This window comes from Streptomyces flavovariabilis (genome assembly GCF_000725785.1).
In the GTDB taxonomy this organism is placed as follows: Bacteria; Actinomycetota; Actinomycetes; order Streptomycetales; family Streptomycetaceae; genus Streptomyces; species Streptomyces hawaiiensis.
The window spans coordinates 56,891-114,561 of the sequence record NZ_JNXD01000012.1 but is presented as its reverse complement, the minus strand read 5'-3'; the positions used below and the strand labels follow the sequence as shown (position 1 = coordinate 114,561).

Here is a 57,671-nt window from a genome sequence, read left to right as displayed (position 1 = left end):
CAGTACGCGACGGCGGCGTCCCAGTCCTCGCCCTCGGGGGCGTGCGGGCGGCCCTTGAGGTACGCGAAGGTGGTCTCGTCCGGGGCGATCATGCCCGCGCGGGCGCCGGCTTCGATCGACATGTTGCAGATGGTCATGCGGGCTTCCATCGAGAGCTTCTCGATGGCCTCGCCGCGGTACTCCAGGACGTAGCCCTGGCCGCCGCCCGTGCCGATCTTCGCGATGATCGCCAGGATCAGGTCCTTGGCGGTGACGCCGTCGGGCAGTTCACCGTCGACCGTGATCGCCATCGTCTTCGGGCGGGACATCGGCAGCGTCTGGGTGGCCAGCACGTGCTCCACCTGGGAGGTGCCGATGCCGAACGCCAGCGCGCCGAAGGCGCCGTGCGTGGAGGTGTGGGAGTCGCCGCAGACCACGGTGGTACCGGGCTGGGTCAGGCCCAGCTGCGGGCCGACGACGTGCACGACGCCCTGCTCGACGTCGCCCAGCGGGTGCAGCCGTACGCCGAAGTCGGCGGCGTTCTTGCGCAGCGTCTCCAGCTGGATCCGGGAGACCGGGTCCGCGATCGGCTTGTCGATGTCGAGGGTCGGGGTGTTGTGGTCCTCGGTGGCGATGGTGAGGTCCAGGCGCCGCACGGTGCGGCCGCTCTTGCGGAGGCCGTCGAAGGCCTGCGGGCTGGTCACCTCGTGCAGCAGGTGCAGATCGATGAAGAGAAGGTCGGGCTCGCCCTCCGCGCGCCGGACGACATGGTCGTCCCAGACTTTCTCCGCGAGTGTCCTACCCATCGCTTTTCCCTCCGGACGGCGACGATCCGCCGACCCAACTAGAGATCTTGAGGAGGCGGTGCCCGTACCCCTGATTCCGGGCACACACCACCAGGCCCTTACGTCACGGGCCGTTGTGACTTCGTGATTCCAGGGTGGCGCGTTCCACGGAAATTTGAACTTGCGTTTCACAGAGTGAGACGCAAGTATCGTTTCATGGACAACAGTAGCGGCGTCGGCGTTCTGGACAAGGCGGCCCTCGTCCTGAGCGCTCTGGAGTCCGGTCCGGCCACCCTCGCGGGTCTGGTCGGTGCCACCGGACTGGCACGACCCACGGCCCACCGCCTGGCCGTGGCCCTGGAACACCACCGCATGGTGGCGCGCGACATGCAGGGCCGTTTCATTCTCGGCCCTCGTCTGTCAGAGCTTGCCGCGGCCGCGGGTGAGGACCGTCTCCTCGCCACCGCCGGCCCGGTGCTCACGCATCTTCGTGACATCACGGGCGAGAGCGCGCAGCTCTATCGCCGCCAGGGCGACATGCGTATCTGCGTCGCCGCGGCGGAGCGTCTGTCCGGTCTGCGGGACACCGTCCCGGTCGGTTCGACGCTCACGATGAAGGCGGGCTCCTCGGCTCAGATCCTGATGGCGTGGGAGGAGCCGGAGCGGCTGCACCGCGGTCTGCAGGGGGCGCGTTTCACGGCGACGGCCCTGTCGGGTGTGCGGCGGCGGGGCTGGGCGCAGTCGATCGGTGAGCGGGAGCCGGGTGTCGCGTCCGTGTCCGCGCCGGTGCGGGGGCCGTCGAACCGTGTGGTTGCCGCCGTGTCGGTGTCGGGCCCCATCGAGCGCCTTACTCGGCACCCCGGCCGGATGCACGCACAGGCTGTGATCGACGCCGCCGGGCGCCTCTCCGAGGCGTTGCGGCGTACCGGCTGAAGCGACCAGGTGTTTCGGGGAGGGCTCGCCTCAACGCCGCGGCAGGCTTTCCCCGGCTCAGCGCCATGACAGGGACGGTTTCGTCGTCGAGTGCGGGCCGTCAGTGGTTGTTCGCGCAGTTCCCCGCGCCCCTAAGGCATACGCAGAAGGCCCCTCACCGAAGTGAGGGGCCTTCTGCGATGTGTACCCCCGACCGGATTCGAACCGGCGCTACCGCCTTGAGAGGGCGGCGTGCTAGGCCGCTACACAACGGGGGCCTGGACACTGCGTTTCCGCAGGTCCGAGCTGGTCTACCTGGACTCGAACCAAGACTAACTGAACCAGAATCAGTCGTGCTGCCAATTACACCATAGACCAATGTGGTTTAGACCAGTCAGTACCCCCGACCGGATTCGAACCGGCGCTACCGCCTTGAGAGGGCGGCGTGCTAGGCCGCTACACAACGGGGGCCCTAGCAGTCCCGAGAAGATCGTCGATCGCTCGGAACAGTACCCCCGACCGGATTCGAACCGGCGCTACTGCCTTGAGAGGGCAGCGTGCTAGGCCGCTACACAACGGGGGCGATGCAGATGAGCTCTGCGAGCTGGCCTACCTGGACTCGAACCAAGACTAACTGAACCAGAATCAGTCGTGCTGCCAATTACACCATAGGCCACCGGAACGCAAGCCCCCGAGGGGTTCGTGTTCTAGCTGTGCGCCTGGGGTTCCGGCCTTCCGGCCCGCTCCCTGCGGCGCAGGAAGAACATTACCTGAAGGTGGACGGGGCTCCAAAACGAGTATCCGAGCCGAGCAGGGACGGCAGTTCGGCGAGGGAGGCGATGCGGTGCGGCCCGACCGGCGGGTCGATCGTGGCGTACAGGCCACCGCGGTCGATCCACACCGACAGCAGTCCGGCGTCGGCGGCACCCCGTCCGTCGATCTCCGGATGGTCGCCCACGTAGGCGACCTGGTGCGGCGGCAGCCCGAGGAATTCGCAGGCCGCGAGGAACGCCCCGGCCTCGGGCTTGGAGATGCCGAGCTCGGCCGCGCACAGGATGGTCTCGAAGCGGTCGTGGACGCCGAGGGCGCGCAACTTGCGGTCCTGGACGTGCAGGCTGGAGTTGGAGAGCACGGCGTGCCGGTGGCTGGCGGAGAGAGCGTCGAGGACGGGCAGTACGTCCGGGAAGAGGGCCCAGACCTCCTCGTAGTGGGTGACATACCGCTGGAACCACGCGTCGGCCTCGGCGTCGGTGAGGTCCCGGCCCAGGAACACCCGTACGCGGTCGCGCCGCTGGTCCTCGAAGGTGGCCTCGCCCGCCGAGAAGCGGGCCCACTGCAGGTGGGTGATCTCCCGCCAGTGGTCGATGGCCTGCTCGACGCCGTCGTAGCGGCCGAGCAGGCCCTCGGCCGTGAGGTGGGCGCGCATGCCGAGGCGGTCGGCGGTGGAGTAGTCGAAGAGGGTGTCGTCGACGTCCCAGACCACGGCTTGGATGCTCATGCTCCGACCGTACCCACCGCGCCCCGCTCTCAGCCCGGGTTCGGGCTGCCGGAGAGCGTCAGGCCGGGCCCCTGGCCGTCGCGGGGGCGGGCGGTGGGCTTCCCGATCACGGTCGGCGAGGAGACGCGGGCCTCCGTCTGCGCGAGGGCGGCGCCCGAACCGGACGCCGCCCTCGCGTGTGTGGTGCTGCGCGTTACGCGGCCAGCTTCGCCAGTGCCGCGTCGATGCGGGCCAGGGTGGTCTCCTTGCCCAGGATCTCCAGGGACTCGAAGAGCGGCAGGCCGACCGTGCGGCCGGTGACGGCGACACGGACAGGGGCCTGGGCCTTGCCGAGCTTGAGGCCGTGGGCCTCGCCGGCGGCCAGGACGGCCTCCTTCAACGACTCGGCGGAGGTCCAGTCGGCCGCCTCCAGCTGCTCGCGGGCCGTGCGCAGCAGGGCGTCCGAGCCCTCCTTCATGGCCTTCGTCCAGCTGGCCTCGTCCGCCACCGGCTCCGGCAGGAACAGGAAGTCGACGTTGTCGGTGATCTCGGAGAGGACCTTGAGGCGGGTCTGCGCGTGCGGCGCGACGGCCTGCCACTTCGCCTCGTCGAAGGCCTCCGGGGCCCAGGGGGCGAACGGCGCCTGGAGCCACGGGCGGCAGCGCTCGGTGAAGTCCTTCACGTCCAGCAGGCGGATGTGGTCGCCGTTGATGGACTCGCACTTCTTCAGGTCGAAGCGGGCCGGGTTGGGGTTCACGTCGGAGATCTCGAACGCCGCGACCATCTCCTCGATCGAGAAGACGTCCTGGTCGGCCGAGAGGGACCAGCCGAGCAGGGAGAGGTAGTTGAGCAGGCCCTCGGGGAGGAAGCCGCGCTCCCGGTAGAGGTTGAGGGAGGACTGCGGGTCGCGCTTGGAGAGCTTCTTGTTGCCCTCGCCCATCACGTACGGCAGGTGGCCGAAGGACGGGATCTCCTTGGCGACGCCCAGCTCGATCAGCGCCTTGTACAGGGCGATCTGGCGCGGGGTGGAGGAGAGCAGGTCCTCGCCGCGCAGGACGTGGGTGATCTCCATCAGGGCGTCGTCGACCGGGTTGACCAGCGTGTACAGCGGGGCGCCGTTGGCGCGGACGATGCCGTAGTCCGGGACGTTCTCCGGGGTGAAGGTGAGCTCGCCGCGGACCAGGTCGGTGAAGGTGATCGTCTCGTCGGGCATCCGGAAGCGGACGATCGGCTCGCGGCCCTGGGCCTGGTACTCCTCGACCTGGGCGGCGGTGAGGGCGCGGCAGTGGCCGTCGTAGCCGGAGGGCTTGCCGGCGGCGCGGGCGGCCTCGCGGCGGGTGTCCAGCTCGTCCTGGGAGCAGTAGCAGCGGTAGGCGTGGCCGGCGTCGAGCAGCTTCTGCGCGACCTCCTTGTAGAGGTCCATGCGCTGCGACTGGCGGTACGGCGCGTGCGGGCCGCCGACCTCGGGGCCCTCGTCCCAGTCGAAGCCCAGCCAGCGCATCGAGTCGAGCAGCTGGGTGTACGACTCCTCGGAGTCGCGGGCCGCGTCGGTGTCCTCGATACGGAACACCAGGGTCCCCTGGTGGTGCTTGGCGAACGCCCAGTTGAACAGGGCGGTGCGCACCAGGCCCACGTGAGGGTTGCCGGTGGGCGAGGGACAGAAACGGACGCGTACGGGAGAGCCGGGTGCGCTAGCCACGCTTGACAACCTTGTTGGTGAGAGTGCCGATGCCTTCGATGGTGACGGCGACCTCGTCGCCGACGTTCAGGGGGCCGACCCCAGCCGGGGTGCCCGTGAGGATCACGTCGCCGGGGAGCAGCGTCATGGCCTCGGAGATGTTGACGATCAGGTCCTCGATGGAGTGGATCATCTCGCTGGTCCGGCCCAGCTGGCGCTGCTGGCCGTTGACCGTGAGCTGGATGGTGAGGTCGCTCGCGTCCAGGTCCGTCTCCACCCAGGGGCCGAGCGGGCAGGAGCTGTCGAAGCCCTTGGCGCGGGCCCACTGCTTCTCACGCCTCTGCACGTCGCGGGCGGTGACGTCGTTGGCGCAGGTGTAGCCGAAGATCACGTCCTTGACGCGCTCGCGCGGGACCTCGCGGCACATCCGGCCGATGACCACGGCCAGCTCGGCCTCGTGGTGCAGCTCCTCGGAGAAGGAGGGGTACTGGATCTCGTCGCCGGGGCCGATCACCGAGGTGGACGGCTTGAAGAAGGCGAAGGGGGAGTCGGGTACCTCGTGGCCCAGCTCGCGCGCGTGCTCGCCGTAGTTGCGGCCGAAGGCCACGACCTTGTTGGGGAGTACCGGCGGCAGCAGCCTGACCTTGCCGACCGGCACCTTCGTGCCGGAGAGCTCGAAGTCCGCGAACGGGATGCCCTTGATGATGTCCAGGACGAGTTCGTCCTGCTTGTCGCCCTCGATGGCGCCGAAGGCGACGTTCCCGTCGATGGAGAACCTGGCGATGCGCACGGGATGCTGGCCCCTTGACTGAAGCGGCTGGAGTCTGACGGTCCAGGCTAACGCGGGGAGGCCACCCCGCCCCGCGCATTACGAAGGGGCGCCCCGTCGCGGGGGGCGCCCCTGGAGAATCCGTGTCCTGCCGTCCTGAGCATCCGGCGGCCGGCACGCGTACTTGCTGGTGTCACTCCGCGGTCGCGGCGGCCGCGACGGGGATCTCCATGAGGACGGTGCGCTTGGGGTTTGCGGTCTGGGCCGGCAGTTCGACGGGGTGCTCCGGCTGCTCCGGCGTCTGCAGTTCGTCGGCGTCGTCCAGGTGTGCCAGCGTCGTGCGTCGCGGGTTGGCGATCTTGTGGAACATCGTCGTCGTCTTCACTGTTTACTTGACCCTGTCCTGTGACGGGCGCCGGGTGGGGGTGTGAACCCCCGCGCGGGCGCGGGTTGTCGGTTGTGCCATCGCTGTAAAGCGTCAGGCTAAACATGCGATTCCCCGGCGCGGCCGCACAGAGACCATGATCGGCATGTGAGTTTTCTCACGAATCAGAGGGCGAATCGGTCAATCCGGACTCACGCTCCACCCCAACGAAACGGACATTGACTCACTGAAGCCATCATTCCGCTCCTGATCATGGCGACTGGGACACCCGGTACGGCTCGGCGACTCGCGGACTTACGTCCGAAATAGGCGAACTCGCTTTCTACGGCCCGTGATCCGGTACTCACGTGGTGTCACCTACATCACGGCTCGGCCTACGGGCCTTGTTGGAGATCCTGTGCTGTGCTGGAATCTCACGGACCGCCGCAGGATCGAGCCGGCGCACAGGGGGCGCACAGTCGCGCCGAGTGGCGGCGAGAAGGGGGAGCCAGCGCCGGTCACCCACGACCACCACGGGGGCGTATTTCAGGGCGTCCCCAGAACGCCGACACCGTGCCCCGCCGTTCAGGCGACGGGGTGCCTGGTCCAGAGGTTGCGACGCTAGTGCAGGGACGTTTCAAGAGGGATGGCAACGCTTCGGCGGAGCCGGAGCCGCACGGCGGGACTGGCCCCATGAATGGCGGCCCCTCGCCCCAGCACGCCCAGAACCAGGGCCCGGCCGGTGACGGCGGTGAGCGCTCCGGGCGCCCCGGCACGTCGGCCCCCTCGGGGTCCGCGGGTCCTTCCCCGGCGCTGAAGCCGCCGACGGGCCCGACCGGCCCCGGGCCGCGAATAGCCCTGCGCAACTGGCGCATCTCCACGCGACTGGTGTCGCTGCTCGCCCTCCCGGTGGTCGCGGCCACCTCGCTGGGCGCACTGCGTATCAACCAGTCCATGGACGACATCCAGCAGCTCGACAACATGAAGCTGCTGACGGACATGACCAAGCAGGCCACCGAGCTGTCGGCGGCGCTCCAGGAGGAGCGCGACCAGTCGGCCGGCCCGCTCGCGCACGGCGGCAAGGCGACCGACTTCACGGTCAAGGGGCTTCGCGAGAAGACCGACCGGGCCAGGAAGAACTTCCTCGACAGTTCCGAGGAGATCGACAGCGCCAGCAAGGACGGCAACCTCAAGGGCGTGCGCGAGTACCTCGTGCAGCTCGCCGGCGAGCTGGGCGACCTGGAGCAGATCCGCAAGGGCGCCTACGCCTCCGACGGCAACTCCACGCAGACGATCGAGGCGTACCACCGTCTGATCGAGAACCTGATCGACCTCTCCCAGGACATGGCCGAGGCGACCAGCAACCCGGACATGATCCAGCGCACGCGTGCGCTCGCGGCGTTCTCCTCCGCCAAGGAGTACTCCTCGATCCAGCGCGCGGCCCTGGCGGCCGCGCTGCCCGCGAGCAACACCACGGCCGGCAAGCTCTCGCCGAACGACCGGCTCTACGCCGAGTCGGCCCTGGAGAGCCAGAATTCCGAGATCCGCAGCTTCAAGAGCATCTACGGCGAGGACGCCGCCGCCGAGCTGCTGAAGCCGATCGAGGACGGCGGCAACTCCACGATCAAGGCGACCGACACCTACGCGGGTCGCGCCCTGGTCTCCGCGAGCGGTCTCGCCCAGCAGGACAAGCGGTCCTACCGCGACTGGCTGGACGACAGCTCCACCAAGATCCAGCAGATGAAGAACATCGAGCACACGCTGCTCGAGGAGATGGAACAGAAGGCCCGCGAGCTGCGCAGCGCCACCGAGCGCGACGCGATCATCTCCGGTGCCCTGATCCTGATCGTGCTCGGTGTGTCGCTGGTCGGCGCCTTCGTCGTGGCGCGGTCCATGATCCGCTCGCTGCGCCGCCTGGAGGACACCGCGACCAGGGTCGCCTCCGACCGTCTGCCCGAGCTGGTCAAGCAGCTGTCCGAGTCCGACCCGCAGGACGTCGACACGTCCGTGGAGTCGGTCGGTGTGCACTCCCGGGACGAGATCGGCCGGGTGGCCGCGGCCTTCGACGACGTGCACCGCGAGGCGGTCCGCCTCGCCGCCGAGCAGGCCCTGCTGCGGGGCAACGTCAACGCGATGTTCACCAACCTCTCGCGCCGCTCCCAGGGTCTGATCCAGCGCCAGCTGTCGCTGATCTCCGAACTGGAGTCCCGCGAGGCCGACCCGGACCAGCTGTCCTCGCTGTTCAAGCTCGACCATCTCGCGACCCGCATGCGCCGTAACGGCGAGAACCTCCTCGTCCTCGCGGGCGAGGAGCCCGGCCGACGCTGGACCCGGCCGGTCCCGCTGGTCGACGTGCTCCGCGCCGCCGCGTCCGAGGTGGAGCAGTACGAGCGCATCGAGCTGGCCTCGGTGCCGACCACCGAGGTCGCCGGCCGCGTGGTCAACGACCTCGTGCACCTGCTCGCCGAGCTGCTCGAGAACGCCACCTCGTTCTCCTCGCCGCAGACCAAGGTCAAGGTCACCGGTCACGCGCTGCCCGACGGCCGGGTCCTGATCGAGATCCACGACACCGGTATCGGTCTGTCGCCGGAGGACCTGGCCGCGATCAACGAGCGGCTCGCCTCTCCCCCGACGGTGGACGTCTCCGTCTCCCGCCGCATGGGTCTGTTCGTGGTCGGCCGGCTGTCCCAGCGGCACGGCATCCGCATCCAGCTGCGCCCGTCCGACTCCGGTGGCACGACCGCGCTGGTCATGCTGCCCGTCGATGTCGCCCAGGGCGGCAGGAAGCCCCAGCCCAAGCAGCCCGGCCAGCCGCCGGTCGGTGGCGGCGGTCCCGCCGCCGCGCAGGCCGCCGCGGGTGCGGCCGCGGCCCGGCGCGCCGCCGGTGCCGGCCAGGGTGGCGGTGTCCTCGGAGCCGGTGCGTCCGGCGGTGCCTTCGGTGGCGGTGCGTCCGGCGGTGGCCGGCTCGCTCCCGGTCAGAGCCCGCGGGCCGCACTGCCCGGGCGGGACGCGGACGGCGGCCGTCCGGGAGCGCCGGGCGGTGCGCGCGGACCGCAGGGTCCCGGCCCGTCGGCGTTCGAGCAGGGTGGTCCCTCGCAGGGCCGTCCGGCTCCCGCCGGTGGCGGTGCCGGGTTCGGCCAGCAGGCGCCGGGCGCCCCGCAGGGTCTGCAGGCCGCGGGCACCAACGGGCCGCAGGGCCAGGACGCCTTCGGCGGTGGCCGGAGCCGGAAGAAGCAGAGCGGCAACGGCGAGCAGGGCAAGGGCCGCAGGCCGCAGCTGCCGCCGCGCGGCGGGCCGCGGGCCGAGCTGCCCGGCGGCGACGCGCAGCCGCGCGTGCCGAGCTGGAGCGACGAGAACGCCCAGCCGCCGGTGCGTGCCTCGCTGGACGCCCCGCGCGGCCACGAGGAGCCGGACGTCTCCCGTACGTCTTCCCTGCCGCGCGCCGACGACCGTCAGGGCCCCGGCGCCACGACGGAGATGCCGGCCGTGCCGCGCGACGACGACCGGCAGGGCCTCGGCTCGCCGGCCGACTTCGGCGCCGCTCAGCACGCGGACCCGTTCGGCCCCCACGCGAACGCGCCGCAGGGCGAGAGCCAGTTCGTCCGCCCGGACGTCTTCGGCACCCCGGGCGGCCACCGCGACCCGTCGTCCACGTCGGGCCAGTACCCGGCGCCGCAGTCCTACGACAACGGCTCCACCGGCCAGTACCCGGCCCCGCGACAGGACAGCGGCTCGACCGGTCAGTACCCCGCGCCCCGCCAGGACAACGGCTCCACGGGTCAGTACCCCGCGCCCCGCCAGGACAACGGCTCCACGGGTCAGTACCCCGCGCCGCGGCAGGACAACGGCTCGACCGGCCAGTACCCGGCCTCCCGCCAGGACAACGGCTCCGGGCGGCCCACCCTGCCGGGTCCGGCCACGCCGGCCGACCCCGCGGGCACGGGCCAGTTCGAGCGGCCGCAGAACAACGGTGGCCGGGGGCCGGCCGACTTCGGCGCCCCGCGTCCGCCCGCCCCGCAGGCCCGGCCCGTCCGGCAGGAGCCCGAGGCCCTGCCGCCGGCGTCCGGTCCGGGCGACGGTCGTACTCCGCTGTACGACACGCTGGAGACCAACTGGTTCCACGGCCAGCAGGAGCAGCAGCAGAACAACGGCTCGGCTCCGGCCGCCCCTCAGCAACCGCAGGGGTCCACCGGTCCTCAGCGGTCCGCCCCCGCCGGCTGGCGCACCTCGCCGAACGACGACCTCGTCCGCCAGGCCGAGCGAGTCCGCCAGCCCGCCGCGGGCGGTGTCACCACCTCCGGCCTGCCGCGCCGGGTGCCCCGGGCGAACCTCGTCCCGGGCACGGCTCAGCAGCAAACCCACCAGAGCGGTCCTCAGGTCTCGCGTGCGCCCGATGACGTACGCGGCCGGCTGACCAATCTCCGTCGGGGAATCGCACAGGGTCGTCAGGCCGGGTCCACCCAGACCGGCAGCCACCCACGGCCCACTCACCAGCAGGAGCGTTAGTTGAGTCCGATGAGCCAGGCGGCACAGAATCTCAACTGGTTGATCACCAACTTCGTGGACAACACCCCCGGGGTGTCCCACACCGTCGTCGTGTCCGCCGACGGTCTCCTCCTGGCGCTGTCGGAGGGCTTCCCGCGTGACCGCGCGGACCAGCTCGCGGCCGTCGCCTCGGGCCTGACGTCGCTGACGGCAGGCGCCTCAAGGATCTTCGAGGGTGGTGAAGTGGCGCAGACGGTGGTGGAGATGGAGCGAGGGTTCCTCTTCCTCATGTCCGTCTCGGACGGCTCGTCACTCGCCGTACTCGCCCACCCCGAGTGCGACATCGGCCTCGTCGGCTACGAGATGGCGCTCCTGGTCGACCGCGCGGGCGCGGTTCTCACCCCCGACCTGCGAGCTGAGCTCCAAGGCAGTCTGCTCCACTGATCGGCCCCGGCACCACCCGTCTCACCACATCACCGTCCGGCTGCCACATACCCCACACAGGCCCCGTCAGACGGCTTGCTGACCGACTTGCTGTCCCGCCCGGAGGACCCATGACCCCGCCCACCGCCTCTCATGATCCGTACGCGGAGCCGTACGAGGACGAGGGCGACCAGCCGCTGGTACGGCCGTACGCCATGACCGGCGGCCGGACCCGGCCGCGCTATCAGCTGGCCATCGAGGCACTGATCAGCACGACCGCGGACCCCGCCGCGCTCATGGGGCTGCTCCCGGAGCACCAGCGGATCTGCCACCTCTGCCGTGAGGTGAAGTCGGTGGCCGAGGTCTCGGCGCTGCTCAACATGCCGCTGGGGGTGGCCCGGATCCTGGTCGCGGACCTCGCCGAGGCCGGTCTCGTCGCGATCCACCAGCCGGGCGGCGACGACGCCACCGGCACGCCGGACGTGACACTGCTCGCGAGGCCGTCATGACGTCCGCTTCGGCCGGCATCGACGACCTCACCCACACCGGGGACAAGACCACCACCACGGTGGCCATGGACTTCGGCCGTATCACTCTGGACCAGGACCTGATCCTGTACCTCTTCGGTACACCGGGCCAGGACCGCTTCTGGTTCATGTGGGACGACCTGGTGCGCGGCGCCATCGGCGCGGTGGTGCTCGTGGACACCCGGCGTCTGGCCGACTGCTTCCCGGCCGTCGACTACTTCGAGAACTCGGGTCTGCCGTTCGTCGTGGCGCTGAACGGCTTCGACGGGCAGCAGCCCTACCAGCCGGAAGAGGTGCGTGAGGCGCTGCAGATCGGCCCTGACACCCCGATCATCACGACGGACGCCCGCCACCGGGCCGACGCCAAGTCGGCGCTGATCACGCTGGTCGAGCACGCTCTGATGGCACGGCTGAGGTAGCACAATTCAGAAGCGCAATACGGCAGTTGTCGTAGATGCACCGGAGCCGACTGTGTCCTTTGACACGGTCGGCCAAGGTGTTCATAACGTTTCGGCAGAGGAATCGGGTGGTACGGCCACGCGTCGCGCACATCCGGTCTCGCTGCGCGCACAATCGCCCCGCCTTTTGGCGGGGCTCGCTCTTTATGACCGTTTTATCTGGGGCTTACATCACGTCGATTCCCCGCCCCGGACTGTTTGGAAGAGCGCAGGTCGTCGTGCTGGAATGCCTGAACTGCCCAATAGTCAATGACGTACTCGTCCATCGAGGCGTGTTGGGCTCTGAACACTGCGGCACAACGTTGGTGCCGACCGCCGAGAGGTTGTTGGTCGAGTGAGGCGAAGCAAGAACAGTCCCGAGCCGTCGGCCCGGGGCAACTTCACCCCGCCGCCGCGCACAGCGGCGCCCGCCCCCGTGCCCGGTTCGGAACCGACGGCCGCGCCCGCCGAGAGCGGCGGCCGTCTCTCCCCTCGCAACTGGCGCGTGGCGACCAGGCTCAACGCGATCCTGCTCATACCCGTGTTGGTCGGCCTCGTCATGGGCGGCTTCCAGGTGAAGAGCTCGATCGACACCTGGCAGGAGGCCGAGGACGCGGAGAACACCGCGCGTCTGGTCCGCGCCGCCCTGGCCTACGGCAACGAGCTGCTCGTCGAGCGCGACGTGACCGCCGCCCCACTCCTCCAGGGCAAGGGCGCGAAGGACCCGACGGTCGTCAAGGCCCGTGCGAACACCGACAAGGCGGCCGACGCCTTCGACGAGGCCGTCAAGAACATGCCCGACCGGCCCGGCCTGGAGCGGCGCCTGGAGCGCTTCCGTGAGGTGGAGCCGAAGCTCGCGCAGCTGCGTGCGGCCGCCTACACCAGCCAGCTCAAGGGCGTGCAGACCGAAGAGGGCTACGTCGAGACCGAGCACAGGCTGCTGGAGTTCGCCAATGAGCTCGGCCTGGGCACCGGCAACATCACCAGCTACGGCCGCACCGTCTACGCCATCTCGCTGACCAAGGGCGCCCTCTCCCTTCAGCGCTCCATCGGCATGCACATGCTGATCAAGCCCGGACCGGACGGCGGCAACCTGGCCAGCCAGCGCATCGCGCTGTCCTCGTACGCCTACCTGGAGCGCATCGCCATCCAGGAGTACGAGAGCGGCGGCACCGAAGAGGACTTCGCCAAGCTGACGGCGGCCGAGAAGCAGATCAAGGCCGATGCCGCGAAGATGGCAGCGGACGCCAAGGCCAAGGACCCGGACTACGTACCGCCGCCCGCCAACCCCACCACGATGCTGGCGCGGATCGCGGCGCTGCCGTCGACGGACCCGAGCGAGCGCGCCAACCTCGCCCAGGCGGGCATCACGGCTCAGAACTGGTGGGCCGTCACCACGCTGAAGTTCGACGCGTACAACAAGATCGAGACCGAGCTGGCCGACAAGGCCGTGAGCGAAGCGTCCGACATCGCCGACGACGCCCAGCGTGACGCCTACATCACCGGTGCCGCCGTCGTGGTCGCCCTGCTCCTCGCCTTCATCCTGGCCGGTGCGGTCGCCCGCCAGATGAGCCGCTCGATGCGCCAGCTGCGCAACGCCGCCTTCGGCATCGCCGAGCAGCGTCTGCCGATGCTGGTCGACCAGCTCTCCCGCACCGACCCCGGCCGCGTCGACACCCGCGTCCAGGCCATCCCGATCACCACCACCGACGAGATCGGCGAGGTCGCCCGCGCCTTCGACCAGGTCCACCGCGAGGCCGTCCGGCTCGCCGCCGAGCAGGCCCTGCTGCGGGGCAACATCAACGCGATCTTCACCAACCTGTCGCGCCGCAACCAGTCGCTGATCGAGGGCCAGCTGACCCTGATCACCGACCTGGAGAACAACGAGGCCGACCCGGACCAGCTGGAGAACCTCTTCAAGCTGGACCACCTGGCGACCCGTATGCGCCGCAACGGCGAGAACCTCCTGGTCCTCGCCGGCGAGGAGCCCGGCCGCCGCTGGGACCAGCCGGTCCCGCTGGTCGACGTGCTGCGCGCCGCCTCCTCCGAGGTGGAGCAGTACGAGCGCATCGAGCTCTCCGGCGTCCCGGAGGCCGAGATCCACGGCCGGGCCGTGACCGACCTCGTGCACCTGCTCGCCGAGCTCCTGGAGAACGCCACGACGTTCTCCTCCCCGCAGACCAAGGTCCGCGTCACCGCGACCCGTCTCCCCGACGGCCGCGTGATGATCGAGATCCACGACAAGGGCATCGGCCTCACCGCCGAGGACTTCGCGGACATCAACCACAAGCTGGCCAACCCTCCGACCGTGGACGCCGCGATCTCCCAGCGCATGGGCCTGTTCGTGGTCGGCCGGCTGTCCGACCGGCACGGCATCCGGGTCCAGCTGCGTCCCTCGGGCGAGCAGGCCGGCACGACCTCGCTGGTCATGCTGCCGGACGCGATCACCCACGGTGGTGGCGGCGAGCAGCACGTGGACCGCGACGAGTTCACCGTTTCGCAGATCATCCCGGAGCAGAACTTCGGCGGCGAGAGCTTCGGCCAGCCCATGCGCACGGCCGCGGAGCTGGGCTTCGACGACAGCCGCTACTCCGACGTCCCCGACGACATACGCGAACTGGACCCCGTCGGCCGCTCCCTGATGCGCGAGGAGCGCCGGGCGGCCCTGGAGGCCCAGTCGCCCGAGCTGCCCGGACAGCGCAGCCAGGAGCCCGACCGGGCGAACGGGTACCGCGACGAGTACAACGGTCAGCAGGGCTACGACACCGGGCAGGGCTACGACACCGGCCAGACCGGTTACCCGGAGCAGCAGCCGTCCTCGTACGACCATCAGGCGCCGTACGAGGAGCCGCAGCAGGCGTCGTACCAGGAGCAGCAGCAGGCGTCGTACGAGGAGCCGCAGCGGTCTGCGTACGACGAGCAGTACTACGCGCCGAACGGCGGTCTGCCGCAGAACGACACCTTCTCGCCGAACGGCGGCTACCCGGAGCCCTCCTATGCGGAGCCGGCCCAGGAGGAGTCCCCGGCGCAGGGCGCGAGCGGTCCGGGCGGTTTCGCCGCGTTCGAGCAGCGGCGCCACCAGGATGACTGGCCGCAGCAGGACGGTTACCAGAACGGCTACCCGAGCCAGTACCCTGCTCAGGCCCCGGAAACGGAATCTGCGCAGGCCGCTGACGCGAGTGAGCAGGACCGCGTAGGCTTCGACCGTCCGGGACCGGCCCCCTCCAACGGGCGCACGCTGACGGACGCCGGGCTCCCCCGCCGCGGAGCCACCGCGAGCGGTACGAACGGCGCGGGTGGCGCACGGCACGCGAGCCAGGAACCGCCGGCCTCCACCCCGGAGAGCAACGGCGACAGCAGCTGGCGCTCGGCCAACGACGAGCGGTGGCAGCAGGCCTCGCAGCTCCGGAAGCCCAAGGCGGGCGGGGTCACCTCCTCCGGCCTGCCGAGGCGGGTGCCCAAGGCCAACCTGATCGAGGGAGCCGCCGAGAGCACCCCCCAGGGAGGCCCACAGGTCTCCCGCGCCCCGGAGGACGTCCGGGGCAGGCTGAGCAACCTGCGTCGAGGCGTCCAGCGCGGGCGCAGCGCAGGCAGTGAAACGAACGGCCAGGGCTTCGGTCCTGACAGCACCTACAACCAGGAGCGTTAGTGTGAGCCCGATGAGCCAGGCGGCACAGAACCTGAACTGGTTGATCACCAACTTCGTGGACAACACCCCGGGGGTGTCCCACACGGTGGTGGTCTCCGCCGACGGACTCCTTCTGGCGATGTCCGAAGGCTTCCCCCGCGACCGCGCCGACCAGCTCGCGGCCGTCGCTTCCGGTCTGACGTCCCTGACGGCGGGCGCTTCCCGGATCTTCGAGGGAGGAGCCGTCAACCAGACCGTTGTGGAGATGGAGCGGGGATTCCTCTTCATCATGTCCGTATCCGACGGTTCGTCGCTCGCGGTTCTCGCACATCCCGAGGCGGACATCGGCCTCATCGGGTACGAGATGGCGCTGCTGGTCGACCGAGCCGGTACGGTCCTGACACCGGACCTTCGTGCAGAGCTCCAGGGGAGCCTGCTCAACTAACAGACGGACGGTGCGTTTTGGCGTCCCGTGGCCGTAAGGTTTCGGGACGCGGCTCCACAGCGATGGGTGCCAGGCACAGTCGGAGGAGGAGAAAGTGGCAACACCCCCAGGCGGTTCGTCTTCGGGCAACTGGTCGTACGGTCCTGCCCAGGGCCAGGGCGACGGTGGCCAGAACCCGAACCGTTACAACTTCCCCTCCGCACCGAGCCACCGGCAGCCGTACGCGCCGCAGGGCCCCGGCCCGTCGCCGTACGACCAGCCGCCGGCCCCGCGTATCCAGCCTGTACAGCCGCAGCGCCGCACCCCAGAGCCGGCGCCCGGCGGGGCGTCGAACAACCACAACCCGTTGGTGCGTCCGTACGCCATGACCGGCGGCCGGACCCGCCCGCGCTACCAGCTCGCCATCGAGGCGCTGGTGCACACCACTGCGCAGCCGCACCAGATGCAGGGCCAGTTGCCCGAGCATCAGCGGATCTGCAACCTCTGCCGGGAAATCAAGTCGGTCGCCGAGATCTCGGCGCTCCTCACGATCCCTCTCGGCGTGGCCAGGATCCTCGTCGCCGACTTGGCGGAGGCGGGACTGGTCGCCATCCATCAGCCCGGCGGCGACGAGAACGCCGGCGGCCACGAGGCCGTCATGACGTCCGCTTCGGCCGGCATCGACGACCTCACCCACACCGGGGACAAGACCACCACCACGGTGGCCATGGACTTCGGCCGTATCACCCTGGACCAGGACCTGATCCTGTACCTCTTCGGTACACCGGGCCAGGACCGCTTCTGGTTCATGTGGGACGACCTGGTGCGCGGCGCCATCGGCGCGATCGTGCTGGTCGACACGAGGAGGCTCGCCGACTGCTTCCCCGCCGTCGACTACTTCGAGAACTCGGGTCTGCCGTTCGTCATCGCGCTGAACGGCTTCGACGGCCAGCAGCCGTACACGCCCGACGAGGTCCGGGAAGCCCTCCAGATCGGCCCTGACACCCCGATCATCACGACCGACGCCCGCCACCGGGCCGACGCCAAGTCGGCGCTGATCACGCTGGTCGAGCACGCTCTGATGGCACGGCTGAGGTAATCACCCCGTCTGTCTTGCGGCCCTCGTTCCTCCTGCGGGAGGAGCGGGGGCCGCGGTGTTTCGTCCCGGGAGGGGGCGCGGTGAGCGCGGAGGCGACGGCATTCGGCTGGGCACGACCGTGGCGAGGACGGCGGCCGATGCTCATCGACGTCGCGGCCTGGGTGGAGACGGGATCGTTCCCGCCGGCCGAGCTCTCCATCTGAACATGAGCTCGTGCGTTCCCCCCGACGATCCCGCCTCGCTCTACTTCCCCGGCGTGCACGTCGTCGTCCGCCGGCACCGCACCACGACGGCCCCGCCCTCCCGAGGGAGAACGGGGCCGTGAGGCACGTTCAGAACTCAGCGCCAGCTGTGCGGGGCGCGGAAGCCCGGCTCGCGCTCCAGGCGGCGCCAGCCCGCCTTGATGCGGCCGCGGTGGACCGGGGTCGGGTCGGTGGGGCGGGCGGCGGCGCGGGCCAGGAGGATGGCCGTGATGGCGGCTACTTCCTCGGGCTCGGCGTGGCCCTTCTCGACGCGGATGTCAGGCGATTCCATGGGTGTCAGTCTCCATGAGGAAGATGTCCGCCGGGTTACTGCGGCGGGTTGCCGTGCTTGCGGGACGGCAGGTCCGCGTGCTTGGTCTGGAGCATGGCGAGGGACTTGATGAGCACCTCGCGGGTCTCGGCGGGGTCGATGACGTCGTCGACCAGGCCGCGCTCGGCCGCGTAGTAGGGGTGCATCAGCTCGGACTTGTACTCCTTGACCATGCGGGCCCGCATGGCCTCGGGGTCCTCGGCCTCGGCGATCTGGCGGCGGAAGATGACGTTGGCCGCGCCCTCCGCGCCCATGACGGCGATCTCGTTCGTCGGCCAGGCGTAGGTGAGGTCCGCGCCGATGGACTGGCTGTCCATGACGATGTACGCACCTCCGTAGGCCTTGCGCAGGATCAGCGAGATCCTCGGTACGGTCGCGTTGCAGTAGGCGTAGAGGAGCTTCGCGCCGTGGCGGATGATGCCACCGTGCTCCTGGTCGACGCCCGGGAGGAAGCCGGGAACGTCCAGAAGAGTGATGATCGGGATGTTGAACGCGTCGCACATCTGGACGAAGCGGGCCGCCTTCTCGGAGGCCTCGATGTCCAGAACTCCCGCCAGCGACTGGGGCTGGTTCGCCACGATGCCGACGACCTGGCCGTCCATCCGGCCCAGCGCGCAGATGATGTTGCGGGCCCAGCGCTCGTGGACCTCGAGGTAGTCGCCGTCGTCGACGATCTCCTCGATGACCTTGGCCATGTCGTACGGCCGGTTGCCGTCCGCCGGGACCAGGTCCAGGAGGACGTCCGAGCGGCGGTCGGCCGCGTCCGAGGGCTCCGTGCGGGGCGGGTTCTCCCGGTTGTTCTGCGGGAGCAGCGAGAGGAGGTAGCGGACCTCGGCGATGCAGGTCTCTTCGTCGTCGTAGGCGAAGTGACAGACACCGGACGTCTCGGCATGGACGTCCGCGCCGCCCAGGCCGTTCTGTGTGATCTCCTCGCCGGTGACCGCCTTGACGACGTCGGGGCCGGTGATGAACATCTGCGAGGTCTCGCGGACCATGAAGACGAAGTCGGTGAGGGCGGGGCTGTACGCCGCGCCGCCCGCGCACGGGCCGAGCATCACCGAGATCTGCGGGATCACGCCCGAGGCCTTGGTGTTGCGCTGGAAGATGCCGCCGTAGCCGGCGAGCGCCGAGACGCCCTCCTGGATGCGGGCGCCGGCACCGTCGTTCAGCGACACCAGCGGGGCACCGGCCGCGATGGCCATGTCCATGATCTTGTGGATCTTCGTGGCGTGGGCCTCGCCCAGCGCGCCGCCGAAGATGCGGAAGTCGTGCGCGTAGACGAAGACCGTGCGCCCCTCCACCGTGCCCCAGCCGGTGATCACACCGTCGGTGTACGGCTTCTTGGCCTCCAGGCCGAAGCCCGTGGCCCGGTGGCGGCGCAACTGCTCGACCTCCCGGAAGGACTCCGGGTCGAGGAGAAGCTCGATGCGCTCCCTCGCGGTCAGCTTGCCCTTGGCGTGCTGCGCCTCGGTCGCCTTCTCGCTCGGTCCGGCCACCGCCTGCGCACGGATCTCGTGCAGTTCGGCCACGCGTCCGCGCGCGTCGGTCGGCTCACCCGGCGCCTCATCCAAAACGGTCATGTAGTGACCTTACGAAGCCAACCCTGGAATGCGGGCCGTCGACTCCTCACAGTCTCCGGCGTGTTTTCCTGGTACCCCTGAACAGAACCATGCCGGGGTGCAGCCTTTTCGACTGCTCAGAGGCGGTGCGCCTTGTAGGGGTCCGACAAGGCTCAGGCGAGCCTCACAACACATCGGTGGGTCGCGCAAGCCGTCCCCGGGGTGATGACGAGGCGGAGCCGGGTGCCCGTCGAGTGCGCCTCGACCGTCTCGTCCGCGTGCACGACGCGGCGGACCGGGTGGCCCCAGACGATCTCCAGCGGTTCACCCGTGCGGGGCGGTTCGCTCACGCAGAGGGTAGCGGTACGGCCCCGGCGGACGATCAGCACGCTCGCGCCGCCGGAGGCGGAGAGCGGGCCCGCCGTCCCCGCATGCCAGAAGTTGACGGCCGTGCAGCCGAGGGACGGCACGCTGACCGCCTGGCGGCCGGCGTCGTTGGCGAGGACCGACAGCCAGCGGCGGTCGGAGGCGCGGCGCGCGACCGCGCGTCGGGAGGCCCCGGGCATCAGGACGTAGGCGTACGTGGCGTCTTCGGGGTCGGTACCGTGGTCGAGCCAGAGGGTCTGCCAGCGGCGGGTGCGCCGCTCCGGCGTGCTGGCGGTGTTGATGTCGGACCAGGCGCCGGTGCGGTCCTCGCGCAGCGCCTTCGGCTCGCGGCCGAGCAGGACCCAGCCGCCGTGGTCCTCCAGGTGGGCCCAGTTCGGCCCCTTGACGAAGCGTTGGGTGCCGGACGCGCCGAGGTTGCGGTTGTCGACGACCGTCTCGACCGGGACACCGTCGGCGCAGGTGATCCCGGCGCCCAGGCAGATCACCGCGTCCGCGACGCAGAACCAGGACTTGCGGGCTTCGAGGGTGGAGCCGAGGCCCTTGACGTGCTGGCCTAGAGCCGCGTACCTGCCGTCGGTGGTGCCGCCGACCCAGCGCGCGTCCGGGCGGGCAGCGCCCCACTCGCCGCCCTCGCGGTCGGCGAGCCGTTTGGTGGAGACGGTGGTGCCGGGCAGCCGGTACCAGTCGACGGTCGGCCAGAACCAGTCCGTGTACTGGTCGCTCGCGCCCGCCCACCAGCTGACCATGCCCGCCCCGGTGTGCCAGCCGCGGGGATTCTCGCCGTTGCCGCACTCGTAGTGGGCGATGCGGTCGCCGGCCATGGCGATGTTCACGGTGAAACCGGGGCCGCGGTGGACGGCACGGTCCATGGCGGCGAAGAGGTGGTGCCCGGGGGGTTCGGGCGCGGCGGGGGCGGGTGAGTCGGCGATGGCGTGCAACCGGGCCAGGTCGGCGACGCCGAACTGGGGTGCCGTCAGGATCGGGGTCACGGTGTCCCGTTCGATCCAGCCCTTGACGCGGGCGTGCCAGCGGTCGCGTTCCGCAGGGCTCGCGCCGGCCGCGAGCAGGGCGATGGCGGCGATGAGCTGGTGGCCGTGGTAGTGGTCGCTGCGCATGACCTTGCGGTCGTCGGCGGTGAGGTGGCCGCGGCTGATGGCCCGGCCGTTGACGCTGTCCATGACCAGCCCGTCGTGGATGAGCGGCGCGTAGGCCCGCTCGACGCTGTCGAGGACGATCTGCCGGTTCGGGTCGGTGACCTCCCAGTCGGATCCGGCGAGCAGGGCGAAGAGCCGGCCGAGGCCGTCGAGCATGACCTGGCCGTAGGTGCCCGAGTAGGCGACCCAGGTGTGCTGGACGAAGGAGCCGTCGGCGTAGAGGCCATCGCCGTGGGTGACGTACGGGAAGACCGGGGAGAGCGCGTCCCGGGCGAGGGCGATCTTGCCGGGGTCACGGCCGAGGACGCCGCGCAGGGCCACGGAGCGGCACAGGTCGACGCGGTTGGCGCCGGTGGAGGTGCCGCTGTAGTCGCCGAGGGCCGAGTCGGGCACGAAGTGGTCGACGGCGGCGCAGGCGGCGCTGACGCGGGCCTCCCCCAGCTCCTCGTACAGGGCGGCCGTGATGTCGGTGAGCAGGCGGGGGCTGCCGATCTGCCACTCCCACCAGTTGCCGTGGCGGGTGGTGGAGGGGTTGTAGACGGTGGCGGAGAGGTGGTCGAGGCCGCGCAGGACGCCGGCGAGGAGCCCGGGGTCCGCGGTCGAGCCGGTGCCCTGCTGGACATAGGCCCGGGTCATGGTCCACAGGCGGCCGTAGCTGAGGGTGATGCCGGCCGGTGGGTCGAAGGGATGCCCGGGCCAGAGGGAGTCCGCCGCCGGGGCCATGCTCGCGCGCAGGTCCCGGGCGAGTGTGCCGGTCTCGGCGAGCCGGGTGGCGTAGGGCTCGGCCGTCGGGTGGTAGCCCGAGCCGAGGGCGATGCCGAGCCAGCGGCGGCGCAGGGTGTCGTACCGATCACCAGAACCGCCTGGGCCGCCCGGTGCGCCCGGCGCACCGGCGCCCCGGCCCTCGGGCGCCGCGCCCCCGGTCGCCGCGAGGGCCGCGGCCGCCAGCAGCAGGGCGCGGCGGCTGGGCCGGAGCAGGGCGGCGGCCCCGGCCGTACGGCGGGGGAAGAGGCGGCGCTGGGGAGTCATGCCCATGCCCTACCACGAGGAGGCGGTCACCTGAACGGTGGATCCGGCCGGAGTGACCGGAACGGCGGAACGACCGGAGGGACCGGAACGACCGGAGCGACCGGAGCGACAGGAGCGACCGGAACGGGTGGATCCATCAGCAGTGACCGGAACGGTGGGGGACGGTCACGGCGACCGGACCGGGGACGGCCAGGGGGCCGGAACCGAGACGGTCAGGGGGACGGAACCCAGAAGGCCAGAGGGACCGGAACCCGGAAGAACCGGTGGAGGTCAGCCGAAGCGGTTCAGCAGGCGGCGGTACACGCCCGGCGCGAGGCCGCGGACTCTGCCGGGGAGGGTCAGCCAGGTGGGGACGTAAGCCTCGTCGCGGTCGCGCCGGACGGCCTCCCAGATCGTGCCGGCGACGCAGCCGGGCGAGAGGAGACCGGTGCTGGTGCCGTCGTAGGGCCTGCCGCGGCGGGTGTGGAAGGCCGTGTCGACGGCTCCGGGTACGACGAAGGTCACGCCCACGCCCGTGCCGCGCAGTTCCTGGCGCAGCGCCTCGGCGAAGGCGGCCAGACCGGCCTTGGCGGCGGAGTACACCGCCTCCTCCCGCCGGCCCACGCAGCCCGCGACCGAGCCGAGCAGCACCACCCGCCCCCGCCCGGCCGCGATCATGGAGGGCAGCACCTCGCGCACGAGGTGGAGCGTGGCGTTGAGGTCCAGGGTCAGCACCCGGTCGATGTCGGTGTGCGGCATGGCGGTGAAGGGGCCCGTCCAGCCCATGCCCGCACCCGCGACCAGGACGTCGATCCGGCCGGTGGTGTGCAGCGCGGACCGGGCCAGCAGGCGCGGGCCGTCGGGGGCCGCGAGGTCGGCGGGCAGCACGACGGCCGAGGTGCCGGACGCCGTCTGCTCCAGGCGGTGCCGGTCGCGGCCGCTGAGGAGCAGCTGCCAGCCGTCCATGGCGAACCGCCGTGCCGTGGCCGCCCCGATACCGGAGGAGGCGCCGGTGACCAGGGCCACGCGCCGGTCGAGTCGTCGCGGCGGCCCGTACTGGTTCACCCGCGCGGGGACGGGTGTCGTGGAGCGGCGCGGGGCGGGGTCCGCCGGTGGGTCGTAGGCCGAGCCGGAGCCGGTGAGTGTCACGAGTCGCTCTCCCCTGCGCTGTGCGTCCGCCGTGGTCACGTCTGTCTCCATACGGTCACTGGCAACGGAACCCCGTCTCGCCGGTCACCGCCACCGCACGGCGGGCCGCCCGGGCCCGGCGCCCCGGCACCGGCGGGCCCCGGCCCGTGCGCCGACCGCGTTCCGGGCCGCCACCCACCGCATCCGGCAGGACCACCCCTGCGGGCCGCGCGATTGCGCCGACCGGGGGTATGGAGGGTGCGGCGGACGCGGGGCGACACACCCACCGAAGATGTTGAACATTGAACGGAATAGGTTTACGGTGGGTCGCGTTGGAGTAGTTAAACGTTCAACTTCACGCACAGGAGGCACACCCCATGAGCATCTTCAGCCGCGACGACGCCCAGACCGCCACCGCCACCGGTGCCACCGTGAGCCCCGAGCTCGCCGCCCTGACCGGCGACTACACGATCGACCCCGCGCACTCGACGATCGGCTTCGTCGCCCGGCACGCCATGGTCACCAACGTCAAGGGCAGCTTCCAGGACTTCACCGGCACGCTCCAGCTCGACGGCACCGACCCGTCGCGGTCGACGGCCTCCATCGACGTCGTGATGGACAGCATCAGCACGGGCAACGCCGACCGCGACGGCCACCTCAAGAGCGCGGACTTCTTCAAGGCGGACGAGTTCCCGGCCATGACGTTCCGCTCCACCAAGGCGGAGGCGCTCGGCGGTGACGATTACCGGATCACCGGCGACCTGACGATCCTGGGCACCACCCGGCCCCTCGCCATCGACCTGGAGTTCAACGGTGCCGCGAAGGACCCGTTCGGCAACGAGCGCGTCGGGTTCGAGGGCAAGGCGGAGATCCTGCGCTCCGAGTGGGGCCTGACCTGGAACGCGGCGCTGGAGACCGGCGGCGTCCTGGTCTCCGACAAGATCAAGCTCAACTTCGACATCTCGGCCATCAGGAACGCGTGAACCCCGCGGGGCCGGCCCGGTGACGTCAGCCCGGGCCGGTCTGGCCGGTTCCCGCCCCTTGTGCGAAGACTCTCGGCGTTCTCATAATCCAGCAGCAATATTTTGACCAGTCCATGCCAGCACATGGACGTTCTTTTTGTGCTTGCTGCTGTCATGCACTCGTCAATCTGATGCTTCGGTTGCACCTCCCCAGTCAACCCCCCACGGAAGGCATCACGTTGAAGAGACTTCTCACGGCCCTCAAGAGATGCGCGGTCCTCGGCGCGGCCGCGCTCGCGATCGCCAGTCTCCAGCCCGTCTCCGCCGCGCAGGCCGCCCCGTCGCCCGTCGTCGGCGGGACCCGGGCCGCGCAGGGCGAGTTCCCGTTCATGGTCCGGCTCTCCATGGGCTGTGGCGGCGCGCTCTACACCCAGCAGATCGTGCTCACGGCCGCGCACTGCGTGGGCGCCTCCGGCAACAACACGAGCATCACCGCCACCGCGGGGGTCGTCGACCTCCAGTCCACCAGCGGCCGGGTCCAGGTCCGCTCCACCAAGGTGCTGCGCGCCCCCGGCTACAACGGCACCGGCAAGGACTGGGCGCTCATCAAGCTCGCCCAGCCCATCAACCTGCCGACCCTGAAGATCGCCACCACCGCGCAGTACAACACCGGTGACTTCACCGTGGCCGGGTGGGGCGCGAACCGTGAGGGCGGCTCCCAGCAGCGCTACCTCCTGAAGGCGACCGTGCCGTTCGTCAGCGACGCCGCGTGCAAGGCCTACGGCGGTCTGTACAGCGGCCTCGTCGCGAGCGAGGAAATCTGCGCCGGCTTCGACGCGGGCGGCGTCGACACCTGCCAGGGCGACTCCGGCGGGCCGATGTTCCGCAAGGACAGCGCGGGCGGCTGGATCCAGGTCGGCATCGTCAGCTGGGGCGAGGGCTGCGCCCGGCCCGAGGCTCCCGGCGTCTACACGGAGGTCTCCACCTTCGCCTCCGCCATCGCTTCGGCGGCGTCAACCCTCTGACCTGCGGCTTCAGGGCCCGACACCGAAGGGGTGTCGGGCCCGTCCGTGCGGCGGCCGAAAGGCCTCGCCGCCTCCCCGCCCACCCCGGCGCGGACTCCCGTCGGACTCGGACTCCCGTCGGACTCAGCGGTCCGGGTCTTGTGACTCCAGCTTCACGACCGCCGCCGCCACCTGCGCGGCCCGGCTCTCCGCCGTCCTGGCTCGGAGCACGCCGAGCATCGCCAGGTAGCGGTCCGTGCGTCCGAGTGTCTCGAAGGCGGCCGCGGCTCTGGGGCTCCGGGCCAGTGCTGCCGCCAGGCCGTCCGGGACCTCCGCCTCCTTCTGGGACGCGTACGCCGCCTCCCACCGGCCGTCCGCCCGTGCCGCCGCCACCTCCGCGAGCCCGCCGGGCCGCATCCGGCCGGCGGCGGCCAGTTCCTCGATCCGCCGGACGTTGACCATGGACCAGAGACTGCCCGGGCGCCGCGGGGTGATCCGCTGGAGGTAGTACGACTCGTCGAGTCCCTTGCGCTGCCCGGTGATCCACCCGTGGCACAGCGCCACGTCGTTGACGTCGGCGGCACTGACGGAGGGGACGCCCGAGCCCGTCTTCGCGAGCCTGACCCAGAGGCCGGGGTGCGGGGCCGGGTTGGCGGTGAGCCAGGAGTCCAGGTCGGCCGTGGTCTCGAAGAAGAGTGGGCCGGTGCCGTCGGAGGGAGTCATGGCATCACCGTAGGGAGGAAATAGGACAGTTGCCGTCCGCTATGCGAGCAGAGCGCGGGCCTGTTCGCGGGCGTGGGCGATGGCCTCCGGGAAGACGCCCAGGCCGTGGGCGACCAGGGCGCCCTCGTGCAGGAGCATCAGCGTCCGGGCCGTCGAGTCCGCCGTCCCCGGCGCGATCTCCTCGGTGAGGCGCGTGAACAGGGCGAGCATCCACTGCTTCTGCCCGGTGATGATCGGGTGGGCCGGATGGGCGGGGTCGCTGATCTCCGCGTGGGCGTTGACCATGCTGCACCCCTTGGGGCTGAACTCCTCCGCCCAGGCGCGCGAGGCGTCGAACACCGCCAGGACGCGCTCGCGAGGATCCGGCCCGGCCGCGTCGAGCCGCTCGGCGAGGAAGGCCCGCCACCGCTCGTCGCGGTCCGCCAGGTACTCCACGACGATCTGCTCCTTGGAGCCGAACCGGTCGTAGAGCGTCTTCTTCGTGACTTCGGCCTCGGCGGCGATGAGGTCGACGCCGACGGCATGGATGCCGCGCTCGTAGAACAGCCGGGCTGCGGCCGTCAGGGCACGGCGGGCGGCGGGCGTCATCGTGATCCGGCGCGGGTTCTGCGCGGTGGTACCCATGACACCAGAGTATACCGATCTGTATAGTGACGACAGAACGGGTAACCCGATCTGTCTACTGGTTGTGATGTCGTGAACATCCTCTTCTCCCTCGCCTTCGTCCTGTGCTGGAGTTCCGGATTCATCGGGGCCAAGCTCGGCGCCGGCAGCGCGTCCGCGCTCACGATCCTGATGTGGCGGTTCCTGCCGCTGGCCGTCGTCCTCGTCGCCGTCGCCGTCGTCACGCGAGCGGCCTGGCGCGGCCTCACCACCCGGGACCTGACCCGGCAGGCCGTGGTAGGTGTGCTGTCGCAGAGCGGCTATCTGCTCAGCGTGTACTACGCCATCCAGCTCGGCGTCTCCAGCGGTACGACGGCCCTCATCGACGGTGTCCAGCCCCTCGTCGCCGGCGCCCTCGCGGGTCCGCTGCTGGGGCAGTACGTCTCGGGCCGGCAGTGGATCGGGCTGGGCCTGGGGCTGAGCGGCGTCGCCGTCGTCACGCTGGCCGACGCGGCGGCGGGCGGCGATGTGGCCTGGTGGGCGTACGCCGTGCCGCTGCTCGGCATGCTGTCCCTGGTCGCGGCGACGTTCCTGGAGAGCCGGTCCCGCTCGCGGGTCGCCCCGTCGGTGTCGCTGACCGTCCACTGCGTCACCAGCGCGGTCCTCTTCTCCGTGCTGGCCCTGGCCACCGGGGCCGCCGCACCGCCCGCCGAGGGGGACTTCTGGGTGGCGGTCGCCTGGCTCGTGGGATTGTCCACCTTCGGCGGGTACGGGCTGTACTGGCTCATCCTGAAGCGTTCCGGCGTCACCAAGGTCAACACGCTGATGTTCCTGATGGCCCCGGTCACCGCGGTCTGGGGCGCGCTGATGTTCGGTGAGCCGTTCGGTCTGCAGACCGCCCTCGGGCTGACCGTCTGCCTCGCGGCGGTCGTCGTCGTCCATCGCGGTGGCGACCGGAGGGACCCGCCCCTGGCCGCCGCCCGGGCGGAGCCGGAGAAGAACCGGCGGACCCGGTCGCCGGGGCGTTCCCAGAGGTGACCACCGCGCGCGGCGCTTCGCCGACCGGCGTCCCCCGACTTGGGCTCGGGCCGGAAGCCGCCCCCCGGCCTTCGCGAAGCCCGGGTTCGGGTCAGAACCCGCCCCCGAAGTCCCCGCCGCCGCCGAAGTCTCCGCCGCCGCCGAAGTCCCCTCCTCCGAAACCGCCTCCGTAATCACCGGTGTCGAAGTCCGCGCCGGAGACGTCGCCGCCCTCGTAGCCGCCGAAGTCGCCGTAGCCGGAGCCGTAGTCGGCCGCGTAGGCGGGGGCGGCCATCATGCTGCCGAGCATGGTGCCGACGAGGAGGCCGGGCAGCAGGCCGCCGCCGAAGTAGCCGCCGGCCCACGGGCCGTACGCCGGTCCGGCCTCCCAGTAGGGGCGGCGGCCGTGGTCGGTGTCGACCTCGCGGATCACCGGGTCGCGGCCCTCGGCGAGACGCCGCTCGTCGGCCGCGCAGACCGGGACCTCGCGGGCGGCGCCGGCCGGGGGCGTCCAGGCGGCGTCGGTGACCGAGGGGCCGTGGCGCGGGTCGAAGAAACAGGGCGGGCGGCGCTCCGGCAGCGCGCCGCCCTCGCGGCGGGCCGCGAGCCGTGCCAGCGAGAACCGGCCGTCCTCCACGGCCTGGGTGACGGCCCGGACGTCCTCCGGTTTCACCGCGGCCGCCATCAGGGACTTCGCCTGCTCGTAGCAGTCCAGGGCACGCTCGTAGTCGGTGCGCATCGCGTCGTCGGCACCGGGCTCGCCGGGGTGGAAGTCGAGGCGGTCGAGTTCCTCGCCGAACGCGGTGATGTCCTCGTCGACGACCACCCGCAGCTTCTCCAGCGCGGCCCGCTGCTCCTCCTCGTGGCGGCGCCGGTTGCGGCGGACCAGGGCGTAGGCGCCCGCGCCGCCGGCCGCGGCCAGGGCACCGATCGTGACCAGGCCGCCGACGGGCACGTCGGTGCCCGAGCCGTCGCTCCAGCTGCTCGGCGCCGAACCGCCCACGTTACGCAGGGCGTCGTCGACGAAGTCGTTCAGCTGGGCCTTGGTGTCACCCGCGTCCTGCACGGCCGTGACCAGGTTGGACACCGCCTGCCGGCTCATCACGGAGCTGTCGGCGCGGGCGTCGAACCGGTCCCCGAGGTGGATGCCGTACAGACCGGTCACGCCGGTCTCGGTGCGGAGGTTCCGGAAGAGGTCCTGCGTGGGGTAACCGGCCGGGAGGACCGCGACGAAGACGGGTTTGTCCGCGTCCTTGATCTTGTCGGCGAGCGCCTCCGCGTCCGACGCCGCCAGTTGCCCGGAGGCGGCCGGATCGACGTAGACGGGGTTCTCGCGCAGTTCCTGGGCGACCTCGGAGAGGTCGGTGGCCGCGTGCGCGCCCGGCGCACCGGCCAGCAGCACCGCCAGTACGGCGGCAACCGGCACGATCAGCAGACGTACGACGGTACGCACCAGTGCGGCCTTCATATGTTCGAAGCTACCCGAATCCACACAGAAAGGGTTATCCGTAGAGGCAGGGATTTGTGGACGCGGCTGCGCCTAGGATGCCTCTGGCCATCCAGGAAGGGCGGTAACAGGGCATGTTCGGAAGACGCAGGGCCGCGGACATGACGGTGTCCGAACTGACCGAGCTGGACCGGTCGCGTACGCGGGCCGATCTGCTGTGGGAGCTGTTCCGGCATGCCGAGGCGGAGGTGACGTCGGCGATCGGCTGGTATCTGGCGCGGCGCCGGGGACCTTCCCTGTGGTCGCGTTCGCTGCGGGCGCTCGCCACGCTGCTGGGCATCGTCGGCACGATCACGCCGCTGGTGCACGCCGCCTCGCCCACGGCCGTGCAGCCCGAGTGGGGCTTCGTTTTCCTGGCCGGCGGGGCGGGCTGCGTGCTCTTCGACCGGATCTTCGGGTTCTCGGCGTCCTGGACCCGGTACATCCGCGCGGAGATGGCGTTGCAGCAGATCCTCAAGAAGGCTCAGTCCGACTGGGCACAGGCGTTCCTGAGGACCACCGACTCCCCCAGCGACAAGGAGCAGGCCGCCCTGCTCGGGGTGATCGAGCGGCTGCGGACCGACGCGCAGCGGATCATCGAGGACGAGGGCACGGCGTGGGTCGGCTATCTGGCCGACGGCGTCGAGGAGCTGACCCGCTCCACCGGCAGCGCCACCGGCCAGCGCTCCCACACGGCGGGCCTCTTCCGCCTCGACCGGGCCCCCGGCCGCGACCGGGGCGGCGAGGTCCCGGTACCGCGGTCCCGGGACACGGCGATGTGACACGCGCCCCGGCCCGGCCGGGCTGCGCCTACTGCACGGGAGTGACCCCCGCGCGCAGCAGCCCGTAGGTGTACGCGTCCTCCAGTGCCTGCCAGCTCGCGGCGATGACGTTGTCGGCGACGCCGACCGTCGACCACTCGCCCGTGCCGTCGGACGTGGAGATCAGCACGCGGGTCGTGGAGTTGGTGCCGTGCTTGCCCTCCAGGATGCGGACCTTGTAGTCCACGAGTTCCAGCTTGGCGAGCTGGGGATAGATCTTCTCCAGGCCCACGCGCAGGGACCGGTCCAGGGCGTTGACCGGGCCGTTGCCCTCGGCCGTGGCGACGATGCGCTCGCCCTTGGCCCACAGTTTGACCGTGGCCTCGTTGGCGTGGGAGCCGTCGGGCCGGTCCTCGACGATGGCGCGCCAGGACTCGACCTCGAAGTACCGCAGCGGCTTGCCCTGGACCTCGGTGCGCAGGAGGATCTCGAAGCTGGCGTCGGCGGCCTCGTAGGTGTAGCCCTCGAGTTCGCGTTCCTTGACCCGCTCGACGACCCGGCCGACCAGCTCCCGGTCGCCGCCGAGGTCGACGCCGAGTTCCTTGCCCTTGAGCTCGATGGAGGCACGCCCGGCCATGTCGGAGACCAGCATCCGCATGGTGTTGCCGACCTGCTCGGGGTCGATGTGCTGGTACAGGTCCGGGTCGACCTTGATGGCCGAGGCGTGCAGGCCGGCCTTGTGGGCGAAGGCGGAGAGGCCGACGTAGGGCTGGTGCGTGGAGGGAGTGAGGTTGACGACCTCGGCGATGGCGTGCGAGATGCGGGTCATCTCGCGCAGGTGTCCCTCGGGCAGGACCTTCTTGCCGTACTTCAGCTCCAGGGCCGCCACGACCGGGAACAGGTTGGCGTTGCCGACGCGCTCGCCGTAGCCGTTGGCCGTGCACTGGACGTGTGTGGCGCCGGCGTCGACGGCGGCCAGGGTGTTGGCGACCGCACAGCCCGTGTCGTCCTGGGCGTGGATGCCGAGGCGGGCGCCGGTGTCGGCGAGGACCGTGGAGACGACGGCCTGGATCTGGGCCGGGAGCATGCCGCCGTTGGTGTCGCACAGGACGACGACGTCCGCGCCGGCCTGCGACGCCGTACGGACGACCGCCTTGGCGTACTCGGGGTTGGCGCGGTAGCCGTCGAAGAAGTGCTCGCAGTCGATGAAGACCCGGCGGCCCTGCTCCTTGAGGAAGGACACGGTGTCGTGGACCATTGCCAGGTTCTCGTCCAGGGTGGTGCGCAGGGCGAGCTCGACATGGCGGTCGTGCGACTTGGCGACCAGCGTGATCACCGGCGCGCCGGACTCCAGGAGTGCCCTGACCTGTGGGTCCTGGGCGGCGGTGGTGCCGGCGCGGCGGGTGGAGCCGAAGGCGACGAGCTGGGCGTGGCGGAAGTCGATCTCCTGCTGGGCGCGGGCGAAGAACTCGGTGTCCCGCGGGTTCGCGCCCGGCCAGCCGCCCTCGATGAAGCCCACGCCGAAGTCGTCCAGGTGCCGCGCGATGGCCAGCTTGTCCGCGACCGTGAGGTTGATGCCCTCCCGCTGGGCGCCGTCGCGCAGGGTGGTGTCGAAGACGTGGAACGAATCGTCGAGCTCGCTGGTTTCGGTCATGGTGTCAAGGCTCCTGAGGATGGGATCTCGGTCATACCGGAATGACCGGCTCCACCGCCCTCACATGGTCCCTCGCGCTCTCGCCTCCGGCTGTGGGTGGGCCAGAAATGCGAAAAACCTCTCGCGGGTGCGAGAGGTCTGCGCGCGGGTCGAGGACGACGGTGTCCGCCCGTACCTGGTCGTACGTGGCGGTCACTGCGGACCGGCGCGCCTGCTGCCAATAATCATGGCGAACGAGAGCACGGGGGCAGTCTGGCACAACCCCCGCGCTCCACTCACCGCCGTCTCAGGATGCGGTCGGTCACTTCAGCCGGCGGACGTAGACGTGCGAGGTGTCGTATGTGTCGCCGGGCACGAGGTCGGCCGATGAGCTGCTGAAGGCGACGGTGCGGCCGTCGCGGTCGATCACCGGGGCGGACACGCTCCGGTCGTTCGGGCCGCCCCGGGCGTCCGGGCTGGCGAGGACGGTGCGCCCGGTGCGCAGGTCGCGGACGTAGGCGCGGGTCGCGTGGTCCGGGTCGCCCGGGTCGGCCGAGGCGAAGGCCAGGTACCGGTTGTCGGCGCTGAGCCGCGGATAGGCGGTGAAGGCGGCCGGGTCGGCGGCGTCGATCCGGCGCAGCTCGCCCGTGTTCAGGTCGCGGACGAAGACGTTGTGCCCCTGGTTGGTGTCGCCCGGGGTGAGCTGCGAGTCGAGCGAGTTGAAGACCGCGTACCGGCCGTCCACGCTGACCTGCGGGAACTCGGTCTGCCCGTCGGAGGTCCGGCCGTCCGGGGCCTGGTCGGCCCGGATCAGCCCGCCGCTCGGGACGTCCCGGACGTATGCGTCGCTCCAGTCGCCCGATGCGGGGTGCGGGACGAAGAACCGGTAGCCGACGCGCTTGCCGTCGGCACTGATGGACGGGTGGGTGGCGGCGGTCTTGCGGTCACCGGCGGCGGGCACCTGGCTGATGCGGACGGCCTTGCCGCTGGTGCGGTCGACGCGGTAGACGCGCCCCCAGCGGTCCTCGCCCTCGCCGAGGCCGGACTGCTGGGCGACGAAGGCGACGTAGCGGCCGTCGGCGCTGATGGCGGGCTGCCGGCCGCTGTCGTAACCGGTGTCGACGGTGTCCTTGATGCGCTGCACGGCGCCGGTGGTGAGGTCCTCGACCCAGATGTGGCTCAGGCCGTCGCCCGCAGCGGTGGCACTGAAGGCCAGGTACCGGCCGTCGCCGCTCAGGGCGACGTCCTCGACGGAGCCGTCCACCGAACCGCCGGCCGGCCGAGTCGTGCCGGTTTTCAGATCGCGGACGAAGGCGTCGGCGGTGCCGTCGGTGTCCCCGGCGACGAGGTTGTCGGCGCTGGAGACGAAGGCCAGGTGGCGGCCGTCGGCGCTCAGGCTCGGCTCGCCGGAGGGGCCGTTGCCGTCGGTGCCGTCCGGGGCGACGCTCGCCTTCTCGGTCCGCGGTGCCGTGGTCGCGGCGGTCGCGGGCAGAGCGGCGGCGGTGCCGAGCGTGACGGCCAGGGCCACGCCGAGCGCGACGGACGTGGCCCTCTTGGTGCTGATCATGTACTGGTTCCCCCTGTGTTCCCCGTGGACGCTGCTCCCCCGGCCCCGCGCCGAGGGCTCCCCCGAGCCAACATCACCACGGACCGGAGGGTCAATCCGTCATATTGAGTACAACCCGGGCGGGCGTTCAGGTGTCCGCGAGGAGGCCGTCGGCGAGGAACTCGTGCACATGGCGGAGGATCTGCGCCCGGTCGGTGCCGCGCAGGCCGATCGCCACATGGATGGAGAAGCCGTCCAGCAGGGCCCGCAGGCGGGCGGCGAAGCGGTCCGGGTCGACGCGCCGGAACTCGCCCCGCGAGATGCCCTCGGCGAGCAGCGCGACCAGGTCGCGGTGCCAGGCGCCCTCGATCGCCGCCTGCCGGTCGCGGGCGTCGGCGTCGGCGTCGGCGTTCTGCGAGCGGTTCCAGACCTCCAGCCACAGCGACCAGTGCGGGTCGCGGTGGCCGTCGGGGACGTACAGGTCGACGTAGGCGTCGAGGCGTTCGCGGGCGGGCGCGGTCCGGGTCAGCAAGCGCCCCCGCTCGCCCCCGAGCCGGCCCTCGCTCCACTCCAGGGTGCGCAGCAGCAGCTCGTCCTTGGAGCCGAAGTAGTAGAGCAGGTGGCCGCTGCTCATGCCGACCTCGCGCCCGAGCGCGGCCATGGTGAGCTTCTCCAGGCCGCGCTCGGCGATCATCTCCATGGCGGCGGCGAGCACGTCCTCGCGGGGCGGGGCCTGCCTTCGCCCACCGGCCATCTGCGCTCCTAGGTCCTCGGCTGCTGCTGGGTGATGCAGTGGATGCCTCCACCGCCCGCGAAGATCGTACGGGCGTCCACCAGCGTCACGGTCCGCTCGGGGAACAGCCGGCGGAAGATGCCGGCGGCGATCTCGTCGCGCGGGTCGTCGAAGCCGCACAGCACCACGCCGCCATTGCAGAGGTAGTGGTTGATGTAGGAGTAGTCGGCCCAGTGGCCGTCGGCCTCCAGGACGGTCGGGGCGGGGACCTCGACGACCTCCAGGCGCCGGCCGCGCGCGTCCGTCCGGGCCTTCAGCAGGCCGATGACCTCCCGGGTCACCTCGTGGTCGGGGTGGGCGGGGTCCGGCTGCGAGTGGGCCACGACGACGCCCGGGCGGGCGAAGGCCGCGACGATGTCGACGTGGCCGAGGGTGCCGAAGCCGGGGTGGGGGTACCCCCTGCTCGAGCGAAGCCGAGAGCTCGGGGGAGGATAGTCGCCGGTCAGACCGCGGGGCAGCCAGATGGCCTTGCGGGTGCCGAGCTGGGCGTGGATCTCGGCCTCGACCTGCTCGCGGGCCCAGCCCGGGTTGCGCTCCGGACCGAGCTGGACGGTCTCGGTCAGCAGGACCGTGCCCTCGCCGTCGACATGGATCGCCCCGCCCTCGTTGACGAGGTCCGAGGCGTACGTGCGTGCCCCGGCGAGGTCCGCGACGTGTCCGGCGACCTTCGCGTCGTGCTCCCAGCGGGCCCACTCCTGGGCGCCCCAGCCGTTGAACGTCCAGTCGACGGCGCCCAGTTCGCCCTTTCCGTTGGTGAGGAAGGTCGGGCCGATGTCGCGCATCCAGGCGTCGTCGAGGTCCCGCTCGACGGTGTCGATGCCCTCGCCCAGCAGGGCCCGTGCCTCGCCCGACTGTCCCGGCCCGCACACCACCGTCACCGGTTCGAAGCGGCGCACCGCCCGGGCGACCTGGGCCCACGCGACCCGGGCGGCGGCCAGCTCGCCGGGGTCGTCGAAGGTCTGGTTGGGGCCGGGCCAGGCCATCCAGGTCCGCTCGTGCGGAACCCATTCGGCGGGCATGCGGAAGCCGTCGGCGGCTGCGGACATGGTTGATCCTCAGAGGAAGTAGAGACGGTTGAGGGGGACGGACTCGGCGGGTTCGGAGCGCAGCGGCTCGCCGTCGAGGGTGACCAGGCCGGTGCGCTGGTCGACGTCGACGGCTCCGGTACGGGAGTTGAGGCGCAGGTCGGCCGGGCCGATGCCGCGGGTTCCGCGCACGGCGACCCTGCGGCGGCGGGTCGGCATGGTGTCGTGCCCCTGGTCGAGCGCGGCCCGCGCGACGAACGCCACCGAGATGTCGGCCGGTGTCGCCCCGTACGCGCCGAACTGCGGCCCCAGGACGAGGGGTTCGCAGGTGTCGGTCGCCGCGTTCGGGTCGCCGGTCACGCCGTACGCCGGGAAGCCGGCCTTGAGTACGAGCTGCGGCTTGGCGCCGAAGTACTCGGGCCGCCACAGCACGATGTCGGCGAGCTTGCCGTTCTCGATCGACCCGACCTCGTGCGCGAGCCCGTGCGCGAGGGCCGGGTTGATGGTCAGCTTCGCCATGTAGCGCAGGACGCGCTCGTTGTCGTGCTCGTCGTCCGGGGCGCCGGACTGGGCCTTCATCTTCCCGGCCATGGCGAACGTACGGCGGACCGTCTCGCCCGCGCGTCCCATGCCCTGCGCGTCCGACGAGGTGATGCCGATGGCGCCCAGGTCGTGCAGGACGTCCTCGGCGCCCATGGTTCCGGCCCGGATGCGGTCCCGGGCCATGGCGGCGTCGCCGGGCAGGTCGGTCTTCAGGTCGTGGACCGAGACGATCATGCCGTAGTGCTCGGCGACGGCGTCCCGGCCGAAGGGCAGGGTCGGGTTGGTGGAGGAGCCGATGACGTTCGGCACGCCCGCCATCTTCAGGACGTTGGGGACGTGCCCGCCGCCGCAGCCCTCGATGTGGAAGGCGTGGATGGTCCGGCCCTCCAGCACCCGCAGGGTGTCCTCGACGGAGAGGCACTCGTTCAACCCGTCGCTGTGCAGGGCGACCTGGACGTCGTGCTCCTCGGCGACGCGCAGTGCCGTGTCCAGCGCCCGCGTGTGGGCGCCCATGTCCTCGTGCACCTTGAAGCCGGACGCGCCGCCCTCGGCGAGGGCCTCGACCAGGGGAGCCGTGCGGGACGACGAACCCCGGCCGAGGAAGCCGATGTTGACCGGCCAGGCGTCGAACGCGTTGAACGCGTGCCGCAGCGCCCAGGGCGAGTTGACGCCGACGCCCCACACCGGGCCGAACTCCTGCCCGATGATCGTGGTCACGCCGGAGGCGAGCGAGGCCTCCATGACGCGCGGCGACAGCAGGTGGACGTGGGTGTCGACGGCCCCGGCGGTGGCGATGAGGCCCTCGCCGGAGACGATCGAGGTGCCCGTGCCGACGACGACGTCGACCCCGTCGAGGGTGTCGGGGTTGCCGGCCCGCCCGATCGAGCGGATCCGGCCCTCGCGGATGCCGATGGAGACCTTCCGGATGCCCTGCACGGCGTCGATCACCACGACGTTGCTGACCACGACGTCACAGGTCTCCCGGACCGCGGCGGCCTTCAGGTGCAGTCCGTCGCGGGCGGTCTTGCCGAACCCGGCGAGGAACTCGTCGCCGTGCCGCTGGGAGTCGGACTCGACGCGAACGGTCAGCCCCGAGTCTCCGAGACGGATGCGGTCGCCGGCGCGGGGCCCGTGCGTGGCGGCGTACTCGTGCGGGGTGAGGCGGCGGGCCTCGGCGGGGTGACCTCCCGGACGGCTCATCGTTTCGCCTCCTGCCGCCCGGACGGGTCCGGTACACCGAGGTAGCCGCAGGCGGCGGCCCGCCGCAACGCCTCCTCGCGGGCGCCGGGGGCGTCCAGGGGCCCGTCCACCAGCCCGGCGAACCCGATCGCGATCCGCTCGCCACCGATCGGTACCAGCCCGACCTCGGCGCTCTGTCCCGGGCCGAACCGCACGGACGACCCCGCGGGCACGGCGAGTCGCATGCCGTAGGCCCGCCCGCGGTCGAAGTCGAGCCGCGGGTTGGCCTCGAAGAAGTGGAAGTGGGAGGTCACCGAGACGGGCACCGCGGCGGTGTTCGTGACCACGAGTCGTTCGGCCGGCCCGGGGCCGGGCTGCTCCGGCCCGGGCAGCAGCGCGCCCGGGGCGTCCGGGCCGGAGCCGCCGCCGATGGGGCCGGAGACGACCGCGAGCCGCGAGCCGTCGTCGAAGACGGCCTCCACGTGCACCTCGGTGACGACGTCGGCGACACCGGGCAGCACGTCGTCCGGGCCGAGCACCGCGCGCGCACGCTCGATCGCCTCGGCGAGCCGCGCGCCGTCCCGGGCGGCCTCGCACACGGTGTCCGCGATGAGAGCGGTCGCCTCCGGCACGTTCAGCCGCAGACCGCGCGCCCTGCGGGCCCGGGCCAGCTCGGCGGCGGAGAAGAGCAGCAGCCGGTCACGCTCGGTGGGGGTCAGTCTCACGCCTGGGCACCTCCTTGCCATCCACGGTTAGAGCATCACTCTAACCGCAGGATTCCGCAAACCACCGGCAACCGTCGTACAGTCGGCCAGGCCGGTTCGAGTGCCGCTCCAATACAACGCGGCCCCGGGCTCGACTTCAGTCGAGCCCGGGGCCGCGGAGGGGACCTCTGCTTCTTGTCCGACCGGATCGGACGGTGGGTGGGCACAGGCCCGGGGGTCCGGGCACAGGCCCGGGGGTGCGGGGCTACTCAGCCCAGACGGTGCATCCAACCGTGCGCGTCCGGGGCCGTACCCCGCTGAACATCGAGCAGCGCCTGGCGGAGCCGAAGCGTGACCTCGCCCGGCTCTCCCCCGCTCTGCTTCCACTCCGTCCCGGCCCGCTTCACCGTACCGACCGGAGTGATCACCGCGGCCGTACCGCAGGCGAACACCTCGGTCAGCGACCCGTTCTCCGAGTCCCGCTGCCACTGGTCGACCGAGACCCGGCCTTCCTCCGCCTCGTATCCGAGGTCACGGGCGACGGCGAGCAGGGAGTCGCGCGTGACCCCCTCCAGGATCGAACCGGTGAGGGACGGCGTGACGATCTTGTTCCCGTACACGAAGTACAGGTTCATACCGCCGAGCTCCTCGACCCACGTGTGCTCGACCGCGTCGAGGTAGCAGACCTGGTCGCAGCCCTTCGTCGCGGCCTCGGCCTGCGCGAGCAGGGACGCCGCGTAGTTGCCGCCCGTCTTCGCGTCACCCATGCCGCCGGGGACGGCACGGACGCGGTCCTCGGAGACCCAGATGGAGACCGGCTTGACGCCGCCCGGGAAATACGCGCCGGCCGGGGAGGCGATGACCAGGAACAGGTACTCGTTGGCCGGCTTCACACCCAGTCCGACCTCGGTGGCGATCATGAACGGGCGCAGGTAGAGGGACTCCTCGCCGCCGTGCGCCGGAACCCACGCCTTGTCCTGCTTCACCAGGGCGTCGCACGCCTCGATGAACGTCTCGACCGGCAGCTCGGGCATGGCGAGCCGGCGCGCGGAGCGCTGGAACCGCTCGGCGTTCTTCTCGGGGCGGAAGGTGGCGACGGACCCGTCGGGCTGGCGGTAGGCCTTCAGCCCCTCGAAGATCTCCTGCGCGTAGTGCAGGACCGTGGTGGCGGGGTCCAGGGAGATCGGCGCGTACGGCACGAGCTGACCGTCGTGCCAGCCGCGGCCCTCCGTCCACTTGATCGTCACCATGTGGTCGGTGAAGTGGCGGCCGAACCCGGGGTTGGCCAGGATCCCCTCGCGTTCCGCGACGGAGAGCGGGTTGGCGGAGGGCTTGAGCTCGATCGTGGGCGTCGTCATGGGTTGATGTCCTTCACCGGTTGTAGTGACGGGCCGCGCTCGGTACTGCTCTGATGGTGACCAGTGCTAGGACGTCCGAGCATTCCCTCATTCCGCGGCCTCGCGTTCGATTATCGCCCGGGGGCGGCGGCGGAAGGAACGGGGTGAATGCGGCCCGGTGGTCGATGGTGGCACCCGGCGGGAACATGCGGAAGCCGCCGGGTGCGGATGCGACCCGGCGGCTTGCGGAAAAGCAGCGGCGGGTCAGCCGGCTACGCGTACGGCGAGCGCGTCGCCGATCTCCGAGGTGGAGCGGGCGGGCTTGCCGGTGCGCTCGCCGAGGTCGGCGGCGACCGCCTCGTCGATGCGGGCGGCCTCGGCCTCGTAGCCGAGGTGGCGCAGGAGCAGGGCGACGGACAGCACGGTGGCGGTCGGGTCGGCCTTGCCCTGGCCGGCGATGTCCGGGGCCGAGCCGTGCACGGGCTCGAACATCGAGGGGAAGTCGCCGGCCGGGTTGATGTTCCCGCTCGCGGCGACGCCGATGCCGCCGGAGACGGCCGCGGCGAGGTCGGTGACGATGTCGCCGAAGAGGTTGTCGGTGACGATCACGTCGAAGCGCTCGGGCTGCGTGACGAGGTAGATCGTCGCCGCGTCCACGTGCATGTACTCGGTGGTGACCTCGGGGAACTCCTCGGCCACCTTGTTGAAGACGTTCGTCCACAGGTGACCCGCGAAGGTCAGCACGTTGTTCTTGTGGATCAGCGCCAGCTTCTTGCGGGGGCGGGCCTGGGCACGGGCGAAGGCGTCGCGGACCACGCGCTCGACACCGAAGGCCGTGTTCACGGAGACCTCGGTGGCGACCTCGTGCTCGGTGCCCTTGCGGATGGTGCCGCCGTTGCCGGTGTACGGGCCCTCGGTGCCCTCGCGGACCACGACGAAGTCGATCTGCGGCTCGCCGGCGAGCGGGGTGGCGACACCCGGCAGGAGCTTCGACGGGCGCAGGTTGACGTGGTGGTCGAAGGCGAAGCGGAGCTTGAGCAGGAAGCCGCGCTCCAGGACGCCGGACGGCACGGACGGGTCGCCGATCGCGCCGAGCAGGATGGCGTCGTGCCGCTTCAGGGCGTCGAGGTCGGCGTCGGTGAGGGTTTCACCGGTGGCGTGGTAGCGCCGGGCGCCGAAGTCGTACTCCTCGGTCTCCAGCTTCACATCCTGCGGAAGGACGGCGGAGAGGACCTTCAGACCTTCGGCCACGACCTCCTGGCCGATGCCGTCACCGGGGATCACTGCGAGATTGAGGCTGCGAGACATGCGGGCACCCTACTCCTCGTCCCATGGGATGACATTCGTTGTCCGTGATGCGGACAGTGGAAGGGCACCCGCCCGGGGGACGGCACGCGCCCGCCGGGTGCCGTTCACCCGTAAGTGGTGCGGCCGTTGGCCTCTGCTGGGAAATTCACTGGACATGGAGATCCCCCACTTCGGCATCCCGCCCGAGCTCGCCGGCCGGATGAGCATGGCGGAGCAGCACGAGTACCTGCGGACCCGGCTGTCGCGGCGGCGCACCCTGGTGACCGCGGGCGCGGTGGCGAGCGGGCTGCTGACCGGCTGCTCGGGCTCCGGCTCCCGTTCCGGGCAGAGCGGCACCACGGCGGCCGGGAGCCCGTCGCCCAGCACGTCGAGGGCCCCCGGCTCCCTCATCACGCCCTTCGGCCGCCATCTCGCCTTCGGCGCCGACCCGAAGACGCAGATGCGGATCTCCTGGCAGGTGCCGCTCGCGGTGCGCAAGCCCTACGTACGGGTGGGCCTGCGCCCCGACGACCTCGGCCGCAAGGTCGAGGCGGAACTGCGCGACCTGCACACCCCGGAGCTGAAGGACGTACGGGCGGCGGTCGAGCAGTACTACCTGCACGCCGCGCTGGACGGTCTGCGCCCGGACACGACGTACTACTACGGCGTCGGCCACGAGGGCTTCGATCCGGCCTCCCCGCGGCACCGTGCGACCGTCACGTCGTTCCGCACGGCGCCCGCGAGCCCGCCGGAGCGGTTCGTGTTCACCGCGTTCGGCGACCAGGGCGTCGGTGCGGAGGCGGCCCTGAACGACCGTACGCTGCTGCGCCGCGAGCCCTCCTTCCATCTGCACGCCGGCGACATCTGCTACGCCGACCCCACGGGCAAGGGCAGGGAGTCGGACGTCTTCGACGCGAGCCAGTGGGACCGGTTCCTGAAGCAGACCGAGCCGGTGGCCAGGTCGGTGCCGTGGATGGTGACGACCGGCAACCACGACATGGAGGCCTGGTACTCACCCGACGGCTACGGCGGCCAGCTCGCCCGGTTCTCGCTGCCGGACAGCGGCTTCGACGCGCGCACGGCACCGGGCGTGTACGCCTTCACGTACGGCAACGTCGGCGTGGTCGCGCTGGACGCGAACGACGTGTCGTACGAGATCCCCGCCAACTTCGGCTACACGGAGGGGAGGCAGACGAAGTGGCTGGACAGGAAGCTCGGCGAGCTGCGGTCGTCCGAGGACGTCGACTTCATCGTCGTCTTCTTCCACCACTGCGCGTACTCGACGTCCACGCACGCCTCGGACGGCGGGGTGCGCGCCGAGTGGCTGCCGTTGTTCGCCCGGCACGAGGTGGACCTGGTGATCAACGGGCACAACCACGTCTACGAGCGGACGGATGCCGTCCGGGGCGGCGAGGTGGGCCGGCCGGTGCCGGTCGGCGGCACGACGGATCCGCGGCGGGACGGGATCGTGTACGTCACCGCGGGCGGCGGCGGCAAGGAGCTGTACGGCTTCCCCGACGGCGTGAAGGAGAGCTACGAGGGGAACACCGCCGACCACGAGCCGGTCAGCACGTTCCGGTGGACCAAGTCACAGGACACCAAGGCGGAGAAGGCGCAGTGGTCGCGGGTGCGCTACCGCGGCTTCTCGTTCCTCTCGGTGGAGGCGGAGAGCGGCGCCAGGCCGAGGCTGAAGGTGTCTGCGCTGGCGTCGAGCGGTGCGCGGATCGACCATTTCGAGGTGCGGCGCGGGGCGTGAGGCCCCGCGCCGCACCTCGTCGGGCGGCTCCCGGTCCGGATGCGGCTCAGTGGCCGCTGGATCCGCCGTTGTCCCTGCGGTCGAGGGCACGCTGGAGCGCGGCGGCGGCGTTCTTGCGGTCTGATTCGGTCGTGCGGGAGACGTGACGGACTCGGCGGCGGACGGTCGTCTCGGCCATGGGAATCGACTCCTTCGACAGGCACGGAGTGCACAGGGAGGGTTACGAGACGCCGGAAGGGGCGGAGAGCAGCGGTGCCGCAGGGGTTGCCTGCACGGGGCCCGGCTCACGACCGCCATTCGCTTGGTCGAGCGAGACGTTCGGCTCCTACAAAGCTAAGGGAGCGCGGAGCGTCTGTCTCCACAATTACTCGGACTTCCTACTATCTGAGACGGTGGACTGGGTCACACTGCTGTGACCTGCGGTGATCTCTAGAGCACATCGCCGTCCCGCCAGTCGAAGAGAAGTTCCTGCCCGGGGTCGAGGGAGCCGGCCGGGGCGGCACGGACGTAGGTGCTGCCCTCCTCGTCCGGCAGGCGGACGATGCCGTCCCGCGGGCTGAGGGCATGCACCTGACCGGTCCACGGCTCCCAGCCGCGCGAGGTGTAGAGCCGGGCCCCGTCGTCGCTCGCGGAGAGGGCGCCGAGGTCGTAGGCGCGGTCGACGACGCGTTCCAGTTCCGCCATGACCAGCCCGCCGAGGCCGGTGCGGCGCGCGTCGGCACGGACCGCGACGTTCTCGACGTACCCGGTGCGCAGCCACCGGCCGCGGTGCCGCACCCGGCGCATCACGACCGCGCCGTGCGCGGCGAGCCCCGAGTCGTCGTGGACGAGGGCGTGCATGCCGCCGAGGCCGTGGTCCCAGTCGTCGTCACCGAAGTCGCCGTCGAACGCGGCGTCCAGGAGACCGCGCACGGCCTCGAGTTCGGCGGGAGCGAGGTCGGCGGTGTGGGCGGTGCGCACTCGGGTGGTCATCGGACCAGTCTTCCCCCGGACATGCCGACGGGCCAGGCGCATACGTGACCTGGCCCGTCGGTGCGGCTGGAGGTCAGCCCATGTGCGGGTACGTGTAGTCCGTCGGCGGGACCAGCGTCTCCTTGATGGCGCGGGTCAGGGTCCAGCGCATCAGGTTCTGCGGGGCGCCGGCCTTGTCGTTGGTGCCGGAGGCGCGGCCGCCGCCGAAGGGCTGCTGGCCGACGACGGCGCCGGTCGACTTGTCGTTGATGTAGAAGTTGCCGGCGGCATAGCGCAGCTTGTCCGCCGTGTAGGCCGCCGCCGCGCGGTCGTTCGCGATGACCGAGCCGGTGAGCGCGTAGTCGGAGACGGACTCCATCTGCGTCAGCATCTCGTCGTACTTGTCGTCCTCGTAGACGTGTACGGCGATGATCGGGCCGAAGTACTCGGTGCGGAAGACCTCGTTCTCCGGGTCGGTGCACTCGATGACGGTCGGGCGGACGAACCAGCCCACGGAGTCGTCGTAGGTGCCGCCCGCGACGATCGTGCAGGAGGCGTCCTCCTTGGCGCGGTCGATGGCGGCCTTGTTCTTGGCGAAGGCACGCTCGTCGATGACGGCGCCGATGAAGTTCGACAGGTCGGTGACATCGCCCATCTTGATGCCGTCGACCTCGGCGGCGAGCTCCTCCTTGAAACCGGAGTTCCAGATCGAGGCGGGGATGTACGCCCGGGAGGTGGCGCTGCACTTCTGGCCCTGGAACTCGAAGGCACCCCGGGTGAACGCCGTCTTCAGGATCGCCGGGTCGGCCGACGGGTGGGCGACCAGGAAGTCCTTGCCGCCGGTCTCGCCGACGAGGCGGGGGTAGGTGCGGTACTTCTCGATGTTGTTGCCGACCGTCTTCCACAGGTACTGGAAGGTGGGGGTCGAGCCGGTGAAGTGGATGCCCGCGAGGTCACGGTGCTCCAGGGCGACCTTCGAGACCTCGATGCCGTCACCGGTGACGAGGTTGATGACGCCCTTGGGCAGACCGGCCTCCTCCAGCAGCTGCATGAGCAGCACGGCGGCGTGGGTCTGCGTCGGGGACGGCTTCCAGACGACGACGTTGCCCATCAGGGCGGGGGCCGTCGGCAGGTTGCCCGCGATGGCGGTGAAGTTGAAGGGCGTGACCGCGTAGACGAAGCCCTCCAGCGGGCGGTGGTCCAGACGGTTCCACACGCCCGGGGCGTTGGCCGGCGGCTGCTCGGCCAGCAGGTTGCGCGCGTAGGAGACGTTGAAGCGCCAGAAGTCGATCAGCTCACAGGGCGTGTCGATCTCGGCCTGCTGGGCGGTCTTGGACTGGCCGAGCATGGTCGAGGCGGCGAGCGTCTCGCGCCACGGGCCGGACAGCAGCTCGGCGGCGCGCAGGATGATCGCCGCGCGGTCGTCGAAGGACAGGGCACGCCATGCGGGCGCGGCGGCCAGGGCCGCGTCGATCGCGTCCTGGGCGTCCGCCTGCGTGGCGTTGCGGTACGTGCCGAGCACGGCCTGGTGGTTGTGCGGCTGGACGACCTGGAAGGCCTCGCCGCCGCCCATCCGCTTCTCGCCACCGATGGTGCAGGGCAGGTCGACGGGGTTGTCGGCCAGCTCCTTCAGCCGCGCCTCCAGCCGGGCCCGCTCGGGCGAGCCGGGGGCGTAGCCGTGCACCGGCTCGTTGACGGGGGTGGGGACCTGGGTCACAGCGTCCATGGGTTCCGTAACTCCTTACTGAGCGGTGGTTCGGTCTCAGCCCTTGAAGAGCCTCAGTCCTTGGTGAGCCTCGGCCCTTGTCGGGCTGTCAGCCCTTTGTCAGCATCGAGCGCGCGAAGAAGCGCAGGTTGGCCGGCTTCTCCGCGAGACGGCGCATGAAGTAGCCGTACCAGTCGGTGCCGTACGCGGTGTACACGCGCATCCGGTGGCCCTCGGCGGCCAGCCGCCGGTGCTCCTCGGTGCGGATGCCGTAGAGCATCTGGAACTCGTACTCGTCGAGCTTGCGCCCGGCCTGGTGGGCGAGTTCCTGGCCGATCGCGATCAGGCGCGGGTCGTGGGACCCGATCATCGGGTACCCCTCCCCCTCCATCAGCGTCCTCAGGATCCGGACGTAGGCCCGGTCGATCTCGTGTTTGTCCTGGTACGCGACCGAGGCGGGCTCCTTGTACGCGCCCTTGACCAGGCGCACCCGGCTGCCGCTCGCGGCGAGACGCCGGGCGTCGGCTTCGGTGCGGAAGAGGTAGGCCTGAATGACGCAGCCGGTCTGCGGGAAGTCCTTCCGCAGTTCCTCGTGGATGGCGAACATCGAGTCGAGGGTGGTGTGGTCCTCGGCGTCGAGCGTGACCGTGGTGCCGATCTCGGCGGCGGCCTCGACGACCGGGCGGACGTTCTTCAGGGCCAGCTCGTGGCCGTCCTCAAGCGCCTGCCCGAACATCGACAGCTTCACCGACATCTCGGCGCGGGTGCCGAGCTCCAGCGGCTTGAGGCGGTCGACGAGCTCCAGGTAGGCGTCCCGGGCGGCGGCGGCCTGCGCCGGGTTGGTGATGTCCTCGCCGACGACGTCCATCGTCAGCTCGAGGCCGTCGTCCGCGAGGTCCCGGACGACGGGGACGATGTCGTCGACGTCCTCGCCCGGGATGAAGCGGTCGACGACCTGCTTGGTCACCGGGGCCGCCGAGATCAGGCGTCGCATCCGGTCGCTGCGAGACGCGGCGAGAATCACGGGACCCAGCACGGGGCACCTCCAGAGCACAAGCAACGTGAAGGCCGGACCCCGCGCGTCTGACGCGTCGGGTACGGCACGGAGAACCACCGTGAAACCTAAGGATCCCTCCGATCGTCTGCCATCGACAGCTGTCACGCATCCGTGCCGCAGATCTCAGACAGATGTATGAAGGGCTCCGGGAAGTGCGCGACAATGCCCGGGTGACGTCGGAACACAGGGGCGACTACGAGGAGCTGGTCGACGAGATCTCGGAGCTGCTCGGCGCGCCCGCGACCTTGGAGAACCGGGACTTCGAGCTGATCGCCTTCGGCGCGTACGACAGTGAGGGCGACCTCGATCCGTCGGCCCTGGACCCCGTGCGCACCCGCTCGATCCTCACCCGCCGCTCGACGGCGGCGGTCCGGGCGTGGTTCGAGGGCTTCGGCATCACCCGGGCGACGGGCCCGGTCCGTATCCCGCCGACCCCGGAGGCCGGGGTCTACCGGGGCCGGATCTGCCTCCCCGTCCGCCACCGGGGCGTGGTGCACGGCTACGTCTGGCTCCTGGACGACGATCCCGGCCCGAGCGAACGCCGGCTCGCCGCCGCCATGCAGGTCACGGCCCGCATCGGTGCCCTGCTGGCGGACGAGGCCCAGCACGGCGCCGACCTCAGCCGCGAGCTGCGGGCGGTCCTCACCGCCGAGAGCGGCTGGCAGGGCGACATGGCCATCGCCGAGCTCCGCACCGCTCTCGGCCCCCGCGCCGACGGCCTCCATGCCCTGGTGTGCATCGCCCCCTGGCCCTCGGCCGACCCGGACGACGCCCCGTCGGTCCGCGCGGTCCCGGGCGCGACGGCTCTGTGCACCCTGCCGTGGGGGGCGACGGCCCAGTGCATGGCGGTCCTGATCCGCCTGCGCTCGCCGGACGTCCTGACACCGGCGACCACGGCGGCGGGGCGGCTGCTGGAGCGGGTACGTGGGGGAAGCGGCCCCGCGAGCGCCGCTTCCCGCGGAGCGGGCGGCGGCAGCCCGGGCGGACTCGCCACCGGCGGCACGGACGCAGTCTCCGCGGGCCGGACGGGCGGGTCGGCGGGCGCCTCCCGCCCCGCCAGGGGCCACTCCGCGTCCGCCTCCCGCGGAGCGGGCGGCGCGGCCCCGCCCGACCGTGCCGGCAGCGCCTCGCGCGCAGCCGGCGGCCCCGCCGCCGGTATCGCCACCCCTCGCTCCGGCCTCGCGGGCCTGGCGACCGCCTGGCGAGAGGCGTCGGCGGCCGCCCGGGCGGCGCTGGCCGAGGCGCGGTTCGGGCCGGTCGCGCAGTGGGCGTCGATCGGGCCGTTCCGGCTGCTCACGGCCCTGCCGCCGGAAGTCGCCCACGACCCCGTCGCCCGCACGCTGCTCGCCCCGGTCCACCACGACCTCGCCCGTACCGCCGAGGTCTACCTCGACTGCGCCGGCCAGGCCGGCCGGGCCGCCGCCGAGCTGGGCATCCACCGCCAGACCCTGTACTACCGCCTGTCCCGGATCGAGAAGCTCACCGGCCTCGACCTGGACGACGGCGAGGACCGCCTGCTCCTGCACATGGCCTTGAAGGGGGCCCGGCTCACACACGGTCAGGACATCGGGCCGTCCGGGTGAGCCCCGTCGCCCGAACGGGCGGTTCCACGACGGACCCACGCTGGTCGGGTGCCGCGCGTGGTCACGTTTCTCCTGGTGTGCCATCGGCTGGGAGGAGTTCACGTGCGCAACCGACGCGCCTGGTCTGCGACGCGAACGGTGGTGGCGGGGCTGGCCTGCGGGGTGCTCGCGCTCGCGCTGCCGGGCGCCCACGCGAGTGCCGGGGCCGGCCGTGGCGCGGCACCGGAGTACGGGGCCGGGCAGGACGAACGGAGCGCTTCGACCGTCATCGAGTGGATGCGCACCGCGGATGCCACCATCGAGGCCGAGGCCCGCCCGGTGCCGCCCGAGTCGTTCTTCTGGGAGGCGTACGTCTCCACCGCCGTCTACAACGCCGTCGTCGGCATCGAGGGCCGCTTCACCCCGTACAAGTGGGACGAGCGGGCGCCTCGTACGGCCTCGCCCGCGGCGGCTGCCGCCGCGGCGGCGCACCGGACACTGCGCCACTACTTCCCCGGGGCCGCGCCCCGGCTGGATGCCGCCCTGAACGGCTCCCTCGCGAAGATCCCCGACGGTGCGGCCGAGGACGAGGGCGTCGCGTTCGGGAAGCTCGCCGCCGACCACATCATCGACCTCCGCCGCGATGACGGCCGCGGCGCCTCGGTGCCCTTTCCCGCCCGCCCGCATCCCGGAGTCTGGCGTCCGACCCCGCCCGGCCACGAGCCCTTCGGCAATGGCTGGATCGGCAGGGTCCGGCCGCTGCTGCTGGACTCCCCGCACCAGTTCCGCCCCGGCCCGCCCCCGGCACTCCGCTCCGCCCGGTACGCGAAGGACCTGAACGAAGTGGCGGCCTACGGAGGCCGGACCGGATCGCAGCGGACCCCCGAACAGACGGACACCGCGCGGTACCTCACCAACCTGGACCTGCAAGGGGCTCTGGGCGACCACGCCACCCGGCACGGGTTCGGCATCGCCGAGACGGCACGTCTGTACGCGGCGGCCAACACGGCCCAGGCGGACGCCGTCATCACCGCCTGGGACGCCAAGCTCCACTACGGCACCTGGCGGCCCGTCACCGCCATCCGCGAGGCGGACACCGACGGCAACCCGGCGACCCGTGCGGACCGGGACTGGGAACCGCTGCTCGTCACCCCGGCGCATCCCGACTACCTCAGCGGCCACGCCACCATGGGCGGTGCGCTGATGCGCATGCTGACCGGGGTCCTCGGCACCTCCCGCGTCGACCTGCACATCCGGTCGACCACCACCGGCGCCTCCCGCCACTACCGCTACGCCCACGAGTACGACCGGGACGTCGTCGACGCCCGGGTCTGGGGCGGCATCCACACCCGGACGGCCGACGAGGTGGGCAACGCCACCGGTCGGCAACTCGCGGCCTGGGCGCTGCGGAAGTACTTCCGCCCGGTCCCCTGACATCCCCTGACAGCGGGCACACTTCTGAAAACGATTGTCATCGTGCTACGGTCGTGGCGCGTTCAACCATTGACCATGCCTTTACCGAGGTGTCCCGTGCGCGTGCCCGCCCGTCTCGTCCCCCTCATAGCCGTCGGCGCGGCATCCGCCCTGCTCACCGGATGCTTCTCCGGGGGCAGCGACTCCGCCTCCGGCCAGGGCAAGCGCATCCGCCTGGCGATGATGCAGCCACCGCGTTCCGGCCTGTCCCCACTGTCGGACGACGCGTTCAAACTGTCGCGCTGGTCCACGGCCGAGACCCTCGTGAAGCTCGACGCGGACGGTGACGCCGAGCCCGCCCTCGCCACCGAGTGGAAGCAGTCCGGCCCGAGCTGGAGCTTCACCCTGCGCGACGGAGTCACCTTCCACGACGGGACGAAGCTCACCGCCGAAGCCGTTGTCAACTCCCTCACCAGGGCCGCCGCCGCCTCCCCCAAGCCCCGCATCCTCGACGGCGTGGACCTGACCGCGAAGGCCGACGGCGACAAGGTCACCGTCACCACCGCCACCGTGGACCCCCTGGTCCCGCAGCGGCTCAGCTCCCCGCAGCTGTCGATCCTGGCCGCCAAGGCCTACCGGGGCAAGGCCGTCAACCCCGTCGGCGCGGGCACCGGCCCCTTCGAGCTGACGAAGGTCAACGGCACCTCCTCCGCCGCCCTCGACCGCTACGACGGCTACTGGGGCACGAAGGCCAAGGCCCCCGGCATCGACGTGCGGTTCGTGCCCGACGGCACCGCCCGCGCCGCCGCCCTGCGCAGCGGCGAGGCCGACATCGTCGAGGCGGTCCCGGTGTCGCAGGCGGCGGTGCTGGACCAGGACCTGATCACCGAGGTCCCCATGCCGCGCACCAACACCCTGTACCTCAACACCGAGAAGGGCGCCTTCAAGGACGCCGCGGTGCGGGCGGCGGCCCGCGAGGCGATCGACGCCGAGTCGATCGTGAAGGGCGTGTACGAGGGGCGCGCCGACGTCGCCGACGGGCTGCTCGGGCCCGCGCTCCCGTGGGCGGCCGAGCTACGGAAGCCGGTACGGCGGGCCAAGGCCGGTGCCCCGGCCGGCAAGACGATCACCCTCGGCACCTTCACCGACCGCGCCGAGCTGCCCGAGGTCGCCGCCGCGCTGCAACAGCAGCTGCAGAAGGCCGGTTTCAAGGTGAAGCTCGACGTCCGCGAGTACGCCAACATCGAGTCCGACGCGCTGGCGGGCGAGTTCGACGCGTTCATCCTCTCCCGCGCCACCGTCCTCGACTCCGGCGACCCGGCCGCCTACCTCTACAGCGACTTCGCCTCCGACGGCTCCTTCAACATCTCCCAGCTCGCGGACGCCGACGTGGACAAGGCCCTGGAGAAGGCCGGCCGGACCCCGACCGGTGACGCCCGGCGCAAGGCGGTCATCGCCGCCGAGGCCGCCGTGCTCGGCACCGACGCCGCCGTGCCCATGCTGCACGAGCGCGTGATCCAGGGCGACGCCGCCGGTGTGGCCGACGCGGCCCACGACCCGCGTGAGCGGGAGCTGGTCACGGCGGACACCTACGTCAAGTGATCGCCCGTATAAGGAGGTTGGCCGGTGCCGCCGCGCTGACCCGCCTGCTCTGCCTGATCACCGTCCTGACCGCCGTCGGGCTGCTGCCCTGGCTTTCCGGCAGGGACCCGGCGCTGGCCGTGCTGCGGGCCCGCTCCGCCGAGCAGGACCCGACCGAGGAAGCCCTGGACTCCGTACGGCGGGACCTCGGCCTGGACGCCGGGCCCCTGTCCCTGCTGGGCGACTGGGCCTCGGACCTGCTGCGCGGCGACCTCGGCACCTCCTGGGTGTCGGGCACCGAGGTTCTGCCGTCCGTGGTCTCCGGGCTCCAGGTGTCGCTGGCGCTGATGGGGGCCTCGCTCGCCGTGGCGCTGCTGCTGGCGTGCGCGCTGGTCGCGCCGGTGCTGGTGCGGGGCCGGGCCTCGGCCGGGGCGTGGGCCGCGATGCTGGCCGCCGTACCCGAGTTCCTGCTGGCCACCGTCGGGCTACTGGTGTTCGGGGTGTGGCTGGGGTGGCTGCCGACGTCGGGCTGGGTGGGGCCGGAGAACATGGTCCTGCCCGCCGTGGCCCTCGGCATCCCCGGCGGCGGGCTGCTCGGCCGTCTGGTCGCGGACGCGCTGCCCGCCGTGCTCGACGAGCGGTGGGTGGAGCTGTGGCGGGGCGCCGGGGTGAGCCGACCGCGGATCGCCGGCGCTGCGCTGCGCCGCGCCCTGCCGCCCCTGGTCCCGCAGTTCGGCATGGTCGCCGTGGGGTTCACCGGCGGCGCCGTCGCCGTGGAGACGGTCTTCGCCGTGCCGGGCATCGGCCGTACCGCGCTCGGTGCGGCCAAGTCGCAGGATCTGCCGCTGCTCCAGGGCTCGGTGCTGGCGCTGCTCGCGCTCGGCCTGGTCACGGGCGCTCTGGCGGCACTCGCCCGGCGGCAGCTGCTCGGCCCGGCGCTGCGGGACGCCTCGCTGGCACTGCCTCCGGCACGGCCGGTCCGCGCACATCCGGCGATCCCGTTGTCGCTGTTCACCGTCCTCGCCGTGACCATCGGCTGGGGCCTGCTGCGCGACCCGTACGCCGTGAACACCACGGCACGGCTGGCCGCGCCCTCCTGGGCCCATCCGCTGGGCACCGACGGCCTCGGCCGTGACGTGCTCGCCCGGCTGGGCCACGGCGCCGCCTCCACGGTCGGCACGGCGGCCGGCGTCTGCCTGCTGAGCCTGCTGGTCGCGCTCGCCCTCGGTTTCCTGCCCCGGATCGCGGAGGGCGCGGCGGACATCGCCAACGCCCTGCCCCCGGTGATCGTCGGCATCCTGGTGGCGGCAGCCGCCGGTCCCGGCACCGGCGGCGCCGCCCTCGCGGTCGCGCTGATCTCCTGGCCGGCCCTGTCCGCGCACGCGGCGGCGCTGGTGCAGGAGGTACGGGCGTCGGCGTTCCTGACCGCTCAACGGGCCATCGGAGCGAGTCCGTTCTGGATCCTCACCCGGCACGTCCTGCCGTCCGTGGCCGCCCCCGTCGCCCGGCACGCCCTGCTGCGCCTGCCGGGCATCGCCCTGGCCCTGGCCTCACTGGGCTTCCTGGGTCTGGGCGCCCAGCCGCCCGCGCCCGAGTGGGGTCTGCTGCTCGACGAGTCCCGCGCCTACGTGGAGCGCGCCCCGTGGGCGGCCCTCGCCCCGGCGGTGGCGCTGGCCCTGCTCGCCGGCCTCGCGGTGTCGGGGGCGGCCCTGACACAGGGCCGGAGGATACGGCGCGTCACCCCGGCTCCGGTCGAGAAGGAGGCCCCCGTTGGAGTCTGAGTCACTGCTGTCGGTGCGCGAGCTGCGGATCTCCTTCGACGGGGTCGAGGTGGTACGCGGCCTGTCCTTCGACGTCCGACCGCGCGAAGTGCTGGCGATCGTCGGCGAGTCGGGAGCGGGCAAGTCCCTCACGGCCCGCGCGCTTCTCGGCATGCTGCCGCGCGCCGCGGCCACGAGCGGGACGATCAGTCCGGACCTCTCGGCCCAGCGCGGCCACCGCGTCTCCCTGGTCCCGCAGGACGCCCTGTCCGCGTTGTCGCCCGTGCACCGGGTGGGCGACCAACTCGCCGCCGCCGTCCGGTCGGTGGCCGGCGTCTCCCGCAAGGAGGCCCGGGCCCGGGCGGTCGCGGCGCTCGACCGCGTCGGCATCCCGGACGCGGCGCGCAGGGCGCGGGCCTACCCCCACGAGTACTCCGGCGGTATGCGGCAGCGCGCGGTGATCGCCATGGCCACGATCAACGAGCCGGACATCGTGGTCGCCGACGAGCCCACCACCGCCCTCGACGAGGAGCGCCGCGACCAGGTGCTGCGGCTGCTCGCCGAGCAGCGGGAGGCCGTCGGCGCCGCGCTCGTCCTGGTCACGCACGACATGGACGCCGTAGAGGGTCATGCGGACCGTGTGCTGGTCCTGTACGCCGGCCGCCTCACCGAACTCGGCGCGGCGGGCGAGGTACTGACGCGGCCCCGCGCCCCCTACACGGCCGGCCTGCTCGCCTCCCTCCCGCACCACGCGGCCCCGGGCCGCCGCCTTCCCGCCCTGCACGGCACCCCGCCCGCCCCGGGCGCGCTCCCGCCGGGCTGTGCGTTCGCCCCCCGCTGCCCACTCGCGGCGGGCCCCTGCCACACGGCGGAACCGGAGCCCCGGCAGGTGGCCGGCCGCCTGCTCGCCTGCCACCGCCCGGAGGAGCTCCCCCACCCGGCCACCGACCTGTTCCTCGAGGAGCGGCAGTCCGCATGAGCGACGATCCTCTGCTCGATGTCCGCGACCTGGTCGTCCGCTACGGCCCGGTCACCGCCGTGGACGGCGTCTCCTTCTCCCTGGCCGCCGGCGAGACCCTCGCCCTGAACGGCCCGTCCGGCTGCGGCAAGTCGTCCACCGCCCTGGCGGTTCTCCAGCTGCGCCGCCCGGACGCCGGACGAGTGCGCTTCGAAGGCAGGGAGCTGACGTCCCTCCCGGAACGCGAACTGCGCTCCCTGCGCCCCCGCATGCAGCCCGTCTTCCAGGATCCGTACGGCACGCTCAGCCCCCGCCACCGCATCCGGGACGCGATCGCCGAACCACTGAGGGTCCAGGGCCGCTGGCACCCCACCGACGGCCCCGACCGCGTCGCCGGACTCCTCGACCGCGTCGGCCTCGACCCCGCCTACGGCGACCGCCGGCCGCACGAACTCTCCGGCGGCCAGTGCCAGCGGGCCGGCATCGCCCGTGCCCTGGCCTCCGATCCTCGCCTGCTGGTCCTGGACGAACCGGTGTCCTCACTCGACCCGTCGGTACGGGCGGGCGTGCTCAACCTGCTCGCCGGCCTCCAGGACGACCTGGGCCTCGGCTACCTGTTCATCTGCCACGACCGGGCGGTCGTCCGGCACTTCGCGGACCGGGTGATCGAGATGCGCGAGGGGCGCGTCACGTCTCCTTGACGCCCTCGATCACCTGGCGGAGCCCCGCCGCCAGCTGACCCGCCTCCGGCGCCCTCTCGGGGTCGAACGTCCACTGCGCCATGAGCCCCATCATCAGGGTCAGGTAGAAGTACCCGAGGGTGTCCACCCGCTCCTCGGGGACGTCCTCCTCGCGCCCTCCGTGGAAGAGCGTGACGATGCCGCGCGCCCCCTCCCGCTGGGCCCGGGCGAGATGCTCCCGCACCTCCGGCAGCTGGTCCCCCATGGCGACGATCTCCATGCTGAGCCGCCACATGGACCCGGGGTCGCGCATGGTCCCGATGATGTTCGCCCAGACCTCGGTGAACCGCTCCAGCGAACCCGGCTCGCCCCGCAGTTCGCCGCCGCCCTCGAAGGCGTCCGACATGCCCTCCACCATCTCGACGTACGCCTGCGCCAGCAGCGCGTCCTTCGAGCCGTAGTGGTAGCCGATCGACGCCAGGTTGGTCCCCGACTCCTTGACGATGTCGCGCGCGGTCGTGCGCAGGAAGCCCTTCGCCAGCAGGCAGCGCTTGGCGCCCTCGAGCAGATCCTCACGGTGTCCCATGGCTCGCCACCCTACTCCCCGATCCAGACGACCGTCTTAAACAGGCGTACTAGACAGACGTCTAACACGCTCGTACAGTCCTGCTCATGACGACGAACCCACCCCCTCCCGTCCGCGCCGGCCGCCGTGAATGGACGGCACTCGGCGTCCTGATGCTGCCGCTGCTGCTGGTCTCGATGGACGTGTCCGTGCTCTACTTCGCGATCCCCGCGATCAGCGCCGACCTGGAGCCGAGCGCCACCCAGCAGCTGTGGATCTTCGACATCTACGGCTTCGTGCTGGCGGGCCTGCTGATGACGATGGGCTCGCTCGGCGACCGCATCGGCCGCCGCAGGCTGTTGCTGATCGGCGCCGCCGCCTTCGGTACGGCCTCCCTGGTCGCGGCCTACGCCACCAGTGCCGAAACCCTGATCGCCGCCCGCGCGGTGCTCGGCATCGGCGGCGCGACGCTGATGCCGTCCACGATGGCGCTCGTGCGCACGATGTTCACCGACCCCGCGCAGCGCACCAAGGCGATCGGTGTGTGGTCGGGCGTGATGACGGCCGGCATCGCGCTCGGCTCGGTGATGAGCGGGGTGCTCGTCGAGCACTTCTGGTGGGGCTCGGTCTTCCTCGTCAACCTGCCCGCGATGCTGCTGCTCCTGGCCCTGGGACCCGTCCTGCTGCCCGAGTCGCGCAACCCCGGCCCCGGCCGCTTCGACCTGCTGAGCGTGCCCCTGTCGATGGCGGCGGTCCTCCCCGTGATCTACGGCCTGAAGGAACTCGCGTCCGAGGGCTGGAACGTGCGGTACGTGATGTCGGTGACCGTCGGCCTGCTCTTCGCCGCGCTGTTCGTCCACCGCCAGCGCACGGCGGCCTCCCCGCTGATCCCGCCGGAGCTGTTCCGGGGCCGCGGCTTCAGCCCGTCCGTCGTCCTCAACCTCGTCGCCGCCTTCGGCATGATGGGATCGGCGTACTTCACGACCCAGTACATCCAGTCGGTCCTCGACAAGGGCCCGCTGGAGGCGGCGCTGTGGAGCCTGCTGCCGTCGGTGCCCATCGCACTCGCGGCTCCGGTCGGCGCCCACCTCGTGCAGCGGGGCGTTCCCCGCGCGTACGTCGTCGGCGGAGGCTTCGCGGTCACCTCGTGCGGCTACCTGATGCTGGCCCTGGCCGGTACGGACTCCCTCTGGCTGCTGCTGACCGCGTGCGCCGTCCTGGCCTGCGGCATCGTCACCGTCATGTCCCAGGTGGCCGACCTGGCCCTGAGCTCGGCTCCGGTGGAGAGGGCGGGCGCGGCGTCGTCCGTGCTGGAGACCGGCACGGAGTTCGGCGGCGCACTGAGCATGGCGTTCCTCGGCTCCATCGGCACGGCCGTCTACCGCCACGAGATCCCTTCCTCGGCCCCCGCCGCGGCCCAGGAGACCCTGGGCGGCGCCCTGGCCGTGGCCGACCGGCTCCCGGGGCGCGCGGGAGACGCCCTGGCGACGGCGGCACGTGAGGCCTTCACCAGCGGCATGCACGCGGCGGCGGTCACGGGCGCGGTGCTGCTGGCCGGTGCGGCGGCAGCGGCGGTGCTGACCCTGCGACGGGTACGGGTACGGGAAAACGCCGGACAGGCTGATCAACTCAGCCCGTCCGGCGTGTGAGGAACAGGAGGTCCGGGGGCGGCAGCCCCCGGAAGGTCAGGCCAGGTTCACGGAGCGAGCCGAGGTCGCACCGATCTCGGCGGCCACCTCGGCCAGCACACCGGCGGTCACCGTGTCGTCCACGGTCAGCACCGCCAGCGCCTCGCCGCCGGCCGCCGCCCGCGACACCTGCATGCCGGCGATGTTGAGGCCCGCCTCACCGAGGATGCGGCCCACCGTGCCGACGACACCGGGGCGGTCCTCGTACTTCAGCACGATCATGTGGTCGGCGAGCGCGAGGTCGACGTCGAACTCCCCGACGGCCACGATCTTCTGGAGGTGCTTGGGGCCGGCCAGCGTGCCGGACACCGACACCTCCTCGCCGTCGGCGAGGGTGCCGCGCACCGTGACCACGTTGCGGTGCTCGGTCGCCTCGGAGCTGGTGGTGAGGCGCACCTCGACGCCGCGCTCCTGCGCGAACAGCGGGGCATTGACGTACGACACCGTCTCGTCGACGACGTCCTCGAAGACACCCTTGAGCGCGGAGAGCTCCAGCACCTTCACATCGTGCTGGGTGATCTCGCCGTAGACCTCGACGTCGAGGCGGACCGCGACCTCACCGGCGAGCGCGGTGAAGATCCGGCCGAGCCGCTCGGCGAGCGGCAGACCCGGCTTGACGTCCTCGGCGATGACACCACCCTGCACGTTCACCGCGTCCGGCACGAGCTCACCGGCGAGGGCGAGACGCACCGAGCGGGCGACGGCGATACCGGCCTTCTCCTGCGCCTCGTCGGTGGAGGCGCCGAGGTGCGGGGTGGCCACGACTTGGTCGAACTCGAACAGCGGGGAGTCCGTGCAGGGCTCCTTCGCGTACACGTCGAGACCGGCACCGGCGACCCGGCCCTCCTTGAGGGCGGAGTACAGCGCCTCCTCGTCGACGATCCCGCCACGCGCGGCGTTGACGATGCGCACGCTCGGCTTGACCTTGCGCAGCGCCTCGTCACCGATCAGACCGAGGGTCTCGGGGGTCTTGGGGAGGTGGACGGTGATGAAGTCGGAGACCTCGAGCAGCTCGTCCAGCGACAGAACCTTGACGCCCATCTGGGCGGCGCGCGCCGGCTGCACGTAGGGGTCGTAGGCGACGACCTTCATGCCGAAGGCCGACATGCGCTGCGCGACGAGCGCGCCGATGCGGCCGAGGCCGACGACACCGAGGGTCTTCTCGGCCAGCTCGACGCCGGTGTACTTGCTGCGCTTCCACTCGCCGTTCTTCAGCGCGGCGTTGGCCTGCGGGATGTTGCGGGCCGTGGCGACCAGCAGACCGCAGGCCAGCTCGGCGGCGGTCACGATGTTGGAGGTCGGGGCGTTGACGACCATCACGCCGGCCTTGGTGGCGGCGGAGACGTCCACGTTGTCCAGGCCGACGCCGGCTCGTGCGACGACCTTCAGCTTGTTCGCGGCGGCGATCGCCTCGGCGTCGACCTTGGTGGCCGAGCGGACCAGGATCGCGTCCACATCGGCGATGGCCGGGAGCAGCTCGGCCCGGTCCGCGCCGTTGCAGTGCCGGATCTCGAAGTCCGGGCCCAGCGCGTCGACGGTGGCGGGCGACAGCTCTTCAGCGATGAGTACGACGGGTTTCGAGCTCACGTGAGTCCTCACAAGTCCAGTGCTGCGGACGGCCGTCCCGACGGCCGCAGGCGGTGGAGGGTGGTGGCCGCGTGGAAGACGCACGACGCTGTGGGCCTGACGCGTATGTGTGCAGCAGTCTAGTGGCGCCGGGGGCATCGTCCTGTGCCGCTGCGGAAGGATCACCCGTCCGTGGCCGGACGGGATGGACAACGCCGTACCACCGACGTTACCCGGGGTTCGCCGAAGGGGCCGGAGCGGAATGCTCCGGCCCCTCGGGTCCTGCCGTCACCTTCCCGCCTGCCCGGCGACGCCTGGCACGCCCTCCGGGCGGACGACGGGAAGATGACGGCAGGACCCGGGCAGGCGGCTTACGCCTCCTCGTCGACCCAGCTCATGAGCTTGCGCAGCTCCTTGCCGGTGGTCTCCAGCAGGTGCTCGGAGTCCTGCTTCTTGTACTCGTTGTACTTCTTCAGGCCGCCGTGGTACTCGTCCATCCACTGCTGCGCGAAGGTGCCGTCCTGGATCTCGGCGAGGACCTTCTTCATCTCGGCCTTGGTGGCGTCCGTGATGATCCGCGGGCCGGTGACGTAGTCGCCCCACTCGGCGGTCTCCGAGATCGACCAGCGCATCTTCTCCAGGCCGCCCTCGTACATGAGGTCCACGATCAGCTTCAGCTCGTGCAGGCACTCGAAGTAGGCGATCTCCGGCTGGTAGCCGGCCTCGGTCAGCGTCTCGAAGCCCGCCTTGACCAGCGCCGCGGTGCCACCGCAGAGAACGGCCTGCTCACCGAACAGGTCGGTCTCGGTCTCCTCGGTGAAGGTCGTCTTGATGACGCCGGCGCGGGTGCCGCCGATGCCCTTCGCGTACGACAGGGCCAGCGCGAAGGCGTTGCCCGTGGCGTCCTGCTCGACGGCGGCGATGCAGGGAACGCCGCGGCCCTCCTCGTACTGCCGGCGCACCAGGTGGCCCGGGCCCTTCGGGGCGACCATGCAGACGTCGACGCCGGCCGGGGGCTTGATGAAGCCGT

The 57,671-nt window shown here is 71.5% G+C and carries 46 protein-coding genes, 5 tRNA genes and 2 pseudogenes (2 of these 53 running past the window's edge); 21 read left to right on the top strand and 32 right to left on the bottom strand.

All coding sequences use genetic code 11. The features are described from left to right. Nucleotides 1-785 carry the 5' portion of a 3-isopropylmalate dehydratase large subunit gene (gene leuC / locus IO24_RS0122440; RefSeq protein WP_031138088.1) on the bottom strand. It extends 643 nt beyond the left edge of the window, so the window shows 785 of its 1,428 coding nt (coding positions 1-785); the start codon lies at nt 783-785; its stop codon lies beyond the left edge, outside the window. Between the two features lie 195 nt (nt 786-980). Between leuC and ndgR the strand changes: the two genes are divergently transcribed. Then, nucleotides 981-1,697 (top strand): IclR family transcriptional regulator NdgR, encoded by a 717-nt coding sequence (gene ndgR, locus IO24_RS0122435; RefSeq protein ID WP_031138086.1) that lies wholly within the window; start codon nt 981-983, stop codon nt 1,695-1,697. Between the two features lie 184 nt (nt 1,698-1,881). Here ndgR and IO24_RS0122430 read toward each other — a convergent pair. The 9 genes from IO24_RS0122430 to IO24_RS0122390 form a co-directional block, all read right to left on the bottom strand. Then, nucleotides 1,882-1,954: transfer RNA gene (locus IO24_RS0122430), tRNA-Glu, on the bottom strand. 28 nt (nt 1,955-1,982) lie between these two features. Then, nucleotides 1,983-2,054, bottom strand: a tRNA-Gln gene (locus tag IO24_RS0122425). Nucleotides 2,055-2,074: 20 nt separating this feature from the next. After that, a tRNA-Glu gene (locus IO24_RS0122420) sits at nt 2,075-2,147 on the bottom strand. Between the two features lie 39 nt (nt 2,148-2,186). Next, nucleotides 2,187-2,259 (bottom strand) — tRNA-Glu (locus tag IO24_RS0122415). A 21-nt stretch (nt 2,260-2,280) separates the two neighbouring features. Continuing rightward, nucleotides 2,281-2,352 (bottom strand) — tRNA-Gln (locus tag IO24_RS0122410). A 90-nt stretch (nt 2,353-2,442) separates the two neighbouring features. Further along, nucleotides 2,443-3,174, bottom strand: coding sequence for an HAD family hydrolase (locus tag IO24_RS0122405; protein ID WP_031138084.1), 732 nt, complete (start codon nt 3,172-3,174; stop codon nt 2,443-2,445). Between the two features lie 193 nt (nt 3,175-3,367). After that, entirely contained in the window at nt 3,368-4,852 is a 1,485-nt protein-coding gene (gene gltX / locus IO24_RS0122400; RefSeq protein WP_031138081.1) for a glutamate--tRNA ligase, read from the bottom strand. Next, nucleotides 4,845-5,621 (bottom strand): fumarylacetoacetate hydrolase family protein, encoded by a 777-nt coding sequence (locus tag IO24_RS0122395; RefSeq protein WP_031138079.1) that lies wholly within the window; start codon nt 5,619-5,621, stop codon nt 4,845-4,847. The genes gltX and IO24_RS0122395 overlap by 8 nt, the downstream gene beginning before the upstream one ends. 172 nt (nt 5,622-5,793) lie before the next feature. Beyond that, nucleotides 5,794-5,985: a hypothetical protein gene (locus tag IO24_RS0122390; RefSeq protein ID WP_031138077.1), complete on the bottom strand. Its 192-nt coding sequence runs from the start codon at nt 5,983-5,985 to the stop codon at nt 5,794-5,796. 603 nt (nt 5,986-6,588) lie between these two features. Here IO24_RS0122390 and IO24_RS0122385 point away from each other — a divergent pair. The 8 genes and pseudogenes from IO24_RS0122385 to IO24_RS46645 all read left to right on the top strand — a co-directional run bounded on the left by IO24_RS0122385 (nt 6,589) and on the right by IO24_RS46645 (nt 16,987). Next, nucleotides 6,589-10,470 (top strand): sensor histidine kinase, encoded by a 3,882-nt coding sequence (locus IO24_RS0122385; protein ID WP_031138075.1) that lies wholly within the window; start codon nt 6,589-6,591, stop codon nt 10,468-10,470. Between the two features lie 9 nt (nt 10,471-10,479). Beyond that, complete coding sequence (locus IO24_RS0122380; protein ID WP_031138073.1) at nt 10,480-10,893, top strand: roadblock/LC7 domain-containing protein; 414 nt, start codon at nt 10,480-10,482, stop codon at nt 10,891-10,893. Nucleotides 10,894-11,003: 110 nt separating this feature from the next. After that, nucleotides 11,004-11,381 (top strand): DUF742 domain-containing protein, encoded by a 378-nt coding sequence (locus IO24_RS0122375; protein ID WP_031138071.1) that lies wholly within the window; start codon nt 11,004-11,006, stop codon nt 11,379-11,381. Further along, nucleotides 11,369-11,818: pseudogene (locus IO24_RS0122370) on the top strand (GTP-binding protein); the annotation flags it as partial. The gene IO24_RS0122375 and the pseudogene IO24_RS0122370, both read left to right, overlap by 13 nt. Before the next feature lie 373 nt (nt 11,819-12,191). Next, entirely contained in the window at nt 12,192-15,485 is a 3,294-nt protein-coding gene (locus IO24_RS0122365; protein WP_031138067.1) for a sensor histidine kinase, read from the top strand. 10 nt (nt 15,486-15,495) lie between these two features. Beyond that, entirely contained in the window at nt 15,496-15,909 is a 414-nt protein-coding gene (locus IO24_RS0122360; RefSeq protein WP_003993185.1) for a roadblock/LC7 domain-containing protein, read from the top strand. 364 nt (nt 15,910-16,273) lie between these two features. After that, nucleotides 16,274-16,471: pseudogene (locus IO24_RS46650) on the top strand (DUF742 domain-containing protein); the annotation flags it as partial. An 18-nt stretch (nt 16,472-16,489) separates the two neighbouring features. Continuing rightward, nucleotides 16,490-16,987 carry a GTP-binding protein gene (locus IO24_RS46645; RefSeq protein WP_051905968.1) on the top strand — a complete coding sequence of 166 codons (498 nt, stop codon included), beginning with the start codon at nt 16,490-16,492 and terminating at the stop codon, nt 16,985-16,987. Between the two features lie 339 nt (nt 16,988-17,326). On the opposite strand, the gene IO24_RS0122345 is transcribed toward IO24_RS46645, so the two are convergent. The 4 genes from IO24_RS0122345 to IO24_RS0122330 all read right to left on the bottom strand — a co-directional run bounded on the left by IO24_RS0122345 (nt 17,327) and on the right by IO24_RS0122330 (nt 22,817). Beyond that, nucleotides 17,327-17,521 (bottom strand): acyl-CoA carboxylase subunit epsilon, encoded by a 195-nt coding sequence (locus IO24_RS0122345; RefSeq protein WP_031138062.1) that lies wholly within the window; start codon nt 17,519-17,521, stop codon nt 17,327-17,329. A gap of 35 nt (nt 17,522-17,556) precedes the next feature. Next, entirely contained in the window at nt 17,557-19,140 is a 1,584-nt protein-coding gene (locus IO24_RS0122340) for an acyl-CoA carboxylase subunit beta (RefSeq protein WP_037668195.1), read from the bottom strand. A gap of 152 nt (nt 19,141-19,292) precedes the next feature. Next, on the bottom strand, nt 19,293-21,689 hold the full coding sequence (locus IO24_RS0122335; RefSeq protein WP_045296943.1) for a polysaccharide lyase 8 family protein: 2,397 nt from the start codon (nt 21,687-21,689) through the stop codon (nt 19,293-19,295). Between the two features lie 270 nt (nt 21,690-21,959). Beyond that, nucleotides 21,960-22,817 (bottom strand): SDR family NAD(P)-dependent oxidoreductase, encoded by an 858-nt coding sequence (locus IO24_RS0122330; RefSeq protein ID WP_031138056.1) that lies wholly within the window; start codon nt 22,815-22,817, stop codon nt 21,960-21,962. A gap of 356 nt (nt 22,818-23,173) precedes the next feature. Between IO24_RS0122330 and IO24_RS0122325 the strand changes: the two genes are divergently transcribed. Further along, complete coding sequence (locus IO24_RS0122325; protein ID WP_031138054.1) at nt 23,174-23,779, top strand: YceI family protein; 606 nt, start codon at nt 23,174-23,176, stop codon at nt 23,777-23,779. 218 nt (nt 23,780-23,997) lie between these two features. Then, nucleotides 23,998-24,783, top strand: coding sequence for a S1 family peptidase (locus tag IO24_RS0122320; protein ID WP_031138053.1), 786 nt, complete (start codon nt 23,998-24,000; stop codon nt 24,781-24,783). A 123-nt stretch (nt 24,784-24,906) separates the two neighbouring features. Here the strand turns inward: IO24_RS0122320 and IO24_RS0122315 are convergent, their stop codons facing one another. Both IO24_RS0122315 and IO24_RS0122310 read right to left on the bottom strand, forming a co-directional pair. Next, entirely contained in the window at nt 24,907-25,485 is a 579-nt protein-coding gene (locus tag IO24_RS0122315) for a YdeI/OmpD-associated family protein (RefSeq protein ID WP_031138051.1), read from the bottom strand. A gap of 39 nt (nt 25,486-25,524) precedes the next feature. Beyond that, a complete protein-coding gene (locus IO24_RS0122310) occupies nt 25,525-26,109 on the bottom strand; it encodes a TetR/AcrR family transcriptional regulator (protein WP_031138048.1) in 585 nt (194 codons plus the stop codon). Between the two features lie 72 nt (nt 26,110-26,181). Here IO24_RS0122310 and IO24_RS0122305 point away from each other — a divergent pair, with 72 nt between their 5' ends. Then, entirely contained in the window at nt 26,182-27,126 is a 945-nt protein-coding gene (locus tag IO24_RS0122305) for a DMT family transporter (RefSeq protein ID WP_031138045.1), read from the top strand. 91 nt (nt 27,127-27,217) lie between these two features. Here IO24_RS0122305 and IO24_RS0122300 read toward each other — a convergent pair whose 3' ends face one another. Continuing rightward, nucleotides 27,218-28,573: a hypothetical protein gene (locus tag IO24_RS0122300; RefSeq protein WP_031138043.1), complete on the bottom strand. Its 1,356-nt coding sequence runs from the start codon at nt 28,571-28,573 to the stop codon at nt 27,218-27,220. Nucleotides 28,574-28,713: 140 nt separating this feature from the next. On the opposite strand from IO24_RS0122300, the gene IO24_RS42160 reads away from it, so the two are divergent. Next, nucleotides 28,714-29,373: an SLATT domain-containing protein gene (locus IO24_RS42160; protein ID WP_157851282.1), complete on the top strand. Its 660-nt coding sequence runs from the start codon at nt 28,714-28,716 to the stop codon at nt 29,371-29,373. 28 nt (nt 29,374-29,401) lie between these two features. Here IO24_RS42160 and cimA read toward each other — a convergent pair whose 3' ends face one another. From cimA to IO24_RS0122255, 8 genes are all read right to left on the bottom strand, one after another. Continuing rightward, complete coding sequence (gene cimA / locus IO24_RS0122290; protein WP_031138040.1) at nt 29,402-31,006, bottom strand: citramalate synthase; 1,605 nt, start codon at nt 31,004-31,006, stop codon at nt 29,402-29,404. A gap of 301 nt (nt 31,007-31,307) precedes the next feature. After that, nucleotides 31,308-32,552 carry a TolB-like translocation protein gene (locus IO24_RS0122285; protein ID WP_031138038.1) on the bottom strand — a complete coding sequence of 415 codons (1,245 nt, stop codon included), beginning with the start codon at nt 32,550-32,552 and terminating at the stop codon, nt 31,308-31,310. A gap of 127 nt (nt 32,553-32,679) precedes the next feature. Then, nucleotides 32,680-33,285: a TetR/AcrR family transcriptional regulator gene (locus IO24_RS0122280; RefSeq protein WP_031138035.1), complete on the bottom strand. Its 606-nt coding sequence runs from the start codon at nt 33,283-33,285 to the stop codon at nt 32,680-32,682. A gap of 8 nt (nt 33,286-33,293) precedes the next feature. Next, the gene (locus IO24_RS0122275) at nt 33,294-34,370 is read right to left on the bottom strand and encodes an agmatine deiminase family protein (RefSeq protein ID WP_031138033.1); all 1,077 of its coding nucleotides are present in this window, start codon (nt 34,368-34,370) and stop codon (nt 33,294-33,296) included. Between the two features lie 9 nt (nt 34,371-34,379). Next, nucleotides 34,380-36,092: an urease subunit alpha gene (locus IO24_RS0122270; RefSeq protein WP_031138031.1), complete on the bottom strand. Its 1,713-nt coding sequence runs from the start codon at nt 36,090-36,092 to the stop codon at nt 34,380-34,382. Further along, complete coding sequence (gene ureA / locus IO24_RS0122265) at nt 36,089-36,796, bottom strand: urease subunit gamma (protein ID WP_031138029.1); 708 nt, start codon at nt 36,794-36,796, stop codon at nt 36,089-36,091. The genes IO24_RS0122270 and ureA overlap by 4 nt, the downstream gene beginning before the upstream one ends. Nucleotides 36,797-37,044: 248 nt before the next feature. After that, nucleotides 37,045-38,133: a branched-chain amino acid aminotransferase gene (locus tag IO24_RS0122260; RefSeq protein WP_031138027.1), complete on the bottom strand. Its 1,089-nt coding sequence runs from the start codon at nt 38,131-38,133 to the stop codon at nt 37,045-37,047. 243 nt (nt 38,134-38,376) lie between these two features. Beyond that, a complete protein-coding gene (locus tag IO24_RS0122255; RefSeq protein ID WP_031138025.1) occupies nt 38,377-39,420 on the bottom strand; it encodes a 3-isopropylmalate dehydrogenase in 1,044 nt (347 codons plus the stop codon). Nucleotides 39,421-39,574: 154 nt separating this feature from the next. Here IO24_RS0122255 and IO24_RS0122250 point away from each other — a divergent pair, with 154 nt between their 5' ends. Continuing rightward, a complete protein-coding gene (locus IO24_RS0122250; protein WP_031138023.1) occupies nt 39,575-41,155 on the top strand; it encodes a purple acid phosphatase family protein in 1,581 nt (526 codons plus the stop codon). A gap of 46 nt (nt 41,156-41,201) precedes the next feature. On the opposite strand, the gene IO24_RS47210 is transcribed toward IO24_RS0122250, so the two are convergent. The 4 genes from IO24_RS47210 to IO24_RS0122230 all read right to left on the bottom strand — a co-directional run bounded on the left by IO24_RS47210 (nt 41,202) and on the right by IO24_RS0122230 (nt 44,847). Then, a complete protein-coding gene (locus IO24_RS47210) occupies nt 41,202-41,333 on the bottom strand; it encodes a hypothetical protein (protein WP_104781486.1) in 132 nt (43 codons plus the stop codon). Nucleotides 41,334-41,584: 251 nt separating this feature from the next. Next, the gene (locus IO24_RS0122240; protein ID WP_031138021.1) at nt 41,585-42,127 is read right to left on the bottom strand and encodes a GNAT family N-acetyltransferase; all 543 of its coding nucleotides are present in this window, start codon (nt 42,125-42,127) and stop codon (nt 41,585-41,587) included. A 73-nt stretch (nt 42,128-42,200) separates the two neighbouring features. Then, nucleotides 42,201-43,832 carry an L-glutamate gamma-semialdehyde dehydrogenase gene (pruA, locus tag IO24_RS0122235; RefSeq protein WP_031138019.1) on the bottom strand — a complete coding sequence of 544 codons (1,632 nt, stop codon included), beginning with the start codon at nt 43,830-43,832 and terminating at the stop codon, nt 42,201-42,203. Between the two features lie 88 nt (nt 43,833-43,920). Beyond that, complete coding sequence (locus IO24_RS0122230) at nt 43,921-44,847, bottom strand: proline dehydrogenase family protein (RefSeq protein WP_031138017.1); 927 nt, start codon at nt 44,845-44,847, stop codon at nt 43,921-43,923. Nucleotides 44,848-44,999: 152 nt separating this feature from the next. Here IO24_RS0122230 and IO24_RS0122225 point away from each other — a divergent pair, with 152 nt between their 5' ends. From IO24_RS0122225 to IO24_RS0122200, 6 genes are all read left to right on the top strand, one after another. Continuing rightward, nucleotides 45,000-46,451 carry a PucR family transcriptional regulator gene (locus tag IO24_RS0122225; protein WP_051905966.1) on the top strand — a complete coding sequence of 484 codons (1,452 nt, stop codon included), beginning with the start codon at nt 45,000-45,002 and terminating at the stop codon, nt 46,449-46,451. A gap of 102 nt (nt 46,452-46,553) precedes the next feature. After that, the gene (locus IO24_RS0122220) at nt 46,554-47,864 is read left to right on the top strand and encodes a vanadium-dependent haloperoxidase (protein WP_234335337.1); all 1,311 of its coding nucleotides are present in this window, start codon (nt 46,554-46,556) and stop codon (nt 47,862-47,864) included. A gap of 96 nt (nt 47,865-47,960) precedes the next feature. Continuing rightward, complete coding sequence (locus IO24_RS0122215; protein ID WP_031138010.1) at nt 47,961-49,445, top strand: ABC transporter substrate-binding protein; 1,485 nt, start codon at nt 47,961-47,963, stop codon at nt 49,443-49,445. Nucleotides 49,446-49,462: 17 nt separating this feature from the next. Continuing rightward, complete coding sequence (locus tag IO24_RS0122210; RefSeq protein ID WP_031138008.1) at nt 49,463-51,205, top strand: ABC transporter permease subunit; 1,743 nt, start codon at nt 49,463-49,465, stop codon at nt 51,203-51,205. Beyond that, nucleotides 51,195-52,163: an ABC transporter ATP-binding protein gene (locus tag IO24_RS0122205; RefSeq protein WP_031138006.1), complete on the top strand. Its 969-nt coding sequence runs from the start codon at nt 51,195-51,197 to the stop codon at nt 52,161-52,163. Before IO24_RS0122210 ends, IO24_RS0122205 begins: the two co-directional genes overlap by 11 nt. After that, entirely contained in the window at nt 52,160-52,843 is a 684-nt protein-coding gene (locus IO24_RS0122200; protein ID WP_031138004.1) for an ATP-binding cassette domain-containing protein, read from the top strand. Before IO24_RS0122205 ends, IO24_RS0122200 begins: the two co-directional genes overlap by 4 nt. Here IO24_RS0122200 and IO24_RS0122195 read toward each other — a convergent pair. Beyond that, nucleotides 52,830-53,408 (bottom strand): TetR/AcrR family transcriptional regulator, encoded by a 579-nt coding sequence (locus tag IO24_RS0122195; RefSeq protein ID WP_031138002.1) that lies wholly within the window; start codon nt 53,406-53,408, stop codon nt 52,830-52,832. The two genes, IO24_RS0122200 and IO24_RS0122195, sit on opposite strands and share 14 nt — an antisense overlap. Nucleotides 53,409-53,494: 86 nt before the next feature. Between IO24_RS0122195 and IO24_RS0122190 the strand changes: the two genes are divergently transcribed. Continuing rightward, on the top strand, nt 53,495-55,036 hold the full coding sequence (locus IO24_RS0122190) for an MFS transporter (RefSeq protein ID WP_031138000.1): 1,542 nt from the start codon (nt 53,495-53,497) through the stop codon (nt 55,034-55,036). Between the two features lie 36 nt (nt 55,037-55,072). Here IO24_RS0122190 and serA read toward each other — a convergent pair whose 3' ends face one another. Beyond that, on the bottom strand, nt 55,073-56,662 hold the full coding sequence (gene serA, locus IO24_RS0122185) for a phosphoglycerate dehydrogenase (protein WP_031137997.1): 1,590 nt from the start codon (nt 56,660-56,662) through the stop codon (nt 55,073-55,075). 350 nt (nt 56,663-57,012) lie between these two features. After that, nucleotides 57,013-57,671, bottom strand: the 3' portion of a protein-coding gene (gene ilvC, locus IO24_RS0122180; protein ID WP_031137995.1) for a ketol-acid reductoisomerase. The gene runs 340 nt beyond the window's last position; only the last 659 of its 999 coding nucleotides appear in the window; the start codon falls outside the window, past its right edge; it ends in the stop codon at nt 57,013-57,015.

Coding starts and splice junctions, on each gene's coding strand:
- IO24_RS0122285 (WP_031138038.1), bottom strand. CDS start 32,552: ATGATCAGCACCAAGAGGGCCACGTCCGTCGCGCTCGGCGTGGCCCTG.
- IO24_RS0122240 (WP_031138021.1), bottom strand. CDS start 42,127: ATGACCACCCGAGTGCGCACCGCCCACACCGCCGACCTCGCTCCCGCC.
- IO24_RS0122345 (WP_031138062.1), bottom strand. CDS start 17,521: ATGGAATCGCCTGACATCCGCGTCGAGAAGGGCCACGCCGAGCCCGAG.
- IO24_RS0122260 (WP_031138027.1), bottom strand. CDS start 38,133: ATGACGACGCCCACGATCGAGCTCAAGCCCTCCGCCAACCCGCTCTCC.
- IO24_RS0122335 (WP_045296943.1), bottom strand. CDS start 21,689: ATGACTCCCCAGCGCCGCCTCTTCCCCCGCCGTACGGCCGGGGCCGCC.
- IO24_RS0122195 (WP_031138002.1), bottom strand. CDS start 53,408: ATGGGACACCGTGAGGATCTGCTCGAGGGCGCCAAGCGCTGCCTGCTG.
- IO24_RS0122340 (WP_037668195.1), bottom strand. CDS start 19,140: ATGACCGTTTTGGATGAGGCGCCGGGTGAGCCGACCGACGCGCGCGGA.
- IO24_RS0122360 (WP_003993185.1), top strand. CDS start 15,496: ATGAGCCAGGCGGCACAGAACCTGAACTGGTTGATCACCAACTTCGTG.
- IO24_RS0122310 (WP_031138048.1), bottom strand. CDS start 26,109: ATGGGTACCACCGCGCAGAACCCGCGCCGGATCACGATGACGCCCGCC.
- cimA (WP_031138040.1), bottom strand. CDS start 31,006: ATGACCGAAACCAGCGAGCTCGACGATTCGTTCCACGTCTTCGACACC.
- IO24_RS0122270 (WP_031138031.1), bottom strand. CDS start 36,092: ATGAGCCGTCCGGGAGGTCACCCCGCCGAGGCCCGCCGCCTCACCCCG.
- IO24_RS0122255 (WP_031138025.1), bottom strand. CDS start 39,420: ATGTCTCGCAGCCTCAATCTCGCAGTGATCCCCGGTGACGGCATCGGC.
- IO24_RS0122275 (WP_031138033.1), bottom strand. CDS start 34,370: ATGTCCGCAGCCGCCGACGGCTTCCGCATGCCCGCCGAATGGGTTCCG.
- IO24_RS0122380 (WP_031138073.1), top strand. CDS start 10,480: ATGAGCCAGGCGGCACAGAATCTCAACTGGTTGATCACCAACTTCGTG.
- ndgR (WP_031138086.1), top strand. CDS start 981: ATGGACAACAGTAGCGGCGTCGGCGTTCTGGACAAGGCGGCCCTCGTC.
- IO24_RS0122375 (WP_031138071.1), top strand. CDS start 11,004: ATGACCCCGCCCACCGCCTCTCATGATCCGTACGCGGAGCCGTACGAG.
- IO24_RS0122325 (WP_031138054.1), top strand. CDS start 23,174: ATGAGCATCTTCAGCCGCGACGACGCCCAGACCGCCACCGCCACCGGT.
- IO24_RS42160 (WP_157851282.1), top strand. CDS start 28,714: ATGACGGTGTCCGAACTGACCGAGCTGGACCGGTCGCGTACGCGGGCC.
- IO24_RS0122200 (WP_031138004.1), top strand. CDS start 52,160: ATGAGCGACGATCCTCTGCTCGATGTCCGCGACCTGGTCGTCCGCTAC.
- IO24_RS0122250 (WP_031138023.1), top strand. CDS start 39,575: ATGGAGATCCCCCACTTCGGCATCCCGCCCGAGCTCGCCGGCCGGATG.
- IO24_RS0122280 (WP_031138035.1), bottom strand. CDS start 33,285: ATGGCCGGTGGGCGAAGGCAGGCCCCGCCCCGCGAGGACGTGCTCGCC.
- IO24_RS0122300 (WP_031138043.1), bottom strand. CDS start 28,573: ATGAAGGCCGCACTGGTGCGTACCGTCGTACGTCTGCTGATCGTGCCG.
- pruA (WP_031138019.1), bottom strand. CDS start 43,832: ATGGACGCTGTGACCCAGGTCCCCACCCCCGTCAACGAGCCGGTGCAC.
- IO24_RS0122225 (WP_051905966.1), top strand. CDS start 45,000: ATGTATGAAGGGCTCCGGGAAGTGCGCGACAATGCCCGGGTGACGTCG.
- IO24_RS0122190 (WP_031138000.1), top strand. CDS start 53,495: ATGACGACGAACCCACCCCCTCCCGTCCGCGCCGGCCGCCGTGAATGG.
- IO24_RS0122315 (WP_031138051.1), bottom strand. CDS start 25,485: ATGACTCCCTCCGACGGCACCGGCCCACTCTTCTTCGAGACCACGGCC.
- IO24_RS47210 (WP_104781486.1), bottom strand. CDS start 41,333: ATGGCCGAGACGACCGTCCGCCGCCGAGTCCGTCACGTCTCCCGCACG.
- IO24_RS0122405 (WP_031138084.1), bottom strand. CDS start 3,174: ATGAGCATCCAAGCCGTGGTCTGGGACGTCGACGACACCCTCTTCGAC.